Below are 56020 nucleotides of genomic sequence, written 5' to 3' on the forward strand. Positions count from 1 at the left end.
TGATCACCGCCCCCACCACCGGGCAACTCCTCGAAGCCAGCCCCGGCACCTACCGATCCCCGGCCTCACTGGCCCGCCTGATCAAAGCCCGCGACCGCGAATGCACCCACCCCGGCTGCCACCGCCCGGCGGAGTTCTCCGAAATCGACCACATCACCACCTGGGCCCGCAACGGCGGCACCGACCACCACAACTGCCACGCCGCCTGCAAAATCCACAACCTCCTCAAAGAAGAACCCGGCTGGAGCGCCGAACCCACCGGCAACGGCGGCATGACCATCACCACCCCCACCGGCCGCACCTACACCGCGACACCCGAACCACTCCACGACCCACGACCCGAACCAGAAGACGACACCCCACCCTTCTGATCGGAACGGTTGTGCTCACAGGCCCCGGGATGAGCGATGAGCTGGCCGGGGGCCGGTTCCCGCATGCCCTGGGACACACACGCCAGTGCGGTCGCGAAGAGCGACTCGGGTTCTCGTGAGGGGGCGTATGGGTCACCCGCGCTCACCCGGTCCGTGAAGGGCTCCTTCACTACCCGTCGGCGCACTCACCGGCCAAGCGCGTTCACCGGCCAAGCGCGTTCACCGGCCCGGCGCGTTCACCGGCCCGGCCCGGCGCGCTTACCGGCCCGGGGCGCGCTCACCGGCCCAGCGCGCTTACCGACTCGGCCACTCACGACCCCGCGGCAGCCTCCCGTGCCGCATCGAAGGGAGCCCGGTCGAAGATGATCCGCAGCTCCACGATCTTCCCCTCCCGCACGGTCAGCAACTCGGCGCCGGGCGCGCTCGCCACCGGCAGGGTCTCCGTGTCGTACATCAGCAACGCGGTCGTTTCGTCCCCGAACGCCGAAAGCAGGGTCGAGCCGGTCAGGATCTCGGTGAACGGGCCCATGAACCCGCGGAACGCAGCCGCGCCGGAAAGGCGACCGGCGGGTGTGTGGCAGACGATGTCGTCGGCGACATGTGTCATCGCCTTCTCGAAGTCCTTGCCCGTCCACGCGCGGTGGTAGGAGAGCGCGACATCCAAGGCGGGACTGGTCATGATGGTTCCTTTCGTCGATCTTCACCTCGTCAGACACCACCTCCGCCCGGAACGGAACGGTGCGCCGCGAAAAAGGTCGTGACAGGATTGCGGCCGTGCGGGCAACGGAGGACTTTCGCGAGCTCACCGACACCTATCGGCATGAGCTGCACCTGCACTGTTACCGGATCCTCGGCTCCCTCACCGACGCCGAGGACGCCGTCCAGGAGACGCTCCTTGCCGCTTGGAAGGGTCTCGACGGCTTCGAGGGCCGCTCGTCGCTTCGCACCTGGCTGTACCGCATCGCCACCAACCGCTGCCTCAACCTCCTGCGGACCGCGGGCCGCCGTCGGCCACCCGAACCGGTGCCGCCGTTCGACCCGCCGGAGCCGAGCCGACGCGGTGAGGTGACCTGGTTGCAGCCGTATCCGGACGAACTCGCCGCCGGCGAGCCCGGCCCCGAAGCGCGCTACAGCACCAGGGAAGCGGTCGAACTCGCCTTCATCACCGGACTCCAGCTCCTCCCTCCGCGCCAGGCCGCCACACTCGTCCTGCGGGACGTCCTGTGCTTCTCCACCGCTGAGGTCGCGAGCATGCTCGGCACCACCGAGACGGCGGTCAAGGGCATCCTCCAGCGCGCCCGCGCCTCACTCGACGAGCATCGCGACGGCGCGGGCCACCGCCCTTCACCTCGGGAACGCGAGCTGACCAAGCGGTTCGCCGACGCCTTCACCGCGGGCGACCTCGACGGCGTCCTCAGCCTGCTCACCGACGACGCGTGGCTCGCCATGCCGCCGGCGCCGCACGAGTACCACGGTCTCGAAGCGATCGCCGGTTTCCTCCGCGTCACCATGGCCATTCCGGTGCGGGGGTTCACCATGACGCCGACGCGGGCGAACAACCAGCCCGCCTTCCTCTGCCGCCACGGCGAGACACCGGCAGGGCTGATGGTCCTCACCCTCGACGGCGACCGCATCCGTGCCATCACCCGGTTCCTGGCTCAGAAATAGCCCGCCAACCGGCCACCGCAAAGGACCATCGAGCCAGCCGACCTCCGCCGGCGTTCCCTGATGCCGCGCGAAAACGTGCTGATGGAAATGCGCGACACTTCGTCCGGCGATGGCGGAGAACACGTGTTCCGGAGCCAGCTCCGCCCGCAGGCCGCGAGCCGCGCACCAGGCCGCCCGCGACACCGCCGAGACCTCGTCCGCGGTCAGCTCATCGAGTGCCGCCACATGCCGCCGGGTCTCGACGAACAGGTACCCGGGGAAGTCGCCGGGCCGGTGTGACACGACGACCAGATCGTCCGTCGAGACGGCCGGTCCCACCAGCGGGCCTCACCACCGGCTCACGATAACGGCGGCCGCACCCGTCCGAGGTGTTCGCCGGGAGCACCGAAAAGGTGCGCCGCGCCGTGTGCCCGCTTGAAATAACGGTGCGCCGGATGCTCCCAGGTGATCGCGATCCCGCCGTGCAGCTGGATCATCTCACCAGCCACGGTCGCCAGCGCTTCCGAGCAGTGCACCTTCGCCACCGCGGCCAGCCTGCTCGACTCCGGAGCCGCGTAGGCCGCCGAACGCGCCGTCTCGACCAGGACGTGGAGATCCGCCATCCGATGCTTCAGCGCCTGGAAGCCGCCGATCGGCCTGCCGAACTGGTGCCGCTGCTTGCTGTATTCCACCGTCAGCTCGAAAGCGCGTGCCGCGGCTCCGGCCTGTTCGGCGGCCAGGACGGCGCACGCGACGTCGCGCAGCGTGCCGAGGTCGACCGGGCCGATCAGCCGGGCGGGGGCGCGGTCGAAGGTCACCCTGGCCAGTCGCCGGGTTTCGTCCATCGCCGGAGTCCGGACACGACGGGCGTCGGAAACCTCGTACAGCGAGCCGTCGGCCACCACCAGGAGGATCTCGGCTTCGTCGCCGTGGAGGACGTAGTGCGCTTCCCCCTCCACCGCGGAGTCGACGACGCGGCAGGCCGGCTCGCTCCATGAGCCTTCGGCGCCGGTCCAGGCCACCGCGCCGACGACACCTTCGGCGAGGCGGGGGAGCAGCCGCTCGCAAGCTTCGTCGTCGCCGGTGGCCAGGACCGCGTGCACGGCGAGGACGGCCGAACCGAGGAACGGGACGTCGGCGAGGACCCTGCCCAGTTCTTCGGCGACCACCTGCAGTTCGGCCGTCCCGGCGCCGAGCCCGCCGAACCGTTCGGGGACGGCCAGCGCCGCCACGCCGATCTGTTGGCACAGTTCCGGCCAGGGATCCGCTTCCCTGTCCAGCAGGTTCCGCACGCTGTCCCGCAGCGCGTCCTGCTCGGCGGTGAAGGTCATGACAGCACCCGCTCCCGGTGGAACCGCGGCGTACCCCACGCGCCGACCAGCGCGCGGACCCTGGTCAGCCGCAGGCCGAGCGCGTGTTCCGCGGTGTAGCCGATCGCGCCGTGCACCTGCAGCCCGGTCCGGGCGGCGAGATGCGCGGCGTCGCCGCACGCCACCTTGGCCGCGGAGATGTCACGCCGGTCCAGGGTGACGGCCGCACCGAACAGCAGCGGTTCGGCCAGCGCGAGCCCGGTCGCGACGTCGGCGAGCAGATGTTTGACCGCCTGGTAGCCGCCGATCTCACGGCCGTACTGCTTGCGTTGCGCGGCGTACGCGACGGAGGTGTCGAGCAGCCACCGTCCCGCGCCGAGTAGCTGCGCGGAGGTGGCGAGGACGCCGAGTTCGAACGCGCGCTCCGCGTCGAGTGCGGTACCCAGATCGTCGCCCGTCACCGGGGGGAACAGTCGTCGTGAACTATCCACAGAGGACAGAAGTGCGCCGGGGGTGAACGCGCGCAGCCTGCCGTTCTCGACGGCGAGGCGCGCGTCCGCGACGTCGGAATCCAAGGCATACGGCACATGCGGAGCGAAAGCCACCGACGCCAGCGTCTCACCGGACGCGACGGACGTCAGCAGTTCGTCGTCCAGCAAGGACGGCAGGACGGCCACGGTGTCGGTCCACGGCCCGGGAACACAGTGGTAGCCGAGTCGTTCGAAGCCCACGGCCAGATCCACCGGGGTGGCACCGAGCCCGTCGTACTTTTCGGGGACGGCCAGCGCGGTCACGCCGAGTTCCGCCAGCCGCCGCCAGATCTTGAGTCCGGGGCCGTGATCGCCCGCCGCCCAGGACCGGTTGGCCGAGTCGGTGTCCACACCGGACAGAAGATCGTGCAGGCTGCGGGAGAACTGCTCCTGCTCACCGGCGAGCGTGAACCTCATCGAGCCCCCTTCGGCAGGCCGAGCAGCCGTTCGGCGACGATGGACCGCTGGATCTGGTCGGTCCCGCCGTAGATCGGGCCCGCCAGGGAGAACAGCCAGCCGTCGCTCCACGGGCCCCGCAGCTCGGCGTCCGGGCCGAGGATGTCGAGCGCGGTTTCGTGCAGGGCGACGTCGAGATGCGACCAGAACAGCTTGTTGACACTCGATTCCGGGCCGAGCTCGGCACCGTCGGAAAGGCGGGTGACCGTGCCGAGGGTGTACAGCTGGTAGGCCCGCGCGCCGATCCACGCGTCGGCGACGCGATCCGCGGTGTGCGCGGGACGTCCGGCGTCGTGCCAGAGCGAGACCAGCCTGTCGGCCGCGGCGAGGAACCGGCCGGGGCTGCGCAAGGACAGGCCGCGTTCGTTGTTCGCCGTCGTCATCGCGACCCGCCAGCCCTCGCCCGGCGTGCCGATCACGTCCTCGTCGGGGACGAAGACGTCGTCGAAGAAGATCTCGGCGAACCCCGGTTCACCGTCCAGCTGGGGGATCGGCCGGACGGTGACGCCCTCGGCCCGCAGATCCACCATGAGATAGGTGAGCCCCTTGTGCCGCACCGAATCCGGATCGCTGCGGAAGAGCCCGAACGCCCGGTCGGCGAACGTGGCCCGCGAGCTCCACGTCTTCTGCCCGCTGACCCGCCAGCCGCCGTCACAGCGGGTGGCGGTGCTCCGGAGGGCGGCGATGTCGCTGCCCGCCTCGGGTTCCGACCAGGCCTGCGCCCAGACCTCCTCCGAGCGTGCCATCTTCGGCAGGACGCGGCGTTGCTGTTCTTCCGTGCCATGGGAGAACAGCGTGGGCGCGAGCATGAAGATGCCGTTCTGGTTGACCCGCAGCGGCGCGCCGGCCGCGTAGTACTCCTCTTCGAACAGCACCCACTCGAGGAGGCTCGCGTCCCGACCGCCGAATTCGCGCGGCCACGAGACGACCGACCACCGGGCATCGGTCAGCTCGGCTTCCCACGCGCGGTGCTGTGCGAATCCCTCGGCGGTGTCGAACGATTTCAGTGGCTCGGCGGGAACGTTCGCGGCGAGCCAGGCGCGGGCCTCGTCACGGAAGGCGAGCGTGCGCTCGTCGAGATCGAGATCCATCACGAGGACCTGTTCGCGTCTCGCATCGAGCGCGCGTCCTGCCCGCCCAAGGAGTCGCCGCCGGACAGCTCGGCGTTGTGCGCGTGCGCGAAGTGGTGCAGCCCGAACACGGAGTCCATTCCGGACCGGAGTCCCATCAGGTCCTCGGCCTGGTTCACGGCCTTCTTGGCGAGCGCGAGACCCATCCTCGGCATTACCGCGATCTTCTCCGCCAGCGCCATCGTCTCGGTTTCGAGGTCGGCGCGCGGGACGACGCGGTTCAGCATGCCCCATTCCTTGGCCTGCTGCGCCGTGAAACGCTCACCGGTGAACAGCACCTCCTTGGCCGCGCGCGGACCGAGGACCCACGGGTGCGCGAAGTACTCGACACCGGGAATCCCCATGCGCACCACGGGATCGGCGAAGAACGCGTCGTCGGAGGCGACGATCATGTCGCATACCCAGGCCAGCATGAGCGCACCCGCGATGCACGCGCCCTGCACACTCGCGATCGTCGGCTTCGGGATCTCGCGCCACCGGCGGCACATGCCGAGATAGACCTCGGATTCGCGGGCGAACCGCTGGTCGCCGCCTTCCGCGCCGACGTGGTCCCACCACAGGACCGCCTTGCGCTCGAAGGACACGTCCACGTCGCGTTCCGGCGTCCCGATGTCGTGCCCGGCGGAGAAATGCTTGCCCGCCCCGGCCAGCACGATCACCTTGACCTCGGGATCGTCGACGGCGCGGGTGAACGCGGCATCGAGCGCGTAGGTCATCGCCGAGTTCTGCGCGTTCCGGTACTCCGGCCGGTTCATCGTGACGACGGCCACCGGCCCGCGTCGCTCGTACTCGACGGTCATCCGTTCTCCTCCCGCAACACGCGTTTCAGCACCTTCCCCGACAGGTTTCGCGGAAGTTCCGCCACGAAGTCGACAAATCGAGGGATCTTGTAGTTGGCCAATTCGCCCTCGCACTGCGTCAGGACATCCTCTGTGGACAGTCCTGCTCCCGGGCTCAACCGGACGAAGGCCTTGCCGACCTCGCCGAGCCGTTCGTCCGGCACGCCGACGACAGCGGCTTCCGCGACGCCGTCCAGGCGGCTCAGCACCTGCTCGATCTCGGCCGGGTAGACGTTGAATCCGCCGCAGACGTACATGTCCTTGATCCGGTCGACGATCCGCAGGTAGCCGCGTTCGTCGAGCACGCCGACATCGCCGGTGCGCAGCCAGCCGTCGGTGTCGACGGCCTTCGCGGTGGCGTCCGGATCGTCGAGATACCCGAGCATCACGTTCGGCCCGCGCAGCAGGACTTCGTCGTGCTCACCGAGTTTCACCTCGAAGCCCGCTGTCGCGCGGCCGGAGAAGTTCGCCACGAGATCGGCGTCGTCCTCGGGGCGGGACATCGTGGCGACCACGGCTTCCGTCAGGCCGTACGCCGTGAGCACGGTGTCGAAGTTCAGGTCCTTCCGCATCCGCTCGACGAGTGTGACCGGCACCGTGGCGGCGCCGGTGACGGCGAGCCGGAGGCTGGACAGATCGTGGTTCGCGCGTTCGGGCGCGTCCAGCAGGACCTGGTAGATCGTCGGCGCGCCGGGGAGCACCGTGACGTGCTCGGTTTCGACGAGGCGCAGGGTTTCCCGGACGTCGAAGGTGCGCTGCGGCAGGATCGTCGCGCCGCGCAGCACCGCGGCGAGGATCCCCGCCTTGTAACCGAAGCTGTGGAAGAACGGGTTGATCACGAGGTAGCGGTCTTCCTCCGTCAGACCGCCGCAATCGCCCCAGGCTTCGGCGACGCTCAGCGCCTGCCGGTGACTGCTCATCGCGCCCTTGCTGCGGCCGGTGGTCCCGGAGGTGAACAGGATGTCGCTGACGTCGCCCGGTTTCGCGGGACTGACGAGATCGCTGTCGAGACCGGCGAGGGCGTCCCATTCCGTGACGCCGTCGACGGGGTCTTCGACGCCCTCGACAGGGATGCGCAAGACGGTGCCGGGGCGGGAAGGGCCGAGATCCGCCAGCCGATCCGTGCCGAGGAAGGTGCCGGTGATCGCCAGCGCGGACACCCTCGCGCGATGGAGAACGTCGATGGTCTCTCGGGCGGTGAAGCGGGTGTTGACCGGAATGAGCGTCGCCCCGGCGTACAGCGCGCCGAGCCCGGCGACGACCCAGTGCCACGTGTTGGGGGAGCAGATCGCGACCCGTTCGTGGCCTTCGAAGAACCGCGCCGCCTGACGCACCCGGCGGGCGAGTTCGGCATAGGTGAGCCGGACTTCGCCGTCGACCAGCGCTTCGCGCCCGGCGAAGCGCTCCGCGGCCCTGTCGAGCGCCGCCGGAATGGTTCCTTCGACCATTGAAGTCTCCCTGTTGTCCGCCAGCCCGCGCGCGTCCGCGATCGTGTCGCCAGGGCTAGTCAGGCGTAAATCTCACTTCTGCGAATAGGGCGCCCTGCCGCCCCGATAGCGGGGCCTGGCGGCCGGGCGCACGCTCTGCTGTCACCTGGGTGCCGCGGAGTCCGAATCGTACCTCCCTAGCAAGTGCTTGGTAGGGTAGCCTACGCAGCAGGCTCTGGTTTGGCTAGAGGAGGCAGGCGTGGCTCAGGACGGTTTCCGTGACCGTGTGCGCACCTGGCTGGCGGACAACCTGCCGCCGGAACTGCGCGGTTTGGGCGGTCCGGGGCGGGAGCACGAGGCCTTCGACGAACGAGTGGAATGGGAGCGGCGGCTCGCGGCGGCGGGCTGGACCTGCGTCGGCTGGCCGGTCGAGCACGGCGGCCAGGGCGCGACACTGGAACAGCAGGTCGTCTTCCACGAGGAGTACGCGCGAGCGGGCGCGCCGGCCAGGGTGAGCCACCTGGCCCAGGAACTCCTCGGTCCCACCTTGATCGCTTTCGGCACACCCGAGCAGCAAAAGAGGTTTCTGCCGCCGATCGTGGCCGTCGAGGAACTGTGGTGCCAGGGCTATTCCGAACCCGGCGCCGGTTCCGATCTCGCGGCCGTGTCGACCACCGCGACCCTCGAGGGCGACGAGTGGGTGCTGAACGGCCAGAAGGTGTGGACGTCTCTCGCGCACGTGGCCGACTGGTGTTTCGTGCTCGCCCGCACCGAACCCGGTTCGAAACGCCACAAAGGACTGTCCTATTTGCTCGTTCCGATGCGGCAGCCCGGCGTCGAGGTCCGCCCGATCCAGCAGCTCACCGGGACGTCCGAGTTCAACGAAGTCTTCTTCGACGGTGCCCGCACGGCGAAAGACCTCGTCGTCGGCGAACCCGGCGACGGCTGGCGGGTGGCCATGGGCACCCTCGCGTTCGAGCGTGGTGTCGCGACGCTCGGGCAGCAGGTCGGCTTTCGCCGGGAACTCGAAGAACTCACCAGGATCGCACCGGACGACCCGGTGATCGCCGAACGGATCGACCGCGCCTGGGTCGGCCTGGAGGTCATGCGAGCGCAGGCGATCCGCACTCTCGGTGACTCGTCGCCGGGGGTGGCCGAAGTGTCCAAACTGGTCTGGGCGAACTGGCACCGCGACCTTGGGGAGCTGGCGATGCTCGTCCGCGGCGCGCGGGGCATGCTCGCGGAAGACGGGCTCGACGCCTGGCAACGGCTCTTCCTCTTCACCCGCGCCGACACGATCTACGGCGGCTCCAACGAAATCCAGCGCAACGTCATCGCCGAGCGAGTGCTCGGCCTGCCACGGGAGGTGCGACCGTGATTCCGGTACCCAAGTACCCCGAGGGGGCGAACCTCCTGCGGGACAAGGTGGTCGTGGTGACGGCGGCGGCCGGCACCGGGATCGGTTCCGCGGTGGCGAAACGCGCGCTGGAGGAAGGTGCCCGCGTCGTGATCAGCGACTGGCACGAGCGGCGCCTCGGCGAGAAGGCGGCCGAACTCGGCGACGTCCACGCGATTCCCTGCGACGTCACGCGAGAAGAGCAGGTGCTAGCGCTCATCGATGGAGCCGCCGCGCACTACGGCCGGGTCGACGTGCTCATCAACAACGCCGGGCTCGGCGGTACGAAGTCCATTGTGGACATGACCGACGAGGAATGGGCCCGCGTCATCGATGTGACCCTCAACGGCACCTTCCGCGCGACGAGGGCCGCGGTGAACCGGTTCATCGCGCAGGGGGACGGCGGCGTGATCGTCAACAACGCGTCCGTGATCGGGTGGCGGGCGCAGGCCGGGCAGGCCCATTACGCCGCCGCGAAGGCGGGCGTCATGGCGCTCACCCGATGTGCGGCCGTCGACGTCGCCGAACACGGCATCCGGGTCAACGCCGTCGCGCCGAGCCTGGCCATGCATCCGTTCCTGGCCAAGGTGACCAGCGAGGAACTGCTCAGCGAGCTCACCGCGCGCGAGGTATCGGGGAGGGCGGCGGAACCGTGGGAGGTGGCGAATGTGATGGTGTTCCTCGCCAGTGAGTACTCGTCGTACCTCACCGGCGAGGTCGTGTCCGTGAGTTCCCAGCATGCGTGAGGTAGTAATGAAAGCCAGTCCAGGGTCCCGCCGCGCCGAACTGCTCGCACTGGCGGCGAAGCTGTTCGCCGAGCGCGGCTACGTCTCCACCACCGTGCGGGACATCGCGGACGCGGCCGGGATCCTGTCGGGCAGCCTCTACCACCATTTCGACTCGAAGGAGTCGATGGCCGACGAGATCCTGACCGGATTCCTCGACGAACTCTTCGGTGCCTACGCCGAGATCGTCGCGGAAGGGAAAGGGCCGCGGGAAACACTCGAAGCCGTCGTCGTGGCGTCGTTCGAATCCATTCACCGGCGGCCCGCCGAGGTGGCGATCTACCAGTCCGAGGCGAAGCACCTGATGCAATTGCCTCGCTTCGACTACCTCACCGACCGCAACACCGAATTCCGCAAGCTGTGGAACGGGATCCTCACCGACGGCATCGCGGCAGGCGTGTTCCGCGAGGACCTCGACGTCGAACTCACCTATCGGTTCATCCGCGACACCGTCTGGGTGGCGGTGCGCTGGTACAACCCCGGCGGCACGCTGAGCGCGGACGACGTCGCGCAGCAGTACCTCGGGATCCTTCTGGACGGCATCGCGACGAAGACAAGGAGACGCCGTGGCTGAGGCATATGTGCTGGACGCGGTCCGGACACCGGTCGGCAAACGCGGGGGAGCCCTCAGCAGTGTCCATTCCGCAGACCTCGGCGCCCATGTCATCCAGGCCGTCGTCGAACGAGCGGGTGTCGAGGCCGATCTGGTCGACGACGTCATCCTCGGCTGTTGCGACACGCTCGGGCCGCAGTCCGGGAACATCGCGCGGACGGCGTGGCTCGCGGCGGGCTTCGGGCATCACGTGCCGGGCGTGACGATCGACCGGCAGTGCGGTTCGAGCCAGCAGGCCGTGCACTTCGCCGCGCAGGCGGTGCTGTCCGGGACGATGGATCTCGTGCTCGCCGGCGGCGTGCAGAACATGAGCGCCATCCCGATCGGCGCGGCGATGCTGGCGGGGCGCGAGTACGGCTTCGAAGACCCGTTCTCCGGCTCGAAGGGCTGGCAGGAGCGGTACGGCAGCGTCGAGGTTTCGCAGTTCCGCAGCGCCGACATGATCGCCGAACACTGGGACCTGACCCGTGAAGCGATGGAGGAGTACGCCTTCCGCAGTCATCGGCGGGCGATCGCGGCCATCGACGAAGGCCGGTTCGCCGCCGAGATCACGCCGTTCGCCGGTGCCGCCCTGGACGAGGGGCCCAGGCGCGACACCACGTTGGAACGGATGGCCGGGCTGAAACCGCTGAGCGAGGGATCCCGCATCACCGCGGCCGTGGCCAGCCAGATCTCGGACGGTGCCAGCGCGACGCTCATCGCTTCGGAGAAGTTCGTCGAGGAACACGGCCTCACCCCGCGCGCCAGGATCCACCATCTGTCCGTGCGGGCGGCCGATCCGGTGTGGATGCTGACCGGTCCCATCCCGGCGACCGCGCACGCGCTGCGGAAAACCGGGCTGAGCATCGACGACATCGACCTGTTCGAGGTCAACGAGGCGTTCGCGAGTGTCGTCCTGGCGTGGATCGAGGAGACGGGCGCCGATCCGGATCGCGTCAACGTCAACGGCGGCGGCATCGCGCTCGGTCATCCCATCGGGGCGACCGGCACGAAACTGTTCGCGACCCTGCTGCACGAACTCGAACGGCGAGGCGGGCGCTATGGGCTACAGACGATGTGTGAAGGCGGCGGGACGGCGAACGTGACGATCATCGAACGCCTTTGACGCTCCACACGCCGAGTGCCAAGGCGCTGAAACCCGCGCCCAGCAGGCAAACACCGGTCCAGCCCGCGACGGCGTAGACGGCCGTCGAACTGATGGCCCCGACGCCGCTGCCGACCGAGTAGAAGATCATGTACCCGCCGATCAGCCTGCTCCCGGCGTCCGGGCGCAACGGGTAGATCAGGGTCTGGCTCGAGACGTGCACCGCCTGGACGGCGAGGTCGAGCAGGATCGCGCCCGCAACCAAAGCCCACAGCGACGCGCGGGTGAAACCCAGCGGCACCCACGACAGCAGGAGCAGCCCGAGCGCGAACCCGGTCGTCCACTGCGCCCGGCCGCGGTCCGCGAGCCGACCCGCGGGTGCCGCCGCCAGCGCGCCCGCCGCCCCGGCGAGCCCGAAAGCGCCGATGGCGGTGTGCGACAGGCCGTCGTCGCTGAGCGGCAACGCGACCGAACTCCACAAGGTGCCGAACGCGGCGAAGATCAGCAGCGCGAGTGTGCCGCGCGTCCGGAAGACGGGTTCTTCGGCGAAAAGCGACAACGTGGACCGCAGTAGCCGCCCGTAGTTCATGGCGTTTCCCGGAGCCGTGGCGGGAAGTACCCGGTACAGAACGATCGCGATCACCACGGTCACGCCCGCGGACACGACGTACACCGCGCGCCAGCCGGCGAGGTCGGCCAGCGTGCCGGACACCGTGCGCGCGAGCAGGATCCCGAGGACGACGCCGGTCGTCACGAGTCCGACCACGCGTCCGCGTTCGGCTGGCCCGGCCAGCGACGCCGCGAACGCGACCAGGAGCTGCGTGACCACCGCGAGCACGCCGATCGCCGTCATCCCGGCGAGCAGCACCACACCGTTCGCGGCGGTCGCGGCGACCAGTTCGGCGATCGCCAGCAGCGTCAGCAGCCCGACGACGAGCCGCCGCCGGTCGAGCAGATCGCCGAGCGGGACCAGCAGGAACAGGCCCAGCCCGTAGCCGAGCTGGGTGAGCGTGACGATCCCGCCGACGGTCGACGCGGCGATACCGAGATCCGCGCCCATGGTGACGAGCAACGGCTGGGCGAAGTAGATCGTGGCGACGGCCGTCCCGGCGGCCACGGCGAACAACAGGACGACCCCGCGGTGCACGAACCCTCCAAGTGGTTTCAACTTGCTACCACTCGGACGCTAGAGCATCGCGGTTGTAAGATGCAACCATGGTGAAGCGGACGACGTTCGACGCAGCTTCGTGCCCGGTGGCGCGCTCGGTCGACACGATCGGCGACTGGTGGTCACTCCTGATCGTGCGCGACGCCTTCGACGGCGTCCGCCGCTTCGGTGAGTTCCAGCGCAGCCTGGGTGTCGCGAAGAACATCCTGTCCGCGCGGCTGCGGGCGCTCGTCGGGCACGGCGTACTCGATGTGGTCCCGGCCTCCGACGGGAGCACCTACCGCGAATACGTCCTGACGCCGAAGGGACGCGACCTGTTCCCGGTGATCGTCGCGCTGAGGCAATGGGGAGAGGCGCACTTCTTCGCCGAAGGGGAACCGCGGTCGAAACTGGTGGACCGCGACGGCGGACGCCCGCTGCGGGGACTCGAGGTCCGGGCGTCGAACGGACGTGTCGTCGGGCCGGAGGACACCGTGGTCGTGAAGGCGCCGGCCTCGTGAGTAGCCGGATCCCGCATGCTTGAAGACGAAACTCGCGTGATCAGACGCGTAACTCGCGTGATCAGAGACGTAACTCGCGTGTGCAGACGCGTAACTCCCGTGATCGGGCACCGCCCACGCGAGTTACGCCTCCAGACACGCGAGTTACGCCTCCAAGCACGCGAGTTGCGCCTCCGATCACGCGGGAAAGCGGTGTTGCGAAAGCCACTTTCGCAACCTTCAACGTTGCGAAAGTGGCTTTCGCAACGCGTTCCGCCGTGGGTGGCTCGACGCGAGGGAGCGTCCCTGGAGCGATGCGGGCGGGAGCCCGTGTCCACCGCATGGATCGGGGCCCTCCCAGGTGAGTCATGCCTGGAAGGGCCCCGACCGGATAAGGGGAGCCCGGAGGGCGGGGTTCCGACGGAGCCCGAATCACCGTCGGTCCCGGTTCCTCCCGGCGTCCCCAAAGGGGGTGGCGGTGGGCGCGGAGGCCCGGCGACCCACCGCCACCTGAGGGACCGCGGCCGCCGCGCGCGGCCCCGGTCCGATCGCGATCCCGGGTCACCCGGCGGGAACGCGAGCCCAGGGCATCCTTTCCGGCGTGGGAACGGCTTCGGTCGGGGTTTCGGACAGGAAGTCCCGCTCGAACGGGGCCAGGATGTCCTCCCCGATCGGCGTCGCCGCGAACGAAGGAACGGCGGGGGCGGGGGACACCGGCTCGGGCACCGGCAGCCGCCGGTCGAGTTCGGCGGTCCAGTGGATCATCGCCTTCGGCCGATCCCAGCCCACCGCGCCGATGAGCCTTCCGTCGCGGACGAAACCGGTGACCCCGTCGGAGAGTTCGATCGTGTCCTTGCCCAGCGACGGCATCCCGACGGTCTGCAACCGCGCGTCGTACAGGGAAGACCAGGCGCGGGGGAGCGGCGTGTACGGCCGGGCGTTGCCGCGGCCCAGCATCAGGCTTTCCGCCGCCGCGCGGCCGGATTCGACGCCGTTCATCCAGTGCTCGACCCGCCGGGGCGTCTCGTCGATGCGCAGGTTCGGCCATTTCGCGACGTCTCCGGCGACCACGACGTCCTCCGCCCCGACGGCGAACAGGGTCGATTCGCACAGGACGCCGTCGTCGATGGTCAGTTCCGAACCACGCAGCCAGTCCACGGCGGGCACGCTGCCGATCGAGAGCACCACGCAGCTGGCCACCAGGAACTGGTTGTTGGTCAGGTGCAGCCCGACCGTCTCCTTGGTGCTGATCCAGTTCCGCACCTCGGTGTTCATCGCCAGCTTGGCGCGATGGTGCTGATGTTCCTTGGTGAGCGCCGACGCGATCCGCTCCCCGAAGCGGTGCAAAGGCGCCTTCGCGTGACCGATGAGCGTGACGTCCCGGCCCATGTACCGCATCGACGCGGCGAACTCGTTCCCGATCAGGCCGCTGCCGATCACCACGACGGATTTGTTGCTGTTCCCCAACGCCCGTCGTACGGCGAGTGAGTCCTCCACCGTGCGCAGCACCCGCACCCGGGGGTCGTGGCGCGGCGAGCCGGGCAGATGCCGGGGGTAGACGCCGGTCGCGACGATCAGGCCGTCGTACCAGAGGGATTCCCCGCCCGGCAGGTGCACCGTGCGTTCCTTCGTGTCGAGCCAGGTCGCGCGGGTGCCGAGCCGCCAGTGGACATCCAGGTCGAGGTACGGCTCCAGGCTCGCGGCCACCGGTTTCACCCCGCCGGTGATGAGTTCCTTCGACACCATCGGCCGGTGGTACGGCTTGCGCGGCTCGTCGCCGACCAGCACGATCTCGCCGTCGAAACCGAGTTCCCGCAACCGTTCCGCGGAGCGGAGACCGGCGACGCCGGCACCGACGATGACGATCCGATCTCCGTCACTCATCGTCGTACGCCCCTTCTCCCTTGACTCTGATGGCTTGTTTCGGGCAGAGCCGGGCGGCGGAGATGGCCTGGTCCAACCCGTCCCGGTCGACCATCCGGCGGATGCGGAGCTTGCCGTCCGGTCCGATCTTGAAGGTGGCGGGTGCTTCCATCTCACAGAAGCCGAAGATCTCGCACCGCTCGTTGTCGACGCTGACGCGAGTGCCGCGCCGTACGCTTCCGAAGATCATTTTTCGTTTCTCCAAGTCGTCAGACCAGTTCTTCGACCAGGCCCAGCCGTTCCAGGTACCGGGTGGGCGTGAACCGCAGCGCGGTCAGCACCACCACGGGGACCAGCAGCGTGATCCCGCCGAACCACAGGAGGCCGAGGTGCCCGTTGGCCATGGCACCGAAGAAGGCGTGCAGCGCGGTGATCGCGACCGCCGGATAGGCGAGCCGGTGGATCCACAGGAAGCGCCGGTAGGAGCTGAACCGGCTGATCCCGCCGGTCAGCGCGACGGCGATCATGACCTCGAGCCCGAGGACGCCGAGTTCGTGCCGCGCCAGCGTGCCCGGCAGGAGCGGGATGGTGATCTGCGCGAGCGTGAAGCCGTCGGGCAGGAACAGGAACGACATCGCGTGCACGACGCCGAACGACAGCGTCAGGATGCCGAGCACCATATGGGAGTTGCGCAGGGCCTTCCGCCCGGTCAGCGACTTGATCCAGCCGGTCGCGGTGAACACGCCCCAGCACAGGGTGAGGCACATGAAGCCGTACGAGATCCGGGCGGAGGTCTGCGCCATGCCCTTGATGCCGGAGTCGGTGTCCGTTCTCTGGGTCAGGACGATCACCACCTCGGACCACTGGTCATACATTGATCTCTCCTGGGGCACTGGGAACCGGTTCCGGTTCGGCGGCGGCCGCGCGTTTGCGGGTCCGGGTGTTCTTGCTGCGCAGCGTCCGGAGGGCGTAGAACAGCCCGCCGCCGAGCACCACGGCGAGCAGCAGGCCGAGGGCGAAGTCGCCGAAGCCGACGTCCATCGCGCTGTTGGCCGAATTCGACTGCGGCACCGGGGCCTCCGGCAGCAGCGACTGGTCGACGACGCCGGTGCTCTCCAGCAGGGTCATATGCCGCAGCACCGCCTGGTTGGCCGTGGTGGCGTAGTCACGGACGACGTCGTTGCGGGTTCCGGCCCTGACCTGGGCGATGACGGGGAACAGCACCCCGTGCGCGTACCGGAGCCGGTTCGCGAAGATCCGGTCGAACTCGCTGTCGTCGCGGGCGGCCTTCATCTCGCCGAGCCACGCGGACTGCTGATCCGACGGTTCGCGCGGAAGGGCGATGCCGAAACGGTCGGCGATGACGTGCGTCGCGGTGTCGAGCCTGCCGTGGTCGATCATCAGCGTGCGGCCGACTTCGCGGGTCCGCTGACTCTTCCCGCGTTCCTGCGCCCACATCCCAGCGGGCATTTCCCACAGGCCGGCCAGTTTGACGTTGACGATCAGGTTCTTGTCCGCCGCGGAGAGTTCTTGGGCGTGCGCGTCGCCGACGGGGCCGAGCAACGTCACCGCGGCTGTCGTCACCAGGACGAGCATCACGCGGAAGAACCCGCGAGGGACGTCAGATGCCGAGGTCATCGGCCTGCCAGGTGTCCGCGGTGAGCAGCACTTTCGTCCCGTCCGGCTTGGCGGGGAACCACGCGTCGTCGACACCCTGCCCGCCGGTGTTGCCGGGCATCGCGTCGTCGGCGTTGCGATAGAGCGGCCAGCCCGCGAGCGTGACCTGCTTGCTGCCGTCGTCCCTGGTCACGGTGCCGACGAGGGCCCGATCGATCCCGGTCACCACGAGGTCGCCGTCCGCTTTGGCGGGAATCCAGGTCCGAGAACAGGTTTCGGTGCAATTCGATCGGGGCGGGTCGACCGAGTCCTTGTCGTAGCGGTAGAGCGTGAAGCCGTTGGTGTCGGTGACGATCGGTCCGAGGTCGAACAGGATCGCCGCGGCGACACCGGGCGCCGCTTCGGCAGCGGGGTCGGGCATTCCCGGGATTTCCGCCGCTCCGGCGGCCGGGGCCGTACCCGGAGAGCCGTTCGGTCCCGCGGTACCGGTGGTGCAGGCCGCGGTCAGCGTGATCGCGGCCAAGGTGAGGGTCAGAGGTATGACCGAGCGTGACACGGGGTTCACGGAAATCCTCCTGTCGGGGCAGAGGAGAACGCCATCACCGCGGGGAGATGGTGTGCAGGCAGGTTCAGGTCCACTATGGACGGTCATGATCCACAGTGGATTCGGCGGTGCGGGGGACAGCGCCGGGTCGGGGGTCTTCGGTAGGGGATACGGTCACGAGTCGGAAACGGTTCAAAAAACTTTCCCGTCCTCGGAGAACGGGGCCCGAACGGTTTTGGCACTGGACTTATCGCCCTCGCGCACACAAAGATGTGCCGCGTGGGACGCCACTCTCGGATACTGCAGCCAATAGTCGATCATGAACCCGCGTCGAACGGGCATGACGACCTCATCAGGGCGTTGTACCAGGAGTTCGGATCGAGCCTGATGGCGTTCGTGCTGAAGCTGACCGGCCACGATCGCCAGTGGGCCGAGGACGTGGTCCAGGAGACGCTCATCAAGGCGTGGCGCAACGCCGGCAAACTCGACCGGCAGCCGGAAATGCTGCGTGCCTGGCTCTTCACCGTGGCCAGGCGCATCGTCATCGACGGCTGGCGGAGCCGGAGCGCCCGCCCTCAAGAGGTGGAGGAACTGGAGTCGGATTCGATCGGAGTGCCGGACGAATCGGAGAAGACGCTCGCGGCCATGATCGTTTACGAGGCCCTGCGCAATCTTTCCCCGGAGCAACGTGAAGCCGTCCAGCAGACCTACTTGCGTGACCGCACCGTGAACGAGGTCGCGGCGACGCTGGGGGTTCCGCCGGGTACGGTGAAATCGCGGATCCATCACGCTGTGCGCGCGTTGCGCAGGGCGCTGCAGGAGCGGGGGTGAGCGAGGTGTCCGGAGCCGTCCACACGGACATCGCCGCCTACGTGCTCGGCGTCCTCGGCGAGGAGGATCACGCGAGGTTCGAGGCACATCTGCTGGAGTGTCCCGAGTGTCAGGTCGAATTGGTGGAGATGTACCACCTGCCCGACATCCTGGACATGGTCAAGAAGAGCTGGCCGGATCCGCCCGTGAAGGGTCCGGGGCCGCGCGTGCTGCGGATGCTGCTCGCGGACGCCGCCAAGGCCGGCCGGCGGCGCAAGGTCATCCGGCTCGCGACGGCCGCCGCCGTACTCGTGCTCGTCGTCGGCGGCCCGCTCACCGTTTTGTCGCTCACCGACCGTGAACCGGTCATCACGCAGGCCGCTCCCACCGTTGTCACATCGGTGGTGCCTGCTCCCTCCGCCTCCCGGGAACGGGACGCGGGCCCGGACGGCGGTGCCGCCCCGTTCGGCTGGTCCGAAGCGGGCAACGCGGTCGCCGCGGAGGTCACGGTGCAGGAGAAGGAGTGGGGCAGCGCCGTCGAACTCGAACTGCGCGGCCTCATCGGCCCGATGGTCTGCCAGCTTTTCGCCTACTCCCACGGCGGAGAGGCGTACGTCGTCAACAACTGGAGCGTGCCGTCCAAGGGATACGGCGTCCCCGGTTCCCCGGATCCCCTCGTCATCACCGGTTCGACGGCGTTGCAGAAGGCCGACATCGAACGCTTCGAGGTGCACAAGCAGGACGGCACCGTGCTGGCCATCGTGCGCCGCTAGCCTTATTGAGAGGTAAGGCAAAGGTGGTGGGAGCCGGGTTGCCTAGGAGCCTTGCGCGCTCTTGACCGTCCACAAGGGGCGCCAGTTGGGCAACGGTGTCCATTTTGGACCCTCCTGTGAAACCGTGCTTATGGTCATCAATCGGACATTTCGTCACGTGAAGTTGTCCCTTGTGGACACTCAAGGCGCGGTCGGCTCCTGTGGTCGGTCCAGGGCCACGTCACGAAGGCCTCCTGTCCATCTTGAATCAGCGAAGAAGCCCTTCGTCGGAGGCTTGATCACGCCGCCTTTGCCTGCCTCTTAATATAACGGAAAGATAACGGCGAGATCGCTTTTTGAACCGCCTCCCGGCTGGAGCCGTATCTCCCAGTAGCCGGATGTCCCTCGGCGGGCGAACGGAAGGTTCGCCGCGAATTCGCCGAATCCGCGTATTCGACAAACGCGTGGCTCATGCCTGGGCGCGATTAATTCGCGTGCCCGGAAACGTAATGAGGTGAGCAAGTCAATGGCACGAAATCAAGGGCGCCATCGCATCGCCCGCAGGACCAAGATCGCGACCGCGTTGATCGGCCTGTCGATCGCGGTCGGTGGGCTGGTGGTGTCCACCACGACCGGCGACTCCGACAGCGCCGCCGCGGACGAGGTGGACAAGTCGCAGTTCGTGGACATTACCCAGGTCCGGCCGAACGTCGACAAGCCGGAGCCGGGCCGGAACGCCTCCACGGGTTCGTTCACCGTCGACTGCGGCAAGAACGAGAACGGGCATTTCAATCCCGACAACTTCATCGCGCAGCCGGGTGTCCGCAACGGCGCCCAGCATCTGCACGATTACGTCGGAAACATTTCCACGAACGCGGATTCGGACAACGACAGCCTGCTGGGCGCCGGCACCACCTGCGAGAACGGTGACGAGTCGACGTATTTCTGGCCGGTGGTGCGGATCGACACCGCGGAGGAAGCCGAAGGGCAACAGAACCAGAACGGCCGGGACCAGAACCGCGACGGAGACCGGAACCGGCAGCGGAACCAGGACGACGACCAGCAGAACCAGAACCGGAACAACGACCAGAACCAGCAGAACCAGCAGGGCCAGCAGGACCAGCAGAACGAGGCTCAACTGGAAGAGCCGAACGCGGACAACGAACTCGCCGGCAACGACGGGGAGATCCAGCGTCCCGCGGTCGTCGACATCACCTTCAAGGGCAATGCCCAGGAGAAGGTACAGGAGATGCCGAAGTTCCTCCGCATCCTTTACGGTGACGCGAAAGTCACCACCAATGGTCCCGCCAACGCGCGGGAGAGCTGGACCTGCACCGGTTTCGAGAACAGGGTGATCAAGCAGTACCCGATCTGCCCCGAGGGCAGCGACGTCAAGCGGGTGCACACCTTCCCGAGCTGTCTCGACGGCAACAACATCGACAGTGAGAATCACCGAGACCACATCAAGTACCCGGACGAGAACGGCGAATGCGCGAACGGCCTCACCGCCGTCCCGGAGCTCACGATCTCACTGACCTACGAGATTCCCCGGCAGATCCAGGTCAACGGTCAGTACAAAGTGGACTCGTTCCCCGAAGAGGACCACAACCCGTTCTCCGATCACGACGATTTCGCGAACGTGATGTCGGACCAGATCATGGACCGGCTCGTCGACTGCGTCAACGAAGGCCGCAAGTGCCGCGAATGACGCACTGAAACGGAAGCAGGAACCTGCGAAGAGAAAGGAAGATACTCCGGCCCGGCGGGTCCCCCCTTACACCTCACCCACCCGCCGGGCCGGCCCTCCCTGGAAACGGATCGACACAACTGAAGAACGCTCCGCAAGCGTTCATCCGCCCTGTCGGCGGCTTCCCGAGGGAGGCTCGCCGGCGGGGCACTTTCGGTAGGTTGGCGGTATGGGTGAGCAAAAGGACCGCATGCTGCGCGGGGAGCTGTACCGGGACAACGACCCTGAACTGGTGTCGGACCGCAGGCGTGCGCAGTCGCTCGTCGACCGGTTCAACGGCACGGGCGCGGAAGAGGCCGGTGAGCGGGACACGATTCTGCGTGAGTTGCTTGGCAAACTCGGCGAAGGCTCCTGGATCATGCCGCGGTTCCAGTGCGACTACGGCTATCTCATCGAGATCGGCGCCAACAGTTTCCTCAACTACGACGCCATCCTGCTCGACTGCGCGCCGATCAAGATCGGCTCGGACTGCTCGATCGGCCCGCGCTGCCAGCTGCTGACCGCGTTGCATCCGATGGAGGATCACGAGCTGCGGCGAGCTCGCTGGGAATCGGCCGCGCCGATCACCATCGGGGACAACGTCTGGTTCGGCGGCGGCGTCATCGTCTGCGCCGGGGTCACCATCGGCGACGACACCGTGGTGGGCGCGGGAAGTGTGGTCACCCGCGACCTGCCGTCGAAGGTGTTCGCGGCGGGCAATCCGGCCCGGGTCATCCGCGAGCTCTGAATATCTGCTGGTGGACCCGCGTCCGCGATCGCGTCGCAGCTCCGCCGACAGGCTTCGAGGTCTACCGATCCACCGGCGTGATCCGGGTGCGCCGGCTGTGCTCGAACACCATGGAGGTGCGCACGTCGGCCACCTCGGGGCGTTCGGTCAGCTTGTCGATCACGAAGGCATAGAGGCTGTCGTTGTCCGGGACCGCGACGTGCAGGATGAAGTCCTCGGTCCCGGTGGTCACGTAGAGCCCGACGAGGTCGGGCAGGGCGTTGACCCAGTTCCGGAAGCCTTCGATGTTCCGTCGCGAGGGCGGGCGCACCCGCACCGCGATGAGCGCCTGCACTCCGCGGCCGATCGATGGCAGGTCCACGTCCAGCAGCGCGCCGCGGATCACGCCGCGTTCCCGTAGCCCGCGGGTGCGGTCCAGCGCGGTGGTCGGCGAAACGCCCACCGCGGCGGCCACTTCGCGGTTGGTCTTCCGTGCGTCCGACTGCAATTGCGCCAGGATCGCCTTATCAAGTTCGTCCAATCGCGCCATCTCGACCCTTCTGCCGTATTAAATACGAACACGATGGACTGTACTCGTATGTCCTCCTAGCTTGGCCTTGTTCATCCGTTGATGTGAGCAGGAGACCAGCTGAATGTCCGAGTACGGTACGGCCATCGGATTCACCCCCGACGAGATCGACTTCACCGCGTCCACCCGAGCGGCGAGGTTGAAGTGGGTCATCGTGGTCAACAGCGAGCTGCCGCCCGGCCGTGCGGTCAACGCGGCGGTCTGCACGGCCGTCGCCACGGCGAAGTCCGTGACCGGTCTCCTGGGAGACGAAGCGGTCGACGCGAACGGCGAGCACTACACCGGCTTGCCCTGGGGCGGCTGCTCGATTCTGTCGGCCGACGCGGAGAAGCTGCGCGCCATCCGCGCCAAGGCCGCGACCTCGCCGGGCTGCCACGTCGCCGACATGCCCGCCGTCGCCCAGCAGATCCGGGTCTACGACGACTTCCTCGCGACGATGAAGGAAATCCCGACCGAGGAGATGGACTTCTGCGCGATCGGCATCGTCGGCCCGCGCAACCGGATCGACAAACTGGTCGGGAAGTTGCCGCTGATGCCGTGAGCGGGTGGCCGAACGCCCGCTTCAGGCCTCGAGGAGGTCCCGCAGCGCTTCGGTGAACTGGGCGGGGTTTCGTTGTGGCGCCAGATGCGCCCCGGGCATCTCGGTGAACGGCAGGCCCAGTTCGAGCGCGAGGACCTTCGCGGGCTGGTAGTGGTAATGCCCCCGGCTGCCGACACCGGCGACAGGGACGATCTCGGTCCTCGTCTTCCGCAGCGCCCGCAGGTCGGGAAGGTAGTCGAGGATCTCGGCCAGTTCGCGGCCGAAGAGCCGTTTCCAGTCCTCCTCGTTCGGTAGCCGGATCGCGCGCAGTTCGGGCAGCGCGGCACCGGCGATCCCGTCGGTGAACCGTTTGAACGCCCCCATCAGGTCGCCCGCCTGGGCGAGCCGGACCTGCGCGTTGGCCTCGTCGAGCCAGCCCAGCGCGTCGGGCAGCAGCTGGATGGCCGGCGGTTCGTGCGCGACCAGCACGGTCGCCGCGTCCGGGTAGCGGGCCACGAGGTCGAGACCGATCATGGCGCCCGCGCTGGTGCCGAACACGCTCGCGGGGCCGCCGCCGACGTGCTGGAGCACCGCGTGGGCGTCGTCGGCCTGCTTCGGCACGCTGACCGGGCCGGTGCTGGTGTCCGTGCTGCGGAAGTGACCGCGCCGGTCGTAGGTGACGACGGTGTAGTCGTCCGCGAGCAGCTTCGTCATCGCCCGGAAGGTGTCCGCCGAGCCCAGCCCGCCCGCGATCAGGAGCAGAAGCGGCCCCTCGCCGGTGCTGCGGACGTACAGCTCACCGTCCTCGACCGGACAACGACTCTCCGAGATCATGGCCGAAGTCAAGCACAGCGTGCCCGGACCCTCACTCCGAGGCCAGCCGCCGCAGGATGCCGGTGGCGTCGGCCACGACGGTCTCGATGAGGTCGCCGACCGCGGGCAGGTCGTCGAGCAGGCCGACGACCTGCCCGGACGCCAGCACCCCGGCGCTCCGGTCGCCCTCGACGAGCCCGGCGCGCAACAGCATCGGCGTGTTGGCGGCCATCAGGACCTGCGACCAGGTCCGGTCGCCACCCCGTTTCATCCGCACTCCCTCGGTGGCCAGCGAGCGCCACGACAGCCCGGTCAGTTTCCGGAACTTCGAGGCGTTGCGGGCGGCCCTGGCGAACCCGCGCACCGGACCGGCGGACTCGAGCGCGTCGACCAGTTCCGTGCGGAGGACGCGATGCGGCATCCCGTCCACCTTGCGGGTGACGACGGTGCCGTTGAGATCACGGGCGAGATAGGCCTGCTTGATCTCGTCGGGAACGGTGCTCTCCCTCGTCAGGAGGAACCGGGTGCCCATGGCGACGCCGGCCGCCCCGTAGGCGAGCGCGGCGGCCAGCCCCCGGCCGTCGAAGAAGCCGCCCGCCGCGACCACCGGGATGTCGACCGCGTCCAGCACCGAAGGCAGCAGCAGGGTCGTCGCGACCCCGCCGGTGTGCCCGCCGCCCTCGCCGCCCTGCACGATGACGGCGTCGGCACCCCAGCCCGCGACCTTCTCCGCGTGCCTGGCCGCGCCGACCGAAGGGACGACGAGGACGCCGTTGTCCTTGAGCCGCGCGATCATGTCCTTCTTCGGCGCGAGCGCGAAGGACGCGACGCGGACCTCCTCGGTGATGAGCAGTTCGACCCGGCGCGCGGCATCTTCGGCGTCCGCGCGGAGATTGACGCCGAACGGCTGGGACGTGCGGCTCTTGACCTCCTTGACGGCTGCCGCCAGCTCGTCGTAGGTCATCGTCGCGGACGCGAGGATGCCGAGGCCGCCCGCTTCCGCCGTCGCGGACACCAGTCGCGGCCCGGCGACCCAGCCCATCCCGGTCTGCACGATCGGATGCCGGATCCCGGCCAGCTCGGTCAGCGCGGTCTTCACGACGGCACTTCCTTGTCCCGCAAGGACTTCGGATCCAGGCTGGTGCGGATCAGCAGCAGCTCGGACTCGGTCGGCAGCCGGGACTCGGTGACCCCGTCGGTGATCAGCGGGAACGACGTCGCCTCGACGACCTCGTCCACGGAAACGCCCGGATGCACGGAAAGCAGCCTCGGCGCGTGGTCTTCGCCGCCGAAGTCCAGGACGCCGAGGTTGGTGACTACGCGGTGGACGTCGTGATACCGCAACCCGGCCTCGCGTGCCCTGGCATGGCCGACGCCGGACACGACGTCGACCTGATCGACGAACACCCGCTTGCCGTGCCGCGGAACCCAATAGCTCGTGCGGTGGTTGGCCGTGTTGCCCGGCCCGCCGCGTACACCGAGAAGTTGTTTCTTGGGACGGGAATGGTCGCCGATCGCCGAGATGTTCTGGTTGCCCTCGCCGTCGATCTGGTTGGCGCCCATGACCACATGTCGTTTTCCGCGCGGTACCACGGTGTCGAGGACCTTGCGGAACGGCTGCCAGCCTTCGACGACGGCGTCAGGGGTCATCAAGTACGCCTCGCCGTCGGACAGCAGGATGTCCGGTTCGAAAGTCAGCCTCGCCAGCCTGGCGCCCAGCGACGGGATGAACCCCATGGGGCTCACCACGATTTCGCCGTCACCGCGGAACAATTCGGCGCAGGCCACGACAGCCACTTCGGCACGACTGATGTCACTCATGCGGACTCCCCGAATTCGGCGACGGCCTTCTGGTAGTGCGCTTCGTCGCCGGACAGGAACCTGTCGACGAAGTGCGGCCACGCGTCGAGATCCTTGGCCGCTTCGGCGTAGTGACGCTGGAAACGTTCGTCGCGTCCGTAGTCCGGGACGGCGGTGGTGAAATGCGCGCCGTTCGGTGTTTCGGCCACCCCGGTGACGAGCATCCGGCTCAGCAGCAGGCTCTGCACCGGCCCCGCTTCGGCGAGTTCGGCCGTCTCCACGATCTTTTCCGTGGACACGTAACACTTTTCGGCGGCCAGAGCGAACAGTTCGTCGAAGTACGGATCCGGCCCCAGATACTGCGCGTTGCCCCGGGCGTCGGCGCGGTTGAGGTGGACGAAGGCCGCGTCGAGCTCCAGCGCGGGCACGGCCAGCAGCTCTTCGGCGTCGTCGTACGGCGAGCGGATGGTGCGCAAAGACGGGTTCAGGTCCCTGACGCCGGAGCCGAGTCCCGCCCGCGTCGGCAGGAACGGAAGTCGTTGCGCGGCAGCGGAAAGGCCGGTCCCGAAAACACCTTCGTCGTACTCGGTGACGGAGATCGACCCGGACTCCCGCGCCCGGGAGAACCACGGGTCGTAGGGGATCGAGTCCAGGGTGACGAAGCCGAACACGAGATGCTTGATCTTGCCGGCCGAGGCCAGCAGCCCGACGTCCGGACCGCCGTAGGAGACCACGGTGAGATCCTTGACCGGCGAGCGCAGGATCGCGCGCACCAGCGCCATCGGCTTGCGCCGCGAGCCCCAGCCGCCGATGCCGATCGTCATGCCGTCCCGCAGTTCGGCGGCCATCTCGTCCGGCGTCATGCGCTTGTCGGCCATCACTTCCCCTTACCGTCCAAGAACTCCTGGCGCGCGCCGTCGGAGACGCCCGCCAGATTGAGTTCGAAGGTGAATCCCTGCTCGAAGCGGTAGCTGCGGTGCACGGGCTGGACGTCGATGCCGTTGATGGCCTGTTTCGCGGCGCGGATCACGCGGGTGTCCTTCGCCGCGATCTGCCGCGCGACACCGAGCGCGGTCTCGTCGAGCTCCTCGCGCGAGACGACGGCGTAGACGGAACCGTGGTGGTGCAACTGGGCCGCGGTGATCGTCGACGCCGTGTAGTACAAGGCGCGCATCAGATGCTGGGGGACCAGCCGCGAGAGATGGGTCGCCGCGCCGAGCGCGCCGCGATCGACCTCCGGGAGGCCGAAGGTCGCGTCCTCGCTGGCGATCACCACGTCCGCGTTGCCGACCAGGCCTACCCCGCCGCCGAGGCAGAAGCCCTGCACCGCGGCGATCACCGGGACCGCGCAGTCGTACACGGCGGAGAACGCCGCCGCGCACCCCTCGTTCGCGCCGATCAGCGCGCCGTACCCCGGATCGCGCTGGATCTCCTTGATGTCGACCCCGGCGTTGAACCCGCGGCCTTCCGCGCGCAGCACCACCACATGGGTCGCGGGATCGCGTCCGGCGTCGGTGACGGCGGACGCGAGGGCGAACCAGCCCTTCACGCTCAGCGCGTTCACCGGGGGCGCGTCGACCGTGACCACGGCGATGCCGGGCTCCGGTGAGTGGGTGGAAACGGTCATCGTGCACCCTTCTCAGCTACCAAACCTAGCACTTGCTTGGTACGTTAGCAGGACGTCCGGCCCGGGTACAGCGACGTGAAGGAGGCCTCGCATGGCACTCGAACTCCGGCTCGACGGCGCCGTGGTGCTGGTGACCGGTGGGGTGCGCGGCGTCGGCGCCGGTGTCACCAGGACTTTCCTGCGTGCCGGCGCCGAAGTCGTCACCTGTGCCCGCACCGAACCCGAGCGGCCGGTCTGCGCCGGGGACAAGGCGTCGACGTTCATCTCCTGCGACGTCCGTGACCCGAAAGAGGTCGACGCGCTCGTCGAAGAGGTCGTCCGGCGGCACGGCAGGCTCGACGTCGTGGTCAACAACGCGGGCGGCGCGCCGTACGCCGAGGTGGCGAACGCGTCGCCGCGGTTCCACGAAAAGATCGTCTCGCTGAACCTGCTGGCGCCGTTGACCGTCGCCCGCGCGGCGAACGCGATCATGCAGCAGCAGGAAAGCGGCGGCGTCATCGTGAACATCAGCAGTGTCAGCGCGACGAGACCGTCGCCGGGGACAGCGTCCTACGGTGCGGCGAAGGCGGGCCTGGACAACCTGACCGCGTCGCTCGCCGTCGAGTGGGCGCCGAAGGTGCGGGTCAACGCGCTCGACGTCGGCATGGTGCGGACGGAGCACTCGCATCTGCACTACGGCGACGAGGCGGGCGTCGCGGCCGTGGGCGCGACAGTCCCGTTAGGACGGTTGGCCGAACCGGACGAGATCGGTTCCTGCGCGGTGTTCCTGGCGTCCTCGCTGGCGTCCTATGTCAGCGGCGCCTGCCTGACCGTGCACGGCGGGGGAGAGGTGCCTGCCTTTCTCGCCGCTTCCAATTCCAAGGTCGAAGAACGAAAGGAGCCGGTGTGAGCGGGATCGCCGACGGCCGGATCGTGGTGGTGACCGGGGCCGGTCGTGGAATCGGCAGGGCGCACGCGCTCGCCTTCGCCGCCGAGGGCGCGCGGGTGGTGGTGAACGACCTCGGCGCCGGGATCGACGGCAGCGGCGGGTCGGCGGGGCCCGCGCAGGACGTCGTCGACGAGATCGAGGCGCTCGGCGGCAAGGCGGTCGCGAACACCGACGACATCGCGTCCTGGGACGGCGCCGCCGCACTGGTGCGGACGGCCGTCGAAACGTTCGGCGGCTTGGACGTCCTGGTCAACAACGCGGGATTCCTGCGCGACCGGATGCTCGTCAACCTCGGCGAGGACGAATGGGACGCGGTCATCCGTGTCCACCTGAAGGGCCATTTCGCGCCGACGCGACACGCCGCCGAGTACTGGCGCGCCGAGGCGAAAGCGGGCCGGACGCGGGCCGCGCGGGTGATCAACACCAGCTCCGGCGCCGGCCTGCTCGGCAGCGTCGGGCAGGGGAACTACGCGGCCGCGAAGTCCGGGATCCTGGGCCTCACGCTGGTCGCGGCCACCGAATTCGCGCGCTACGGCGTCACCGTGAACGCGATCGCCCCGGCCGCCCGCACCCGCATGACCGAAGTGGCCTTCGCCGACGACATGGCCGCGCCGGAGGACGGTTTCGACGCCATGGCACCGGAAAACGTGTCGCCGCTGGTGGTGTGGCTCGGCAGTGAGGAGTCGTCCGGGGTCACCGGCCGGGTGTTCGAGGTCGACGGCGGACGCGTCTCGATCGCGCAAGGCTGGCGGCACGGCACGGTGCGGGACAAGGGTTCCCGGTGGGCACCGGCCGAACTCGGGCCGGTGGTGGCGGAGCTGTTGGCGGACGCTCCGGTCCCTGAGGCCGTTTACGGGGCTTAGCTCTTATGCCGTGAAGGGTCTCTTTGAGGCGATCATCGTCTCAAAGGGACCCTTCACGACATCCCCGACGACCGCGGACCCGTCCTCACCGCTCAGGAGGCGTCCCGTGCGAGATCCCGGACCGCGGGAAGCTGCTGAAACCCACCGGACTCGTAGGTCGCGACCGCGGCGACATTCGAACTAGGCGTGTTCACGCCCGCGCTCGACGACCCCAGTTCCTGGAGCGCGGCCGCCGCCGCGAAGGTGATCGCCTTGCCATGACCGTGCCCGCGATGGTCCCGGTGCACGCCCATCGGCTCGAGGATCCCGGGCTTCCCCGGGCCTGCCGACCATACGGCCACCGCCGCGACGGCGTTGTCCTCGTCGTCGTACCCGACCAGGCACCGGCCATCGGCATACGGCGCCCCGGCGGCCATCGTGTGCCACTTCTCGGGGGTGAAGGTCGACCCGTCGAACGCCGCCCGTGTCAGGTCGGCCCACACGTGCGCTCGGTCCGGTCCGATCATCTCGATCCGCAGGTCCGGGGCCTTCACCGGTTCGGTGAGGTCGCGGCGCAACGGTGTCCACGGTTCGTCGGTGCGCCAGCCGTGCTCGGGCAGGACGTCCTGGATGAACGCGTCCTTCGGCGCCTCGATGGACACGTTCCCCGGTGGAAGCACACCGCGTTCGGGCGCGATCACGTCTTCGGCCACCCGCCGTGCCAGTTCCTCGTCCCGGCGAACGTCCGGCGCGGTCGTGAGCCGCAGGAGGTCGGCTCCGTCCAGGAGACCGACGGCGAGAATCCGGCCGTCGCGGCGCCAGAGCCGGACCGCCGCGGCCGTCGCCTCCGCCCCCGAGCGCCAGAACCAGCCGAGGTCACCGGGATGCAGCTGCCAAGCCACCCCTTCGGATTGCCAGTCCCGCAGCGCCTCCACGGCTTCGTTCAGTCCGTCGAGTCCCGGTCGCTCCAAGTCGATCGCCATGCCGGTGATCACACCCCACCGAACGGCGGGCTCGCATCCGGTTTTCGGTGCGGCCAAGATGAGAAGGTGAAGTCACTTCAGCGCCGTCTCTGGGAAGCGGTCGAGCCGCTGCACGCCGTCGTCTACTTCGCCCCGGAAACGGCGGCCGCGGCCAAGGCGGTGGGTCTGCCCGGCTGGTGGATGGGCTATTTCGCCGGCCGGGTCGCGCCGCTCGGGCCGCTGCCGGAACCACCCGCGACCGCGATGCTCTTCGGGTTCTCCCCGCGGAGGGTCGCGCGATCCCTGCCGGACGCGTGGAAATACGCCGAACCGGCCGCCGTGCTCCAGAGCCGGATGGACGCCGTCGAGGCCGCCCTGAACCGGATCCTGCCCGCCGACGCGCCCTTCGAAGAACTGGCCGACCTGCTCGAACAGGCCGTCGCCGGCTGCGATTTCGCGGGCAGGCCGCTTGCCGCCGCCTGGTCTTCGGTCGCCAGGCCCGCCACGGCGGCCGGGCGAGTCTGGCTCGCGGCGACGGTGCTGCGCGAGCATCGCGGGGACGGTCACGTGCTCTCCGCGGTCGCCGCAGGATTGCGCGGACTCGACACCACGCTGACCCATATCGGCAGCGGGGCGGTGACCCGCGAGGTCATCCAGGTCAATCGTGGGTGGTCCGATGACGAATGGGACGAGAGCGTCGCGCGGTTGGCCGGACGAGGCTTCCTCGACGGCGATTTGAAGCTCACCGAGCAGGGAATCGCGCTGCGCCAACGGATCGAAGACGAGACCGACCGCCTCGCCGCCGGCCCCTCGGAAGCGCTCGGGGAGGTCGGAGCCGCCGAAGTCCTGCGGATCGCCATCCCGTTGAGCCGCCGGATCTTCGACACCGGCGCGATCCCGCTGCCGAATCCGATGGGGGCGCCGCGGCCCTGACCGCTCGAAACTGTCGGACCCCGGTGGGACGCTGTTCCGCATGGCGACGTGGCAGCAGTTCAGTGAAGAGGCACCCGCGCTGGCGGAGAAGATCAAAGAGCGGTTCACCGCGGCGAAGTCGCATGTGCTGGCGACGGTCCGGCGGGACGGCTCGCCAAGGGTCAGTGGCAGTGAGGTCGATTTCCGTGAACAGGACCTGCTGATCGGTTCGATGATCGGCGCGATGAAGGCGAAAGACCTACAGCACGACGGCAGGTTCGCGATCCACGCCGCCTCGGCGATCGACGAGGGCGGCGCGGACGCGAAGGTGTCGGGAAAGGCGTTCGAGATCACCGATCCGGCGGAGGTCGCCCGCCTGCAGGGCGACGACGGGGAGGCGCACGTCTTCCGGCTCGACCTCACCGAGGCGGTGCTGACCTGGGTCGAGGGCAACACCATCTATTTCGACTTCTGGAAGGAGGGTCAGGGGAGCAAACGGCTCGCGAGGCCGGACAACGGTCCGGTGGTCGAGGTCGGCTTGGGCTAGGCGCTAGATCCGTTCGATGATCGTGCCGGTGGAAAGCGCGCCGCCCGCGCACATCGTCACCAGCGCGGTGCTCGCGTCACGGCGTTCCAGTTCGTGCAGTGCCGTGGTCAGCAGGCGGGCGCCGGTGCTGCCGACGGGATGCCCGAGCGCGATCGCGCCACCGTTCACGTTGACCTTGTCCTCGTCGGGCCCGTGCACCCGTTGCCACGACAACACGACTGAAGCGAACGCCTCGTTGACTTCGAAGAGGTCGAGGTCGCCGATCGTCATCCCCGCCTTGGCCAGGACACGTTCGGTCGCCTGCACGGGACCGTCGAGGTGGTAGTACGGCTCCGCGCCGACCAAGGCCTGCGAGACGATCCGTGCTCGCGGCCGGAGGCCCAGCGTCTTCGCCCGGTCCGAGTCCATCAGGAGGAGCGCGGCCGCGCCGTCGGAGATCTGCGACGACGTTCCGGCCGTGTGCATGCCGCCTTCGAGGACGGGCTTGAGCTTGGCGAGGCCTTCGACGGTCGTGTCACGCAGCCCTTGGTCACGGGACACCAGCCGTGTCTCGCCGGTCGGCGTGCCGTCCTCGCCGAGCACGGGTGCCTTCACCGCGACGACCTCGCGATCGAAGTGTCCCGCTGCCCAAGCGGCTGCCGCCTTGGTCTGCGACGCGGTCCCGAACAGGTCGACGTCGTGGCGGGTGATCCCGCGGCGTTCCGCGATCCGCTCGGCCGCGCCGTACTGGTTCGGCATATCGATCGACCACGTCCGGGGCCGTGGCGTGCCGATGCCCTCGCCGCGGTTCGCGCCGAGCGGGACCCGGCTCATCGCCTCGACACCGCAGGAGACGCCCGCGTCGATCGCCCCGGCCGCGATGAGCCCGGCGATCAGATGCGTCGCCTGCTGCGCCGAGCCGCATTGGGCGTCGATGGTGGTCGCGCCCGTGGTCTCGGGGAGCCCGGCGTGCAGCCACGCCGTGCGCGTGACATTGCCCGCCTGCTCGCCTGCCTGGGTCACCGCACCGCCGATCGCCTGCTCGACCAGCGCTGGATCCAGCCCCGCGCGTTCGAGCAGGGCGCGCTGCGCCGCGCCGAGGATCTCGGCGGCATGCAGCCCCGCCAGGTGACCCCGCCGCTTGCCGACAGGGGTGCGGACCGCCTCGACGATCACCGGACTACCCACGTTCGCCTCCTGGGAAACACCGTTTACTACCGAGAAAAGTAGAACACGTTCTTGATTTGAGCAAGTCGCCCCTGGGTCGGCCGGTTTTTGATCACCGGTCGCCGGTCCCGCTTCATGCTGCGCTCGAACGGTTCCCGCTGGCCGAGTAAACGGGTTTCACTGAAACTCTTCACTTGGTAAACGCCGTATGCTTCAATCGGGTCTAGAACGTGTTTCATTGGCGAACCGCGTAGGAGGTAGCCCGTGGCCGCTCCCCTGATCCCCGCCGGTTTCGATTTCACCGATCCGGATCTTTACGCCACCAGACTGCCTCTGGAGGAGTTCGCCGAACTCCGCCGTACGGCACCGGTCTGGTGGAACCCGCAGCCGCACAACACCGCGGGCTTCCGCGATGACGGCTACTGGGTGGTCAGCCGGCTCGAAGACGTCAAGGCGGTGTCGAGGGACAGCGAGCTGTTCTCCTCCCGGGAGAAGACCGCGATCATCCGGTTCGACGAGAACATGACCGACGACAGTCTCGAAGCCAATCGTCTGGTCCTGCTCAACATGGACGCCCCGCAGCACACGAAGCTGCGGCGGATCGTGTCGAAGGGCTTCACGCCGAGGTCGATCGCGAAGCTCGAAGACACCCTGCGCGATCGTGCGGAGAAGATCGTCGGCGAGGCCAAGAAAAAGGGCTCCGGCGACTTCGTAGTGGACGTCGCGTGCGAACTTCCGTTGCAGGCCATCGCCGAACTGATCGGCATCCCGCAGGAAGACCGGATGAAGGTCTTCGACTGGTCGAACCAGATGGTCTCCTACGACGACCCCGAGTACGAGGTCGAGCCGCTCGCCGCGTCGGCGGAGATCGTCGGCTACGCCTGGAACATGGCCGAAGAGCGGCGCAAGTGCCCGATGGACGACATCGTCACGAAGCTGATCCAAGCCGACGTCGACGGTGAGTCGCTGGCCTCCGACGAATTCGGGTTCTTCGTCATCCTGCTCGCCGTCGCGGGCAACGAGACCACGCGCAACGCGATCACCCACGGGATGAAGGCGTTCCTCGATCACCCCGATCAGTGGGAGCTGTACAAGAAGGAGCGGCCGAAGACCGCCCCGGACGAGATCGTCCGCTGGGCAACGCCGGTGGTCGCCTTCCAGCGCACCGCGACCAGGGACACCGAACTCGGCGGGCAGCACATCCGCAAGGGCGACCGGGTCGGGATGTTCTACAGCTCCGCGAACTTCGACCCGGACCATTTCGACGAGCCGGAGAAGTTCGACATCCTCCGCGAGGACAACCCCCACGTCGGCTTCGGCGGCACGGGATCGCACTACTGCATCGGCGCCAACCTCGCGCGGCTGGAAATCGATCTGATCTTCAACGCCATCGCCGATGTCATGCCGGACATCACCGAAGTCTCGCCGCCGGACCGGCTCCGGTCGAGCTGGCTCAACGGGATCAAGCACTACCAGGTCCGGTACGCCTGAGCCGATGCCGTGAGGCACCATGGGGCCATGGGTCCCCACGTTCAGGTCGACGTCGAAATGTCCTTCCGGGTCACGAAACCCGGCCCCGCCGCGTTCGTGGTCGCGCTCGCCGGCGGGGCCGCCCAGGAGGAGTTCGCCTATCCCGCGCCGCCGCGCCAGGTGGCGTTCGAGCACGGGACCCGGGGCCAGGTCGTCGATCTGCCGTCCGGGGAACACGTCGTGCGATACCGGGCCCAACGCGAACTCGGCGCCGCCGACGCCGAGCCGCTCGGTCAAGACGATCTGATCCGCTACACCCGGCCCAGCCGGTACTGCCCCTCGGACCGGATGGGCGGGCTCGCGTTGTCCCGCTTCGGTGGCTTGCCCGACACGCGCACCCAGGTGGAGGCGATCGTCCGGCACGTCGGCGAACACCTGTCCTATGTGGTCGGTTCCGGTTCGCCGACCGACGACGCCGTCGACACCTACCTCGCCGGGGCGGGGGTTTGCCGCGACTACGCGCACGTCTGCATCTCGCTGTGCCGCGTGATCGACATCCCCGCCCGGTTCGCCGCGGTCTACGCGCCCGGACTGTCCCCAATGGACTTCCACGCCGTGTTCGAGGCCGCGATCGACGGCCGCTGGTACGTCTTCGACGCGACCGGCCTCGCGCCGAGGCAGAGCCTGTGCCGGATCGCGACCGGACGCGATGCCGCCGACACCGCGTTCCTCTCCACCCTCGGCTGTGAGCTGGACTTTCTCGGTAACACCGTCCTGGCGACCGCGGGCCCGTCACTGCCGGAGGACGACGGCTCGGGACTGATCGCGCTCGCTTGATCGCGTGTTGACCACGAGCCGTGACCTCGCTGAGGTAGACATTGGCGTGTGAGGGAGAAGCAAGCACCGACGAAATGGAAGCGGCTGCGTGCCCGCTACCGCTGGCTGGACCACGTGGCGCGGGCGGTGAACCGCTACATCGAGTACGGCGGGTACCACTACGTCGCGTCGATCACCTATTTCAGCCTGTTCTCGCTGGTGCCCATCCTCATGGTCGCGGTGTCGGTGGCAGGCTTCGTGCTGGCGAGCCAGCCGCAGCTGATCGAGTCGATGCTGAGCGCGATCACCGGGACCCTGCCCGGCGGCCTCGGCGACAAGGCGGGCGAGCTGCTCACCGGGTTCGTGGAGCAGCGGACCAGCGTCGGGATCATCGGTCTGATCATCGGGCTGTACTCCGGCTGGAACTGGATGAACTCGCTCCGCGACGCGCTCACCGCGCTGTGGGGCCAGAACCGGTCGGATCTGCCGTTGCTGCGCACGATCGCCGCGGATCTGCTCGCGCTGCTCGGCCTCGCGAGCGCGCTGCTGGTCTCCTTCGCCATCACGATTTCCGGCTCCGCGCTCGGCCGGTATCTGCTGGGGCTGGCCGGGGTGGACGACACCGCCTGGGGGCACAACGTGCTGTCGGCGATCTCGATTCCCTTGGCGCTGCTGGCGAACTGGCTCGTGTTCCTCTGGGTGCTCACCCGGCTGCCGCGAAAGCCGGTCGGTGTCCGTAGCGCGATGCGCGGCGCGGTCGCGCTGGCACTGGGCTTCGAACTGCTGAAGCAGGCCGGTGGGATCTACCTGCGATTGATCGGGAACTCGCCGACCGGGGTCGCGTTCGGCTCCATCATCGGTCTGATCTTCTTCATCTCGCTGGTGGCCCGGATGCTGGTGTTCGTCACGGCTTGGACGGCGACCGCGCGCGACGCCCCACCGGATCCGGTCCGGCCGCCGCCGCCCGTGGTGGTCCGGCCCGTGATGGCGGCGCCCGATCGGCACGGCCTCAAACCGGTGCTGGTGGGTGCGGTGACCGGAGTGGTCGCGACACTGGCCGCGCAACGCCTCCGGCCACGCCGCCGTCCCTGACCCGTGCGATGAAGGACGCTTTCATAGCAAAATTTGCTATGAAAGCGTCCTTCATTGCACGCTCGGGGGACCGTCAGCTCGGTTTGGCCGAGCCCACCACCCACATCGAGAAGAACTGCGAACCGCCGCCGTACGCGTGCCCGAGCGCGATCCGCGCGCCGTCGATCTGGTAGTCCCCGGCCCGGCCCATCACCTGCTTGGCCGCTTCGGAGAACCGGAGCATGCCGGACGCGCCGATCGGGTTCGACGACAGGACACCGCCCGACGGATTGATCGGCAAGCGGCCACCGAGCGCGGTTTCGCCTGCCTCGGTGAGTTTCCAGCCTTGGCCCTCGCCGGTGAATCCCAGGTTCTCCAGCCACATCGGCTCGAACCACGAGAACGGCACGTAGATCTCGGCCGCGTCCACTTCGGACAGTGGGTCGGTGATGCCCGCGTCCCGCCACAGCGCGGCGGCGGCGTCCCGGCCGGCCTGGGGGTTCACCTGGTCACGTCCGGCGAACGTGGTCGGTTCGGTGCGCATCGCGGTCGCGTGGATCCACGCGGCGCCACCGGGGACGGCGTCGCCCGATGCCTCGTCGCCGATCACCATCGCGCAAGCACCGTCCGAGGACGGGCACGTTTCGTCGTAGCGGATCGGGTCCCACAGCATCTGCGACGCCTGCACCGACTCGACCGTGATGTCGGACTGCCGCAGATGAGCGTAGGGATTCAGGGCGCCATTGCGGCGATCCTTGGCCGCGACGATCGCGCCGATGTGGTCGGGCGCGCCGGACCGGCGGATGTACGAGCGCACGTGCGGTGCGAAATAGCCGCCCGCCCCGGCGCCCACCGGCATCTGGAACGGCGGCAGAATCGACAGGCCCCACATCGCGTTCGACTCGGATTGCTTCTCGAAGGCCACGGTCAGCACCCGGTTGTGCACCCCGGCCTGCACCAGCGACGCCGCGACGAGCGCGGTCGAACCACCCACCGAACCCGCGGTGTGCACCCGCAGCAACGGCTTCCCGGTCGCGCCGAGCGCGTCGGCGAGGAACAGTTCGGGCATCATCACGCCCTCGAACAGATCCGGCGCCTTGCCGAGGACGACGGCGTCGATGTCGTCCCAGCCGGTCTGGGCGTCGAGCATCGCCCGGTCGATGGCCTCCCGGAGCAGTCCGGGCATGGACACGTCGGTGCGTTTGGCCTTGTGGTGGGTCTGGCCGGTTCCCAGTACGGCCGCGAGGTGCTTCACGAGAGGACCTCCAAGGTCGCGACCAGGTTCTGCTGGAGGACGGGGCCGCTGGTCGCGTGGGCGAGGGTTTTGCGCGCGCTGCCGTCGAGGATGCGGTTCGCCGCCTCGCCGATCCGCGCCAGCCCCGCCGAGAACATCGGGTTTCCGGTCAGGACCCCGCCGGAGGGGTTGATCCGCACCTGGTCGCCGAGGCCCAGCGCCTCGCGCAGGATCAGTTCCTGGTGGGTGAACGGCGCGTGCAGTTCCGCGACCTCGACGCCGTCGAGATCGAGCGCGCGCCCGGCGGCCACTGTGGACGGTGACCTGGTGAGATCCCGGACACCGAGCGCGGGGGAGTCGACGCGATGCTCGATGCCGGTGATCACCGCGGGACTGTCGACGAGGTCCGCCGCCCGCTCGACCGAGGCGAGCACGAGGACGGCGGCGCCGTCGGTGACGGGGGCGATGTCGTGGGCCCGTAGGGGATCCGCGACGAACGGGGCGTCAAGGAGATCGGCGACTTCGACGGATCCGGAGAGCTGCGCGGCGGGATTCCCGGCGGCGTCGGCGCGGCTGCGCGCGGCGACTTCGGCGAGATCCTTTTCGGACCACAGCCCGGCTTCGAGCCCCAGCCTCGCCTGGATCCCGGCGACGCTCACCGAGTCCGGCCACAGCGGCGCGACGACGTACGGGTCCATTTGCAGGGCCAGCACCCGGCGCAGCTGCCCGGCGGAGGACTTGCCGAACCCGTAGACGAGTGCCGTGTCGACCTCGCCCATCCGGATCTTCAGCCACGCCTCGTACAACGCCCACGCGGCGTCCATCTCGACGTGCGACTCGTGGATCGGCGGGAAGGCGCCGATGGCGTCGACCGCGGCGATGAACGAGAACGCGCGGCCGGCGAGGTAGTCCGAGGAGCCGGAGCACCAGAACCCGATGTCCTCTTTGGACAGACCGGTGCGCTCGAAGACCTCGGCGAAGATCGGCACCAGCATTTCCACGCCGTTGGTGGTGCCCGGGGTGCTGCGGACGTTGGGGGCCTGCGCGAAGCCCACGACTGCTACATCTGGCACGGTGGTCCTCACAGATGGTGGGCGAAGGATTCGTACGGTGCGTCAGGCTCGCCGGTCGGTTCGAAATGACCGATGTTCTCCAGCGACGTCCACCAGTCGTCCCGCGGTTTCCACGCGGCCCGGACCCGCATGCCCATCCGGACGTCGGTGGCGTCGCAGCCGAGGACGAGATGCAGGAACGCGATGTCCGCGCCGTCGAGCAGGATGTACGCGGCCACGTACGGCGGTTTGATCTTCTGTCCGAGGAACGGCACGTTCACGATGCAGAACGTGGTGACGATGCCGGTGTCGGGCAGCTCGACCTCGTCGGTGGTCGGGACGCCGTCGGTCGGGCAGGCACCGCGCGGCGGGATGTAGACCTTCTCGCAGGACGGGCAGCGCTGGCCGATCAGCTTCCCCTCGGCGAGCCCGCGCAGGTACCGGCTTTCCTCCGGTGACGCGGAATGCTCGTAACGCAGGTGGATCGGCGTGATCACCACGCTGACCGGCGCACCCTCTTCGCGTTTCGCGACAGGGGGAGGCGCCTCGGTGGATTCGGTGTCGGGTCCGTCGGCGGGGACGAAGTAGGCGATGTCCCGGATGTGGCCGACGGTCTCGTCCGCCCAGCGGATCCGCACTCGCTGTCCAGTGTGGACTTCTCTGGGGCTGCCCGCGTCGACCGCGTGCAGGATCGACGTGTCGGCGCCGTCGAGCCGGATCAGCGCCCAGGCGAACGGCCGCGACAACGGCTGGCCGTCGAGGGGTTCGGCGATCCAGGACCAGGAGACGATCTCGCCCTCGGAGGCCACCGGCACGAAGTCGGACAGCGCCTCGGCGGTCACGGGATCGTATTCCAGCGGCGGTACGTGCACGCGGCCGTCACTGCCGCGAACGCCTTCGACGCGGCGCTCGCGCAGGGCGTTGACGAACCGGCCGAGCACGGGGCCGACCGAGCGGGTGTAGTCGAAGCCCACGTTGAGCGGGGCCGACAGCGGGAGTTCGGGTGCGCTCACATTCTGAGTGAAACACGTTCTCGATTTTCCGGCAAGATCGGTCGTGTCGGGCTCGCTGACGGTTGCTCTTGAGTGGAACGCGTTCTAGATTTGCGGTATGTCGACTGCCACCGGGACACTTGGGGTCTGGAACATCGCCGCGCAGGAGCCGGAGCGGGTCGCACTCGTCGATCCGGACGGCCGCTCGATCGGCTACGGAGAGCTCGCCGCGAAAGCGAACGCGTACGCGCGGGGGCTTCAGGCGCTCGGGCTCGAGGCAGGCGACGTGGTCGTCGTTCTGCAGCCCAACGGCGACGAACTCGTCGCGGCCTATTTCGCCGCCATCCAGTCCGGTCTGTACATCGTGGTGGTCAACTGGCATCTGGTCGGGCCGGAGGTCGCCTACATCCTTTCCGACAGTGGCGCCAAGGCCTTCCTGGCGCACGAACGCTTCGCCGACGTCGCGATCGCCGCCGCCGACGAGGCCGGGATCCCGGAACGCGGGCGGTTCGCCGTCGGCGACGTCGAAGGCTTCCGCCGGATCGAGGAACTCGGCTCCGGCGAGGGCGACGGGCGTCCGGAGCGGCGCACCGCGGGCTCGCCGATGCTGTACACGTCCGGGACAACGGGACGGCCCAAGGGTGTCCGGCGGCCGCTGACCGGCGCCGACCCCGACACCGTTCCGGGCGCGTCGACGTGGTTCTTCGGGATCTTCGGCCTGGCGCCGCACGACGAGCACGTGCACCTGTGCGGGTCGCCGCTCTATCACACGGCGGTGCTCAACTTCGTCGCCATCTCGCTGCAGCTGGGGCATACCGCGGTGCTGATGGACCGTTGGGACGCCGAGGACATGCTGCGGCTGATCGAGCGGCACCGCGTCACGCACAGTCATATGGTCCCGACGCAGTTCCGCCGCCTGCTCGCGCTGCCGGACGACGTCCGCGCGGTCTACGACCTGAGTTCGCTGCGCGTGATGATCCACGGCGCCGCGCCTTGTCCGCTGGAGGTCAAACGCCGGATGCTCGGCTGGTGGGGGCCGGTCGTCACCGAGTACTACGCGGCCACGGAGGGCGGCGGGACGGCGATCTCGGGGGAGGAGTGGCTCGGGAAGCCGGGTTCGGTGGGGCTGCCGTGGCCGGGTTCGACGATCAAGATCCTCGACGACGAGGGCACGGAACTGCCCGCGGGCGAAACCGGCACCGTGTACATGAAGATGGGCGACTCGAAGTTCGAGTACCACAAGGACCGGGCCAAGACGGACAAAGCGCGCGTCGGGGACCTGTTCACGCTCGGCGACGTCGGGCATCTCGACGAGGACGGTTACCTCTTCCTCCACGACCGCAAGGCCGACCTGATCATCTCGGGCGGGGTCAACGTCTACCCGGCGGAGATCGAAGGCGAACTGGTGATGCACCCGAAGATCGCCGACGTCGCGGTGTTCGGTGTCCCGCACGAGGACTGGGGCGAGGCGATCAAGGCCGTCGTCGAGCCCGCGGACGGCGTCGAGCCCTCCGAAGAGTTGACCGCGGAGATCCTCGAGTACGCGGCGTCGCGGCTGGCGAAGTTCAAACTCCCGCGTTCCGTCGACTACTTGCCCGAACTCCCGCGCGACCCGAACGGGAAGCTCTACAAGCGCAAGCTCCGCGACCCCTACTGGGCCGGACACCGCGTGCCGTAACGCAATCAGTCACCTACTTGCGATGGCATCCTCTCGCAAGTAGGTGACTAATTGCGGGGTCAGCGGCCTCGGAAGACGGGTTTGCGCTTCTCGGCGAAGGCACGGGGACCTTCCTTCGCGTCTTCGCTCGCGAAGACCTCGATGCCGTACTGGGCGTCGAGCTTGAAGGCCTCTTCCTCGTGCATGCCCTCGGTGTCGCGCAGGGTCTTGAGGATCGCGCGGACCGCGAGCGGGCCGTTCGCCGCGATCAGGCCGGCCAGCTCCATGGCCTTGTCGAGGGCCTTCCCGTCCGGGACGACGTGGCCGATCAGGCCGATCTCCAGCGCCTCGGCCGCCTTGATGTGCCGTCCGGTCAGCAGCAGGTCCGCGGCGACGGTGTACGGGATCTGGCGGGGGAGCCGCACGGCCGAACCGCCCATCGGGAACAGGCTCCACCGCGCCTCGGAGACGCCGAACTTCGCGCTCTCGCCCGCGACGCGGATGTCCGTACCCTGCAGGATCTCCGTGCCGCCGGCGATCGCGGCGCCTTCGACGGCGGCGATCAACGGCTTCGTCAGCCGACGGCCCTTGAGCAGGCCCTCGATCCGGCTGGGGTCGAACGTGCCCTTCTCGAACGAGTCGGACGGCGAGTTCTTCGACATCGACTTCAGATCCGCGCCCGCGCAGAACGCGCCACCCGCGCCGGTGAGTACGCAGCAGCGGATGTCGTCGTCCTCGTCGACCCGGTTCCACGCCTCGACCATGATCCCGAGCATCTCGCCGCTGAGCGCGTTGCGAGCCTCGGGACGGTTCATCGTGACCACGAGGGTGTGTTCGATCTTTTCCACCAGCGCGTGCGGTTCGCCCACCAGAACCTCCCAAAGAGCGGCCATTGCCCGGAACGATAACATGTTCTACTTTGAGGGAGTGGCACTCAACATCGCGGATCTACTCGAGCACGCCGTCGACGCCGTGCCGGAGCGCATCGCGGTCGTCTGCGGCGATCGGCGGGTCACCTTCGCCGAACTGGAAGAGCGCGCCAACCGGCTGGCGCACCATCTCGCTGCACACGGCGTGGGACCTGGATCCCACATCGGTGTCTATTCCCGGAACTCGATCGAGGCACTGGAATCGATGATCGCCGCGTACAAGCTGCGCGCGATCGCGGTCAACGTCAACTACCGTTATGTCCACGGCGAATTGCGGTACCTGTTCGACAACGCCGACCTCGTGGCGCTGGTCCACGAGCGCCAGTATTCGGACAAGGTGGCCGCCGTCCTGCCGGAGACGCCGAAACTGAAACACGTTGTCGTCGTCGACGACGGAAGCGACGGCGATTATTCGTCCTACGGCGGCGTGGACTACGAAGCCGCGCTCGCCGAAGGCTCACCAGAGCGGGACTTCGCCGAACGCAGCGCCGACGACATCTACATCCTCTACACCGGCGGCACCACCGGCTATCCCAAGGGCGTCCTGTGGCGTCACGAGGACATCTGGCGCGCGCTCGGCGGCGGCATCAACTTCGTCACCGGCGAGTACGTCCCGGACGAATGGACACTCGCCGAACAGGGCAAGTCGGGCAGCCTGGTCCGGCTCCCGGCCGCGCCGCTGATCCACGGTGCCGCGCAGTGGGCCGCGTTCGGCGCGCTGTTCACCGGCAGCCCGGTGGTGTTCGTCCCGCGGTTCGACGCGCACGACGTCTGGAAAGCGGTGCAGGACAACAAGGTCCAGGTGCTCACCATCGTCGGCGACGCGATGGCGCGGCCGCTGATCGACGCCTACCGCGAAGGCGACTACGACGCGTCGTCGATCGTCGCGGTGTCGAGTCACGCAGCCCTGTTCTCCCAGTCGGTGAAGCAGGAATTCCTGTCGCTGCTCCCGCATGTGGTGATCACCGACGCGATCGGATCGTCCGAAAGCGGGTTCACCGGCATCGGCATGGTCAGCAAGGACAGCGATCATTCCGCCGGCCCGCGGGTCAACTTCGGCAAGGACGCGATCCTGGTGGACGACGACGGCGCGCTCGTCGAGCCGAAACCGGGCGCGATCGGGCTGATCGCCCGGCGCGGGCACGTTCCACTCGGGTACTACAAGGATCCCGCGAAGACCGAGAAGATCTTCGTCGAGATCGACGGCAAGCGGTACGTCGTCCCGGGTGATTACGCGCGCTACGAGGACGACCTCACGGTGACCCTGCTCGGCCGGGGGTCGCAGTGCGTGAACACCGGCGGCGAGAAGGTGTACCCGGAGGAAGTCGAGGGCGCGCTGAAGTCGCATCCGGACGTCTTCGACGCGCTCGTCATCGGCATCCCCGACGATCGGCTCGGCCAGCGGGTGGCCGCGGTGATCCAGCCGAGGGCGGGCAAGGAGCTCGACTTCGCCGCGATCGAGGCGCATGTGCGGACCGAGATCGCCGGGTACAAGGTGCCTCGCAGTCTGTGGCTCGCCGAGGAGATCGGGCGCTCGCCCAGCGGCAAACCGGACTATCCGTGGGCGCAGCGCTACGCCGCCGAGCACGAGCCCGTCACCATTCAACCGGCGTAAGAAGGAGCTACATGCGGACGTCTCTGTGCGACCGGCTCGGGATCGAGCTGCCGATCGTCGGGTTCACCCCGTCCGAACACGTCGCCGCGGCGATCAGCCGGGCGGGTGGTCTCGGCGTGCTGGGCTGCGTGCGGTTCAACGACGCCGCCGAACTCGACTCCGTCCTGTCCTGGATGGACGAGAACACCGGCGGCAAACCGTACGGCGTCGACATCGTCATGCCCGCGAAGATCCCGGCCGAAGGGACGTCGATCGATCTCGCGAAACACATCCCTCAGGGGCATCGCGACTTCGTGGAGCGCACTCTGCGTGACCTCGCGGTGCCGCCGCTGCCGGACGACACCGACGAACGCGCGGGAGTGCTCGGCTGGCTGCATTCGGTCGCGCGGGCCCATGTCGAGGTCGCGCTGAAGCACCCCATCCGGCTGATCGCCAACGCGCTGGGGTCACCGCCGGTGGACGTAATCGAGCAGTGTCACGCGAAGGGCGTGCCGGTCGCGGCTCTGGCGGGCAAGGCCGAGCACGCCGTCCGGCACGTCGAGAACGGCGTGGACATCGTTGTGGCGCAAGGATACGAGGCGGGCGGGCACACCGGCGAGATCGCTTCGATGGTCCTGCTGCCCGAGGTGGCGGACGCCGTCGGCGACCGTGTCCCGGTGCTCGCCGCCGGCGGGATCGGTTCGGGCAGGCAGGTCGCGGCTGCGCTCGCGCTGGGCGCGTCCGGGGTGTGGATGGGTTCCTTCTGGCTCGCCACCGAGGAATACCTCCAGACCATGGGGGATTCGGAGGCGATGCAACGCGCGCTGGTCGCGGCGGGTTCGTCCGACACCGTCCGGACGCGGATCTACACCGGCAAACCGGCGCGGCTGCTCAAGACGCGGTGGACCGAGGCGTGGGCCGCGCCCGACGCGCCCGAACCGCTGCCGATGCCGTTGCAGAACCTGCTGGTGTCCCACGCGCACAACCGGATCCACCACGCCGCCGATCCGAGTGTGGTCTCGATGCCGGTCGGGCAGATCGTCGGCCGGATGGACCGGGTGCGCCCGGTCGCCGAGGTGATCGCGGAGCTCGTGTCGGGCTACGAAGAGGCACTGTCGCGTTTGGACAAGACCCGCTGAAGTGTTCCCGAATGCTATTGAGGGGTAAGGCAAGCGTGTCGTGTGTCGGGGTGAGACGGTGGGCTGGGTGACGCGAGACCGTACTCGCGTGTTCAGACCCGGATCACGCGAGTCACGTCTCCACGCACGCGAGTCACGCTTTGCCGAAGTACATGAAGGCCCCCTTCCTTGCGCTAGACGCAAGGAAGGGGGCCTTCATGTACTTCACGACCGGCCGCCGAGGTCGCAGCCGTCTCGCTGTCACCAGGGATCACATCTGACGGTAGCGAAAGCCTCCTTCACTACCATCAGAGTAGGTAAGGAGGCCTTCCCGAACGTCATGAACGGTCCGTTACTCGCAAAATTTGCAAGTAACGGACCGTTCATGGCATGCCGTGCGAGAGATCAGAGACCGGCGGCCGCGTTCTTGATCGCGGTCGCGAAGGTGCTCACCTCGGTGTAGACGCCGGGAGCGTGCGCCCGCGCGCACCCCTCGCCCCAGCTGGTGATGCCGACCTGGATCCAGGCGCCGGCGCTGTCGCGACGGAACATCGGGCCGCCCGAGTCACCCTGGCAGGTGTCGACGCCGCCGGAGTTGACGTTGCCCGCGCAGATCTCGGCGCTGGCGATCAGGTCGGCGTAGCTGCCGCCCTGCGCCTTGCAGGTCGAGTCGGAGACGAACGGCACGTTGGCCTTGAGCAGGTAACGCTGCTGCGCCCCGCCCTCGGTCGCGGCACCCCAGCCCGCGACGGTGAACGTGCCGCTGTTGTTGGCCGCCGAGGTGTTGATCGGCAGCGTCGGGATGCCGCTGACCGGGCTCGCGAGCTTGATCAGGGCCCAGTCACCACCGGTGGAGGTGGGGTAGGTCGGCGACCGGTGCACGTAGGTCGACTTGACCTTCTTGGCCGCGGTGCTCTGCAGGTCCACGACACCGAGGGTGGCGGTGATGCCAGTGTTGGCCCCGGTCCGTGACACGCAGTGCGCGGCCGTCAGCACGATCTGCGGAGTGTAGAGCGCACCGCCGCAGCCCATGGAAAGCCTTACCATCCAAGGGAATTCGCCCTGAGCGGCGCGGGTCCCACCGACCACGTCGGTGGACGGCGGCTCCGCGGCGACGGCTTGCGGAGCCGTGGCGAGACCCGCCAGGGTTCCGGCCGCCGCGACGGCGATCAGGGATTTTTTGAGCAGGCTGAACCGACGCTTGATGTTCAAGGGTTCATTCCTTCCGGCTGTCCACAGTGGAGGCAGGGAGACTGACTGCGGCCAACTGACTACAGCAGGTGGACATACACCGGGACAACCAACTTTCTTCGGATCTTTCAGCCTTTGGTGGTGATTAACGGACGTTCGAGCCGAGTCGCCGACGAATGGCGTAGCCCAGAGCGCCCAACGCCAGTACTCCTGAACCGGTGAGCACCGAAACCGCCGGAAGACTGAACGCGAGCACGGCGCAACCGAGCAGACCCGCGATGGGGATGATCCGACGTGCTGGCCGCAGGGTCAGCGCGCTGGCGTTCGTCACGGCGTAGTAGGCGAGCACCGCGAACGAGGAGAAACCGATCGCGTCGCGGAGGTCGAGGGTGCTCGCGAGCAGGGCGACGACGACACCGACGGTCACCTCGGCCCGGTGCGGGACGCCGAAGCGAGGATGCACGGCGGTCAGGTAGCGGGGGAGATGCCCGTCGCGCGCCATGGCCAGCGTGGTCCGCGAGACACCCAGGACGAGCGCGAGGAGGGAGCCCAGCGCGGCGACCACGGCGCCCACCCGGACCGCGGGCGTGAGCCACGACCAGGACGACCTTTCGACGCCTTCCGCGATCGGGTCCGGGCTGCGGCCGAGCAGATCCGGGCCGAGGTGGTACAGCAGGACGAAGGCGAGAACGGCGTAGATGACCAAAGCCAGCCCGAGCGCGATCGGCACGGCGCGGGGGATGGTGCGCGCCGGATCGCGGACCTCCTCGCCCAGCGTGGCGATCCGCGCGTAGCCGGCGAACGCGAAGAACAGCAGGCCGGCGGCCTCGAACACGCCACCGATCCCGGGAGCGGGCAGCGGGCCCGGCGTCGTCGCCGTCACCGTGCCGCCGAAGAGCATCGCGGCCACCGCGAGCGCCAGGATCGTGCAAGTGACGGACACCATCAGCCTGGTCGCGAACGCCGAGCGCTGGACGCCGCGGTAGTTCAGCCCGGTCAGCGCGGCCACGACGGCCACCGCGAACACGCTCCGCCACGGCTGCCCGAGCCCTGGCGCGGCGTAGGTGACCACGGTCAGTGTCATCGCCGCGCAGCTGGCCGTCTTGCCGACCACGAATCCCCAGCCGGCGAGATACCCCCAGAACTCACCAAGACGTTCGCGTCCGTAGACGTAGGTCCCGCCCGAACCCGGGTACAGCGCGGCCAGCCGGGCCGACGACGTCGCGTTGCAATAGGCGATCACGGCGGCGATGGCGAGCCCGGCGGGAAGCCACGCTCCTGCGGCCTTGGCGGCCGGGGCGAAGGCGACGAACACCCCCGCTCCGACCATCGAGCCGAGTCCGATGAAGACGGCGTCGCGGAGGCCGATCCGCCGGATGAGGGTGCCCTTTTCGTCCACGAGTGTGAGCGTGGCATGAACACTTCGTTCGGGTCAGTACAGGGCAGGTGAATTCGGCCTAAGATCTGGACAGTGAGAACACGTTCACCGAGAGTCCATCCTTCTGCCGACGGCCCTGTTCGAGACGGAATTCCCGAACACGGCCGCGTTCCACGCTATTACGCGGTCAAAGTCGAACTGCTCGACGTGATCTCCGAATTGGGGCAAGGAGCGGCACTTCCCACGGAACGGGAACTGTCCGAACGCTTCGAGGTTTCCCGCGCCACGGTCCGCCAGGCCGTCGGTGAACTCGTCCTCGAAGGACGGCTGAGCAGGCGACAAGGCAGCGGCACGTACGTGGCGGGCCCGAAGCTCGTCCAGCCGCTCGCTTTGGTGAGTTACACCGAAGGACTCAGGAGGCAGGGCATTCAGCCCGGCCGGAATCTGATCTCTTTGGAACGTCGTGAGGCGGGTCCTTCGCTGGCTTCGGAACTGGAAATCGATCCCGACGACGACGTGATCCACATCGAGCGGGTGCTGCTCGCCGACGACGAGCGGGTCGGGCTGGAATCGACCTATCTCACCGCCGAGCGATTCCCGACGCTGATGGATGTGTTCGATCCCACACAGTCCCTCTACGCCTGTTTGCGGGAACGGCTCGGGGTGGTCTTCGACGGCGCCGAGGAGCGTGTCGAGACCGTGCTCGCCACTCCTCGCGAGGCGTTGTTGATCGGGACGAACCCGGCGCTGCCGATGCTGCTGATGCACCGGACGTCGTGGGGGACCGACGGCGTCCCGTTCGAGCGCGTCCGGTCGCTGTTCCGCGGTGACCGGTTGTCCTTCGAAACCCGCCTCGGCCGCGTGGAGTGAACCCCGCCTCCGCAAGTGGTCACCTGCTTGCGGTGGTTGCAACTTCAACGAACGGCAGGCAGCTGACTACTCGCGGTGTAATGTAACGCAAAGATAACAGGTCTGGTCCACATTTCGGGGGCACTTCACCTGGGGTTAGGGCTGGGGTCACGGAGCGTTGGTGCGCGCGGGCGAACGTCTGCGGTGTGCGAATCCTCATCATCGGCGGCGGAGTGCTCGGCACCCAGCACGCCTGGCAGGCCGTCGAACGCGGCCACGACGTCGTCCAGATCGAACGCGAACCCGAGGCCAGGGGCGCGTCCGTACGCAACTTCGGGCTGGTCTGGGTCGGTGGCCGTGCCAGTGGTCCCGAACTGGAGACGGCGGCGCGGGCGCGGGTGCTGTGGGAGCGCATCGGGGAACGCGTCGAAGGGATCGGCTTCCGGCCGAACGGCTCCCTCACCGTCGTCCGCACGGAGGCCGAACTCGCCGTCGCGCGGGCGGCGGCCGCGACCACCGAGGACCGCGGCTTCAAACTGCTCGACGCCGCCGAGACCCGCGGGCTCAACCCGGCCCTGCGCGGCGACTTCCTCGGCGCGCTCTGGTGCGATCGCGACGCCGCCGTCGAACCGCGCGTCGCCCAGCCCGCGCTGCGCGCCGAACTGGCGAAATCCGGCCGCTACACCTGGCTGCCCGGCCGCGAGATCCGCGACCTGACCGACCGCGGCGTCGTCGACGACACGGGCGAAACCCACGAAGGCGACGTCGTGGTGCTGTGCACCGGCGCCTGGACCGGCGGCCTGGTCAAGGAACTCGCCGGGCAGACCCCGGTTCGCCGGGTGCGGTTGCAGATGGCGCAGACCGAGCCGCTCGGGGAGACCCTCACCACCACGGTCGCCGACGCGGACAGCTTCCGCTACTACCCGGCGTACCGCGGTGTCGAACTCGACGGCCTCGACGCGGGCCAGCCGCAGGGCGAGATCGCCGCCGCCAACGCCATGCAGCTGCTCATGGTCCAGCGTCTCGACGGCTCGCTGACCATCGGCGACACCCACGAATACGACGAGCCGTTCTCCTTCGACACCACCGAAGACCCGTACGACCACCTGGCCGAGGTCGCCGGCGCGCTGCTCGGGCGGCCGCTCCCGCGGATCGCCCGCCGCTGGGCTGGTGTCTACGCCCAGACCACCGACACCTCCCGGATCGTGCACCGCGCCCGCGTCGCGGACAACGCGTGGCTCGTCACCGGTCCGGGTGGCCGGGGGATGACCTGTTCCCCCGCCATCGCCGAAGACACCGCAGAGGAGCTTTCATGGTGAACACCGAACTGGTCGTCCTGGACATGGCGGGCACCACCGTCGCCGACGACGGCCTGGTGATCCGCGCCTTCACCGCCGCGATCGCCGCCGCCGGGGTGTCCGAAGAGGACAGTCGATTCCCCGGAATGCTCGACTACGTCGTCGAAACGATGGGGCAGTCCAAGATCGTCGTCTTTCGCGCCCTGCTCGACGGAGACGAGGAACGCGCCCAGCGCGCGAACACCGCCTTCCAGGACGCCTACGAGAAACTCGTCGCCGACGGTCACTGCGAGCCGATCCCCGGCGCCGAGCAGACGATCCAGGAACTGCGCGCCCAAGGCGTGAAGGTCGCGCTCACCACCGGCTTCGCGCCTGCCACGCAGAACGCGATCCTGGACGCGCTGGGCTGGCACGGTCTCGCCGACGCCGTGCTGGCGCCGGGGGAGGGAGTGCGCGGCCGCCCGTTCCCCGACCTCGTCCTGGCCGCCGCATTGCGGCTCGAAATCACCGACGTCCGCGGGATCGCCGTCGCCGGCGACACCGCTTCGGACGTCCAGACCGGGCTACGGTCCGGCGCCTCGATCGTCGCCGGCGTGCTCACCGGATCCGCGAAGAAGCCGGAATTCGAAGCCGCCGGCGCCACCCACGTCCTCGAATCCGTCCGCGATCTCCCCGCCCTGCTGTCCCCCAAGGAGCTTTGACGCCATGAAGAAACTCGCGGCCACCGCCCTCACCGGGCTGCTCGCCCTCACCCTGGCCGCCTGTGGCGGAACCGCCGGTGGCGCTTCCGGCGACCAGACCGTCACGCTGTACACAGTGGATGGTCTCGAAGACTGGTACGCCCAGCGTTTCGAGGAGTTCAAGGCCAAGACCGGGATCACCGTCCAGGCGGTGACCGCCGGATCGGGCGAGGTCGCCTCCCGGGTGGAGAAGGAGAAGGCCAACACCCAGGCCGACATCCTGGTCACACTCCCGCCGTTCATCCAGCGGGCCGCGTCGCAGGGCCTGCTCGCCGGCACGGCGCCGTCCGGGATCGACCAGGTCCCCGCCGGGCAGAAGGACGGCCAGGGCCGCTACTTCGCCGTCATGAACAACTACCTCAGCTTCATCCGCAACCCGCAGGCCTCGCCCAAGACCTGGGACGACCTCCTGTCGCCCGCGCTCAAGGGCAAGCTCCAGTACTCGACCCCCGGCGAGGCGGGCGACGGCACCGCGGTCCTGCTGCAGCTCCAGCACGTCCTCGGCGACCAGGGCGCGCTCGACTACCTCGCGAAGCTCGAAGCCAACAACGTCGGCCCGTCGTCCTCCACCGGCAAGTTGCAGCCGAAGGTGGCCAAGGCCGAGATCCTGGTAGCCAACGGCGACGTCCAGATGAACCTCGCCGCGATCGAGAAGAGCGGCGGTTTCGAGGTCTTCTTCCCGGCCGACGCGCAGGGCAAGCGCTCCACCTTCGCGCTCCCGTACTACGCGGGTCTCGTGAACAACGCGCCGCACGCCGAGAACGCCAAGAAGTTCCTGGACTTCCTGCTCTCGCCCGAGGTGCAGAGCAAGGCGGTCGACGCCTTCGGCGCCCCGTCGCGGACCGACGTCATGCCGTCCGGCCCGCGGGCGGACAAGGTGAAGGCCACGCTCGACGGCGTCGAGATCTGGCAGCCCGACTGGAACGCCGTCCTCGCGAAGCTCGACGCCGACCTCGCCGCGTACAAGAAGGCCGTGGGCCGATGACCCCGGCGGTCGAATTCCGCGGGGTGTCCGTCCGGTTCGGACAGACGACCGCCCTCTCGCCACTGGACCTCACGGTGGCGAGAGGGGAGACGCTGGCGATGCTCGGCCCGTCGGGCTCCGGCAAGTCGACGGCGTTGAAGGCGCTCGCGGGTTTCGTCGTACCGAGCACCGGCCGGGTCCTGCTCGACGGTGAGGACGTCACCGCCCTGCCGCCGCACCGGCGCGGCCTCGGCGTGGTCGTCCAGAGCTACGCGCTGTTCCCGCACATGCGCGTCGAGGCCAACGTCGCCTTCGGTCTCAAAGCACGGAAAACACCCCGCGCCGAGACGGCGAGCCGGGTGGCCGAGGCACTCGACCTGGTCGGGATGGGCAAGTACGCCCGTCGCTACCCGCGCGAGCTTTCCGGCGGACAGCAACAGCGCGTCGCGCTCGCGCGGGCACTGGCCATCCGGCCGCGGGTGCTGCTGCTGGACGAGCCACTGTCCGCTTTGGACGCCGCCCTGCGCGAGGACATGGTCGCGGAACTGCTGCGGCTGCGGGCCGAACTGCCCGACACCACGCTGATCTACGTCACCCACGATCAGGGCGAGGCGCTGGCGCTGGCCGACCGGATCGCCGTCATGCGCGACTCGAAGCTGGTCGAACTCGGGCCGAGCCGAGAGCTCTACCAGCGTCCCTCGACGGAGTTCACGGCGAGTTTCCTCGGCGCGTCCAACCTCATCCCGGTGGAGCTGATCCAGGCCGACGGCACCAGGGTCCGGCTCGGCGGCCGTGAACTCGCCGCCGACCCGTCCGGGACGATCCGGGCGGGGCAGCCCGTCGCGCTCGGCGTCCGGCCCCACCGGGTCGGGATCACCGCGGTCGACGCGCCCGGCGCGCTGCCCGCCGTGCTGCGCGGTGTCCAGTGGCGTGGCACGGGCTTCCGGCTCGACCTCGAACTCGCCCACAACGGGGACGAGGTCCGGGCCGAAGTGCCGGACATCGAGGGGCTGCCGGGCGTGGGGGAGAAGGTCGGAGTGTCCATTCCGGACGGTTGCCCGCTGGTGGGTGTCGGATGACCGGCCTCGCGCTGGCCGCGACGGCGGCACCGGCGCGGCGACAGGAGAAACAGCCCGGACGTGGCTGGCTCCTGCTGCCACCGGTGCTCGTCCTGCTCGGCTTCTTCGGCTACCCGCTGGTGCTGGTCGTCCTCCAGTCACTGGAGTCGAAGACCGGCGAGTTCGGCCTGTCGGTGTGGCTGGACGTCCTGGGTTCGGCGGAATTCCGGGACGCCGCCTGGAAGACCATCGCGCTCGCACTCGGCGCCACGGCGGGCTGCGTGGTGCTGGGAACGTTCCTGGCACTGGTGATCGCGTTCGTGCCGTTCCCCGGCGCGCGGACGCTTTCGCGGCTGGTGGACACCGTGCTCGCGTTCCCGTCGTTCCTCATCGCGCTCGCGTTCACCTTCATCTACGGCAGCGCCGGAATCCTGGGCGCGGGCGGATTCCTGTACTCGCCGTTCGGGATCCTGCTGGCGGAGATCACCTTCTACACGCCGTTCGTGATGCGGCCGGCACTCGCCGCGTTCGGTCAAGTGTCGTCGGCGCAGATGGAGGTCGCGGCCAGCCTCGGCGCGAAACCCGGCAGGGTGCTGCGCCAGGTCATCCTGCCGGAAGCCTTGCCGTCACTGGCTTCCGGCGCCTGCCTGACCATGCTGCTGGCGATGAACGAGTTCGGCATCGTGCTGTTCCTCGGCGCCAAGGACGTCACGACGCTGCCGATGCTGGTCTACGGCAAGGGGATCGTCACGTTCGACTTCCCGCAGGCGTGCGTCATCGCGGTGGTCAACGTCGTGTTCTCCCTCGCCCTGTACGGAACTTACCGGCGACTGACGAAGGGAGGCCGTCGTGCTGCTGTGGACAAGGCGTAGCCGGATACTGCTGTGGGCGGTGTTCGCGGTGCTGTTCACCGCGATCGTGCTGGCTCCGCTGCTGATGATCGTGCTGGCGTCGGTCGCCGGGAACTGGACGGGACTGCTGCCGGGAACGCTCACCGGTTCGCATTTCGCGCAGGCGCTGTCCGGAGAGACGTTCGCGAGCCTTTCGGTGAGCATCCAGACCGGTGTCATCGCGTCGGTGGTCTCGGTGCTGCTGGGGACGTGGGCCGCGCTCGCGTCGCGGTCGGCGCCGCCCAACCTGCGGAAAGCCGTCGACACCCTGTTCCACCTGCCGATCGCGGTACCGTCGGTGGTGCTGGGGCTGGCGCTACTGGTCGCGTTCAGCCGTCCGCCGTTGGCCTTCAACGGCACGCGCTGGATCGTGCTGCTGGGGCACGTGATGATCCTGCTGCCGTTCTCCTACAGCACGGTCTCCGCCGCGATCGCGCGGATGGACCCGCTGCTGGCGCAGGCCGCGGCGAGCCTCGGCGCGGGGCCGGTCCGCGTGCTGCTGCGGGTGCGGCTGCCGGTCCTGCTGCCGTCGATCTCGGCTTCGGCGAGTCTCGCGCTGGCGATGTCGATGGGCGAACTGGGCGCGACGATGATGCTGTACCCACCGGACTGGCGGACGCTGCCCGCGAGCATTTTCGCGCTCACGGACCGGGGCCAGGTGTTCCTGGCGTCGGCGAGCACGGTGCTGCTGCTGGCCGTCACGCTCGCCGGGGTGGTGCTGCTCGGACTGGCCCGTGGCCGCGCGGCCCAGCGTTGATGCAACCCTTCGTGGTCCGGTTTCCGTCCTGAAACCATGAAGAACGCAGCGAAGACGCTGGGCGCGGGGCTCGTGCTCGCCGCGACGGCGGCCTGCGGCGCGGGCGGCCCCGGAGCACCGGCGAACACGAGCACCCCACCGGTCGTCACCACACCCTCGGATCTGCCCACCTCCCTCCCGGCGAGCCCGCCGGTCGCGAAACCACCGATGTCACGCCCGACCGCCGGCCCGCCGCCCTCGGACAAGATGCTGCCGCCGACCCAGGTCGAGGCCAAGGTTCCCGCGCAGGTCAGCGCGGAGAACGGCGGCTTGAACGTGCACATCGAACTGAGCGGCTGCGACGAGGCGAAGGCGGACCTCGCCGATCAGAACAAGCAACGGGTCGTGGTCAAGGTGAAGATCGACCACGGCGCCCCGGGGCAGATGTGCCCGCAGGTCATCCGCTACGCCGTCCTGCCGGTGAAACTCGCCGAACCGATCGGGCCGCGGACCGTCGTCCTGGAAGCGGGTTGAGATCATGTGCAACCCCAAGACCGCCTCGTTCCGTCCTAGCCACATGAGGTACTTAACGAATGTCATCGGCCTTGGCCTGATCGTCGTTGCGGTATCCGCTTGCGGGGCGCAGAACCAGGCAGCGGAACCCGCGGCCGGACCCGGCAGCGGCACCCTGAGTACCGTGCCGCCGTCACCGACCGCGCCTTCTTCGTCCCCGGCGCCCGCGCCGGGGAGTAAACCGGGAAGCCAGCCGGGTGTGCCCGGCGCGCCGCGCCAGGAGGTCCCGGAAGGCAGCACCAAGCTGCCGGACAAGCAGCTCGACGCGTCTGCGCTGCCCGCGGACTACCCGCGTGAGGTGTACACCAGCAACGGCGGGACCATCCTGAACGTCCGCGGCCAGGAAGGCGGCTGCGGGCACGCGACGGCGGAGGCCGCGCAGCAGGACGGGACCAGGGTCACTGTCAACCTGACCGAACTGAAGGGCCAGACCGGCCAGATGTGCACCATGGACATCCGGCATCCGGTGATCTCGGTGGCGCTTTCGGCGCCGCTGGGGGAGCGGACCGTGGTGCTGAAGCAGATGCGGTAACGCTCACGGGCGTGCCATGAAAGGTCCTTTCCTTGCAAATTTCGCAAGGAAAGGACCTTTCATCTCACCGGAAGCTGATCTGCAGCACCGGTTCCGACGTGGCCTCGAAGAAGTCGTTGCCCTTGTCGTCGATGACGATGAACGCGGGGAAGTCCTCGACCTCGATCTTCCAGACCGCTTCCATCCCCAGCTCGGCGTATTCGAGGACGTCGACCTTCTTGATGCAGTCCTGCGCGAGCCGCGCGGCCGGGCCGCCGATCGAGCCGAGGTAGAAACCGCCGTGCTCGTTGCACGCGGCGGTCACCTTCTTGGACCGGTTGCCCTTCGCGAGCATCACCAGCGAGCCGCCCGCGGCCTGGAACTGCTCGACGTAGGAGTCCATGCGGCCCGCGGTGGTCGGCCCGAAGGAACCCGACGCGTAGCCCTCGGGCGTCTTCGCCGGGCCCGCGTAGTACACCGGGTGGTCGCGAAGGTACTGAGGCATCTCTTCGCCCGCGTCGAGCCGCTCGGCGATCTTCGCGTGTGCGATGTCGCGGGCGACGACGAGCGGGCCGGTCAGCGACAGGCGCGTCTTCACCGGCAGCTGCGAGAGCTGGGCGCGGATCTCGGCCATCGGACGGTTGAGGTCGACGTTCACGACCTCGTCGGACAGGTCGTCCTCGGTGACGTCCGGCAGGAAGCGGGCCGGGTCGCGCTCCAGCTGCTCCAGGAACACGCCGTCCGCGGTGATCTTCGCCTTCGCCTGGCGGTCCGCCGAGCACGAGACGGCGACGCCGACCGGGCAGGACGCGCCGTGGCGCGGCAGGCGGATCACGCGGACGTCGTGGCAGAAGTACTTGCCACCGAACTGCGCGCCGATGCCGAACTGACGTGTCATCTCCAGCACCTGCTGTTCGAGGTCGACGTCGCGGAAACCGTGGCCCAGCTCGGAACCCTCGGTGGGCAGGTCGTCGAGATAGCGCGCGGAGGCCAGCTTCGCGACCTTCAGGTTGAACTCCGCCGACGTGCCGCCGACGACGATCGCGAGGTGGTACGGCGGGCAGGCCGCGGTGCCGAGACTGCGCAGCTTCTCGTCGAGGAACTTCGCGAGCCGCTTCGGGTTCAGGACCGCTTTCGTTTCCTGATAGAGGAACGTCTTGTTCGCGCTGCCGCCGCCCTTGGCCATGAACAGGAATTCGTAGCTCGGGTCGCCTTGTCCATCTTTGTGATACAGCTCGATCTGCGCGGGCAAGTTGGTGCCCGTATTGCGCTCATCCCAGAAATTCACCGGCGCCATCTGCGAATAGCGCAGATTCAACTCCTGATAGGCCTCGAAAATGCCTCGCGACAGCGCGCGCTCGTCGTCGGCGCCGGTGAGCACGCCTTCGCCGCGTTTGCCGATCACGATCGCCGTGCCGGTGTCCTGGCACATCGGGAGGACGCCGCCGGCGGAGATCGCCGCGTTGCGCAGCAGGTCCATCGCGACGAACCGGTCGTTGCCGCTGGCCTCGGGGTCGTCGACGATCGCGCGCAGCTGCGCCAGATGCGACGAGCGCAACAGGTGCTGGATGTCGGTGATCGCGGTCTTGGCGAGTTCGGTCAGCGCTTCGGGCTCGACCTGGAGAAACTTCCGGCCCGCGGCCTCGACGACCTCGACACCTTCGGTGCCGAGCAGCCGGTACTCGGTGTGGGTGTCCTTCGCGAGCGGAAGGACTTCAGTGTGCTGGAACGTGGTGGGCGCCACTACGCGGGCTCCTTTGCCGGCATCGGGAACCCGCCCACGGTACCCAAGCCCGGCCAAGGCGTCCGCGAGGCCATGGCGGACGTAACCGAGGCCACTGCCGGTGTGCGCCGACGCCGGTGGGTCGTGAGTGGCGATTCGGGTTAGAACACGAAACGCCACTCACGACCCACGGGACCGTCTGCAATTCGCATCCCG

Annotated in this window: 58 protein-coding genes and 1 pseudogene; 31 read left to right on the top strand and 28 right to left on the bottom strand. The window is 68.6% G+C overall.

Annotated elements, in window-relative coordinates:
* Nucleotides 1-371: HNH endonuclease signature motif containing protein (locus DL991_RS01290; RefSeq protein ID WP_148106355.1), on the top strand; the 371-nt coding region annotated here is incomplete at its 5' end.
* 310 nt (nt 372-681) lie between these two features.
* Here DL991_RS01290 and DL991_RS01295 read toward each other — a convergent pair.
* Nucleotides 682-1050 (bottom strand): nuclear transport factor 2 family protein, encoded by a 369-nt coding sequence (locus tag DL991_RS01295; protein ID WP_125780096.1) that lies wholly within the window; start codon nt 1048-1050, stop codon nt 682-684.
* A gap of 95 nt (nt 1051-1145) precedes the next feature.
* Between DL991_RS01295 and DL991_RS01300 the strand changes: the two genes are divergently transcribed.
* The gene (locus tag DL991_RS01300) at nt 1146-2039 is read left to right on the top strand and encodes an RNA polymerase subunit sigma-70 (protein ID WP_125780098.1); all 894 of its coding nucleotides are present in this window, start codon (nt 1146-1148) and stop codon (nt 2037-2039) included.
* A gap of 117 nt (nt 2040-2156) precedes the next feature.
* Here DL991_RS01300 and DL991_RS43180 read toward each other — a convergent pair.
* The 6 genes and pseudogenes from DL991_RS43180 to DL991_RS01330 form a co-directional block, all read right to left on the bottom strand.
* Nucleotides 2157-2357: pseudogene (locus tag DL991_RS43180) on the bottom strand (histidine triad (HIT) protein); the annotation flags it as partial.
* Nucleotides 2358-2377: 20 nt separating this feature from the next.
* Nucleotides 2378-3349 carry an acyl-CoA dehydrogenase family protein gene (locus DL991_RS01310; RefSeq protein WP_125780100.1) on the bottom strand — a complete coding sequence of 324 codons (972 nt, stop codon included), beginning with the start codon at nt 3347-3349 and terminating at the stop codon, nt 2378-2380.
* The gene (locus tag DL991_RS01315) at nt 3346-4275 is read right to left on the bottom strand and encodes an acyl-CoA dehydrogenase family protein (RefSeq protein WP_125780101.1); all 930 of its coding nucleotides are present in this window, start codon (nt 4273-4275) and stop codon (nt 3346-3348) included. The genes DL991_RS01310 and DL991_RS01315 overlap by 4 nt, the downstream gene beginning before the upstream one ends.
* Entirely contained in the window at nt 4272-5405 is a 1134-nt protein-coding gene (locus DL991_RS01320; protein ID WP_125780103.1) for an acyl-CoA dehydrogenase family protein, read from the bottom strand. The genes DL991_RS01315 and DL991_RS01320 overlap by 4 nt, the downstream gene beginning before the upstream one ends.
* Entirely contained in the window at nt 5405-6244 is an 840-nt protein-coding gene (locus tag DL991_RS01325; RefSeq protein ID WP_125780105.1) for an enoyl-CoA hydratase, read from the bottom strand. Before DL991_RS01325 ends, DL991_RS01320 begins: the two co-directional genes overlap by 1 nt.
* Entirely contained in the window at nt 6241-7731 is a 1491-nt protein-coding gene (locus tag DL991_RS01330) for a FadD3 family acyl-CoA ligase (protein ID WP_125780107.1), read from the bottom strand. The genes DL991_RS01325 and DL991_RS01330 overlap by 4 nt, the downstream gene beginning before the upstream one ends.
* Nucleotides 7732-7969: 238 nt before the next feature.
* Between DL991_RS01330 and DL991_RS01335 the strand changes: the two genes are divergently transcribed.
* From DL991_RS01335 to DL991_RS01350, 4 genes are read left to right on the top strand one after another with little or no spacing between them, the layout of a single operon-like run.
* On the top strand, nt 7970-9088 hold the full coding sequence (locus DL991_RS01335; protein WP_125780109.1) for an acyl-CoA dehydrogenase family protein: 1119 nt from the start codon (nt 7970-7972) through the stop codon (nt 9086-9088).
* A complete protein-coding gene (locus tag DL991_RS01340) occupies nt 9085-9852 on the top strand; it encodes an SDR family oxidoreductase (RefSeq protein WP_125780111.1) in 768 nt (255 codons plus the stop codon). Before DL991_RS01335 ends, DL991_RS01340 begins: the two co-directional genes overlap by 4 nt.
* 7 nt (nt 9853-9859) lie before the next feature.
* On the top strand, nt 9860-10465 hold the full coding sequence (locus DL991_RS01345; RefSeq protein ID WP_125780113.1) for a TetR/AcrR family transcriptional regulator: 606 nt from the start codon (nt 9860-9862) through the stop codon (nt 10463-10465).
* Nucleotides 10458-11609, top strand: a complete 1152-nt coding sequence (locus tag DL991_RS01350; protein WP_125780115.1) for an acetyl-CoA C-acetyltransferase — start codon at nt 10458-10460, stop codon at nt 11607-11609. The genes DL991_RS01345 and DL991_RS01350 overlap by 8 nt, the downstream gene beginning before the upstream one ends.
* Here DL991_RS01350 and DL991_RS01355 read toward each other — a convergent pair.
* Nucleotides 11593-12735 carry an MFS transporter gene (locus DL991_RS01355; RefSeq protein ID WP_125780116.1) on the bottom strand — a complete coding sequence of 381 codons (1143 nt, stop codon included), beginning with the start codon at nt 12733-12735 and terminating at the stop codon, nt 11593-11595. The genes DL991_RS01350 and DL991_RS01355 overlap by 17 nt on opposite strands.
* Nucleotides 12736-12803: 68 nt before the next feature.
* Between DL991_RS01355 and DL991_RS01360 the strand changes: the two genes are divergently transcribed.
* Nucleotides 12804-13256 (top strand): helix-turn-helix domain-containing protein, encoded by a 453-nt coding sequence (locus DL991_RS01360; protein WP_125780118.1) that lies wholly within the window; start codon nt 12804-12806, stop codon nt 13254-13256.
* Nucleotides 13257-13796: 540 nt separating this feature from the next.
* On the opposite strand, the gene DL991_RS01365 is transcribed toward DL991_RS01360, so the two are convergent.
* From DL991_RS01365 to DL991_RS01385, 5 genes are read right to left on the bottom strand one after another with little or no spacing between them, the layout of a single operon-like run.
* Nucleotides 13797-15119 (bottom strand): NAD(P)/FAD-dependent oxidoreductase, encoded by a 1323-nt coding sequence (locus DL991_RS01365; protein ID WP_125780120.1) that lies wholly within the window; start codon nt 15117-15119, stop codon nt 13797-13799.
* Nucleotides 15112-15348: a ferredoxin gene (locus tag DL991_RS01370; RefSeq protein ID WP_005164337.1), complete on the bottom strand. Its 237-nt coding sequence runs from the start codon at nt 15346-15348 to the stop codon at nt 15112-15114. The genes DL991_RS01365 and DL991_RS01370 overlap by 8 nt, the downstream gene beginning before the upstream one ends.
* Nucleotides 15349-15367: 19 nt before the next feature.
* The gene (locus DL991_RS01375) at nt 15368-15973 is read right to left on the bottom strand and encodes a ferric reductase-like transmembrane domain-containing protein (protein ID WP_125780122.1); all 606 of its coding nucleotides are present in this window, start codon (nt 15971-15973) and stop codon (nt 15368-15370) included.
* Nucleotides 15966-16736: a DUF4142 domain-containing protein gene (locus DL991_RS01380; RefSeq protein ID WP_125780124.1), complete on the bottom strand. Its 771-nt coding sequence runs from the start codon at nt 16734-16736 to the stop codon at nt 15966-15968. The genes DL991_RS01375 and DL991_RS01380 overlap by 8 nt, the downstream gene beginning before the upstream one ends.
* Nucleotides 16720-17280, bottom strand: coding sequence for a hypothetical protein (locus DL991_RS01385; RefSeq protein WP_125780126.1), 561 nt, complete (start codon nt 17278-17280; stop codon nt 16720-16722). The genes DL991_RS01380 and DL991_RS01385 overlap by 17 nt, the downstream gene beginning before the upstream one ends.
* Nucleotides 17281-17538: 258 nt before the next feature.
* Between DL991_RS01385 and DL991_RS01390 the strand changes: the two genes are divergently transcribed.
* From DL991_RS01390 to DL991_RS01405, 4 genes are all read left to right on the top strand, one after another.
* Nucleotides 17539-18090, top strand: coding sequence for a sigma-70 family RNA polymerase sigma factor (locus tag DL991_RS01390; RefSeq protein ID WP_034317190.1), 552 nt, complete (start codon nt 17539-17541; stop codon nt 18088-18090).
* Nucleotides 18087-18842: an anti-sigma factor gene (locus DL991_RS01395; protein ID WP_125780128.1), complete on the top strand. Its 756-nt coding sequence runs from the start codon at nt 18087-18089 to the stop codon at nt 18840-18842. The genes DL991_RS01390 and DL991_RS01395 overlap by 4 nt, the downstream gene beginning before the upstream one ends.
* A 505-nt stretch (nt 18843-19347) precedes the next feature.
* On the top strand, nt 19348-20529 hold the full coding sequence (locus DL991_RS01400; RefSeq protein WP_125780130.1) for a DUF1996 domain-containing protein: 1182 nt from the start codon (nt 19348-19350) through the stop codon (nt 20527-20529).
* Between the two features lie 208 nt (nt 20530-20737).
* Entirely contained in the window at nt 20738-21295 is a 558-nt protein-coding gene (locus DL991_RS01405) for a sugar O-acetyltransferase (protein WP_125780132.1), read from the top strand.
* A 61-nt stretch (nt 21296-21356) separates the two neighbouring features.
* Here DL991_RS01405 and DL991_RS01410 read toward each other — a convergent pair whose 3' ends face one another.
* Nucleotides 21357-21824 carry an Lrp/AsnC family transcriptional regulator gene (locus tag DL991_RS01410; protein ID WP_199745424.1) on the bottom strand — a complete coding sequence of 156 codons (468 nt, stop codon included), beginning with the start codon at nt 21822-21824 and terminating at the stop codon, nt 21357-21359.
* Nucleotides 21825-21927: 103 nt separating this feature from the next.
* Between DL991_RS01410 and DL991_RS01415 the strand changes: the two genes are divergently transcribed.
* Nucleotides 21928-22404, top strand: coding sequence for a DUF2000 domain-containing protein (locus tag DL991_RS01415; protein WP_125780134.1), 477 nt, complete (start codon nt 21928-21930; stop codon nt 22402-22404).
* 21 nt (nt 22405-22425) lie between these two features.
* Here the strand turns inward: DL991_RS01415 and DL991_RS01420 are convergent, their stop codons facing one another.
* The 5 genes from DL991_RS01420 to DL991_RS01440 are packed head-to-tail and all read right to left on the bottom strand — an operon-like array spanning nt 22426 to nt 26623.
* Nucleotides 22426-23217, bottom strand: coding sequence for an alpha/beta fold hydrolase (locus tag DL991_RS01420; protein WP_125780136.1), 792 nt, complete (start codon nt 23215-23217; stop codon nt 22426-22428).
* Between the two features lie 31 nt (nt 23218-23248).
* Nucleotides 23249-24295, bottom strand: a complete 1047-nt coding sequence (locus tag DL991_RS01425) for a nitronate monooxygenase family protein (protein WP_125780138.1) — start codon at nt 24293-24295, stop codon at nt 23249-23251.
* Entirely contained in the window at nt 24292-25017 is a 726-nt protein-coding gene (locus tag DL991_RS01430; RefSeq protein ID WP_125780140.1) for a CoA-transferase subunit beta, read from the bottom strand. Before DL991_RS01430 ends, DL991_RS01425 begins: the two co-directional genes overlap by 4 nt.
* Entirely contained in the window at nt 25014-25874 is an 861-nt protein-coding gene (locus DL991_RS01435) for a CoA transferase subunit A (RefSeq protein ID WP_125780142.1), read from the bottom strand. Before DL991_RS01435 ends, DL991_RS01430 begins: the two co-directional genes overlap by 4 nt.
* Nucleotides 25874-26623, bottom strand: a complete 750-nt coding sequence (locus tag DL991_RS01440; protein ID WP_125780144.1) for an enoyl-CoA hydratase family protein — start codon at nt 26621-26623, stop codon at nt 25874-25876. Before DL991_RS01440 ends, DL991_RS01435 begins: the two co-directional genes overlap by 1 nt.
* 91 nt (nt 26624-26714) lie before the next feature.
* Between DL991_RS01440 and DL991_RS01445 the strand changes: the two genes are divergently transcribed.
* The gene (locus DL991_RS01445) at nt 26715-27512 is read left to right on the top strand and encodes an SDR family oxidoreductase (protein ID WP_125780146.1); all 798 of its coding nucleotides are present in this window, start codon (nt 26715-26717) and stop codon (nt 27510-27512) included.
* The gene (locus DL991_RS01450; protein ID WP_125780148.1) at nt 27509-28414 is read left to right on the top strand and encodes an SDR family oxidoreductase; all 906 of its coding nucleotides are present in this window, start codon (nt 27509-27511) and stop codon (nt 28412-28414) included. Before DL991_RS01445 ends, DL991_RS01450 begins: the two co-directional genes overlap by 4 nt.
* Before the next feature lie 92 nt (nt 28415-28506).
* Here the strand turns inward: DL991_RS01450 and DL991_RS01455 are convergent, their stop codons facing one another.
* A complete protein-coding gene (locus tag DL991_RS01455; protein ID WP_125780150.1) occupies nt 28507-29376 on the bottom strand; it encodes an N-acetyltransferase in 870 nt (289 codons plus the stop codon).
* A gap of 66 nt (nt 29377-29442) precedes the next feature.
* On the opposite strand from DL991_RS01455, the gene DL991_RS01460 reads away from it, so the two are divergent.
* Together DL991_RS01460 and DL991_RS01465 are read left to right on the top strand one after the other, a co-directional pair.
* Nucleotides 29443-30288 carry a hypothetical protein gene (locus DL991_RS01460; protein WP_125780152.1) on the top strand — a complete coding sequence of 282 codons (846 nt, stop codon included), beginning with the start codon at nt 29443-29445 and terminating at the stop codon, nt 30286-30288.
* A 40-nt stretch (nt 30289-30328) separates the two neighbouring features.
* A complete protein-coding gene (locus tag DL991_RS01465) occupies nt 30329-30814 on the top strand; it encodes a pyridoxamine 5'-phosphate oxidase family protein (protein WP_125780154.1) in 486 nt (161 codons plus the stop codon).
* Nucleotides 30815-30817: 3 nt separating this feature from the next.
* Here the strand turns inward: DL991_RS01465 and DL991_RS01470 are convergent, their stop codons facing one another.
* Nucleotides 30818-31981: a steroid 3-ketoacyl-CoA thiolase gene (locus DL991_RS01470; protein WP_125780156.1), complete on the bottom strand. Its 1164-nt coding sequence runs from the start codon at nt 31979-31981 to the stop codon at nt 30818-30820.
* A 243-nt stretch (nt 31982-32224) separates the two neighbouring features.
* Here DL991_RS01470 and DL991_RS01475 point away from each other — a divergent pair, with 243 nt between their 5' ends.
* The 3 genes from DL991_RS01475 to DL991_RS01485 are packed head-to-tail and all read left to right on the top strand — an operon-like array spanning nt 32225 to nt 35338.
* Nucleotides 32225-33451: a cytochrome P450 gene (locus DL991_RS01475; protein WP_125780158.1), complete on the top strand. Its 1227-nt coding sequence runs from the start codon at nt 32225-32227 to the stop codon at nt 33449-33451.
* A gap of 27 nt (nt 33452-33478) precedes the next feature.
* Nucleotides 33479-34267 carry a transglutaminase family protein gene (locus tag DL991_RS01480; protein WP_125780160.1) on the top strand — a complete coding sequence of 263 codons (789 nt, stop codon included), beginning with the start codon at nt 33479-33481 and terminating at the stop codon, nt 34265-34267.
* A 48-nt stretch (nt 34268-34315) separates the two neighbouring features.
* Nucleotides 34316-35338 carry a YhjD/YihY/BrkB family envelope integrity protein gene (locus DL991_RS01485; RefSeq protein ID WP_125780162.1) on the top strand — a complete coding sequence of 341 codons (1023 nt, stop codon included), beginning with the start codon at nt 34316-34318 and terminating at the stop codon, nt 35336-35338.
* A 73-nt stretch (nt 35339-35411) separates the two neighbouring features.
* On the opposite strand, the gene DL991_RS01490 is transcribed toward DL991_RS01485, so the two are convergent.
* Genes DL991_RS01490 through DL991_RS01500 form a run of 3 tightly spaced genes read right to left on the bottom strand, consistent with a single transcriptional unit; the run spans nt 35412 to nt 38616 of the window.
* Entirely contained in the window at nt 35412-36572 is a 1161-nt protein-coding gene (locus DL991_RS01490) for a thiolase domain-containing protein (protein ID WP_125780164.1), read from the bottom strand.
* Entirely contained in the window at nt 36569-37624 is a 1056-nt protein-coding gene (locus tag DL991_RS01495) for a thiolase domain-containing protein (protein WP_125780166.1), read from the bottom strand. The genes DL991_RS01490 and DL991_RS01495 overlap by 4 nt, the downstream gene beginning before the upstream one ends.
* 8 nt (nt 37625-37632) lie before the next feature.
* Nucleotides 37633-38616, bottom strand: coding sequence for a Zn-ribbon domain-containing OB-fold protein (locus DL991_RS01500; RefSeq protein ID WP_125780168.1), 984 nt, complete (start codon nt 38614-38616; stop codon nt 37633-37635).
* A gap of 97 nt (nt 38617-38713) precedes the next feature.
* Here DL991_RS01500 and DL991_RS01505 point away from each other — a divergent pair, with 97 nt between their 5' ends.
* The gene (locus DL991_RS01505) at nt 38714-40273 is read left to right on the top strand and encodes an acyl-CoA synthetase (RefSeq protein WP_125780169.1); all 1560 of its coding nucleotides are present in this window, start codon (nt 38714-38716) and stop codon (nt 40271-40273) included.
* A 59-nt stretch (nt 40274-40332) separates the two neighbouring features.
* On the opposite strand, the gene DL991_RS01510 is transcribed toward DL991_RS01505, so the two are convergent.
* Nucleotides 40333-41121 (bottom strand): crotonase/enoyl-CoA hydratase family protein, encoded by a 789-nt coding sequence (locus DL991_RS01510; RefSeq protein ID WP_125780413.1) that lies wholly within the window; start codon nt 41119-41121, stop codon nt 40333-40335.
* Between the two features lie 58 nt (nt 41122-41179).
* Between DL991_RS01510 and DL991_RS01515 the strand changes: the two genes are divergently transcribed.
* Both DL991_RS01515 and DL991_RS01520 read left to right on the top strand, forming a co-directional pair.
* On the top strand, nt 41180-42796 hold the full coding sequence (locus DL991_RS01515; RefSeq protein WP_199746295.1) for an acyl-CoA synthetase: 1617 nt from the start codon (nt 41180-41182) through the stop codon (nt 42794-42796).
* An 11-nt stretch (nt 42797-42807) separates the two neighbouring features.
* On the top strand, nt 42808-43914 hold the full coding sequence (locus DL991_RS01520; protein ID WP_125780173.1) for a nitronate monooxygenase family protein: 1107 nt from the start codon (nt 42808-42810) through the stop codon (nt 43912-43914).
* A gap of 384 nt (nt 43915-44298) precedes the next feature.
* Here the strand turns inward: DL991_RS01520 and DL991_RS01525 are convergent, their stop codons facing one another.
* Complete coding sequence (locus tag DL991_RS01525) at nt 44299-45105, bottom strand: trypsin-like serine protease (RefSeq protein ID WP_125780175.1); 807 nt, start codon at nt 45103-45105, stop codon at nt 44299-44301.
* A gap of 124 nt (nt 45106-45229) precedes the next feature.
* Nucleotides 45230-46483 (bottom strand): APC family permease, encoded by a 1254-nt coding sequence (locus DL991_RS01530; protein ID WP_125780176.1) that lies wholly within the window; start codon nt 46481-46483, stop codon nt 45230-45232.
* Between the two features lie 72 nt (nt 46484-46555).
* Between DL991_RS01530 and DL991_RS01535 the strand changes: the two genes are divergently transcribed.
* The 9 genes from DL991_RS01535 to DL991_RS01575 all read left to right on the top strand — a co-directional run bounded on the left by DL991_RS01535 (nt 46556) and on the right by DL991_RS01575 (nt 54102).
* Nucleotides 46556-47332 carry a GntR family transcriptional regulator gene (locus DL991_RS01535; RefSeq protein WP_125780178.1) on the top strand — a complete coding sequence of 259 codons (777 nt, stop codon included), beginning with the start codon at nt 46556-46558 and terminating at the stop codon, nt 47330-47332.
* Nucleotides 47333-47517: 185 nt separating this feature from the next.
* The gene (locus tag DL991_RS01540; RefSeq protein WP_125780180.1) at nt 47518-48630 is read left to right on the top strand and encodes a TIGR03364 family FAD-dependent oxidoreductase; all 1113 of its coding nucleotides are present in this window, start codon (nt 47518-47520) and stop codon (nt 48628-48630) included.
* A complete protein-coding gene (locus DL991_RS01545; RefSeq protein WP_125780182.1) occupies nt 48624-49310 on the top strand; it encodes a phosphonatase-like hydrolase in 687 nt (228 codons plus the stop codon). Before DL991_RS01540 ends, DL991_RS01545 begins: the two co-directional genes overlap by 7 nt.
* A 4-nt stretch (nt 49311-49314) precedes the next feature.
* Nucleotides 49315-50334, top strand: coding sequence for a 2-aminoethylphosphonate ABC transporter substrate-binding protein (locus DL991_RS01550; protein ID WP_125780184.1), 1020 nt, complete (start codon nt 49315-49317; stop codon nt 50332-50334).
* The gene (locus DL991_RS01555; RefSeq protein ID WP_125780186.1) at nt 50331-51392 is read left to right on the top strand and encodes an ABC transporter ATP-binding protein; all 1062 of its coding nucleotides are present in this window, start codon (nt 50331-50333) and stop codon (nt 51390-51392) included. The genes DL991_RS01550 and DL991_RS01555 overlap by 4 nt, the downstream gene beginning before the upstream one ends.
* Nucleotides 51389-52243: a 2-aminoethylphosphonate ABC transporter permease subunit gene (locus tag DL991_RS01560; protein ID WP_125780188.1), complete on the top strand. Its 855-nt coding sequence runs from the start codon at nt 51389-51391 to the stop codon at nt 52241-52243. Before DL991_RS01555 ends, DL991_RS01560 begins: the two co-directional genes overlap by 4 nt.
* Nucleotides 52221-53018, top strand: coding sequence for an ABC transporter permease (locus DL991_RS01565; RefSeq protein WP_125780190.1), 798 nt, complete (start codon nt 52221-52223; stop codon nt 53016-53018). The genes DL991_RS01560 and DL991_RS01565 overlap by 23 nt, the downstream gene beginning before the upstream one ends.
* A gap of 36 nt (nt 53019-53054) precedes the next feature.
* The gene (locus DL991_RS01570) at nt 53055-53531 is read left to right on the top strand and encodes a hypothetical protein (RefSeq protein ID WP_125780192.1); all 477 of its coding nucleotides are present in this window, start codon (nt 53055-53057) and stop codon (nt 53529-53531) included.
* A 163-nt stretch (nt 53532-53694) separates the two neighbouring features.
* Complete coding sequence (locus DL991_RS01575) at nt 53695-54102, top strand: hypothetical protein (RefSeq protein WP_125780194.1); 408 nt, start codon at nt 53695-53697, stop codon at nt 54100-54102.
* Between the two features lie 64 nt (nt 54103-54166).
* Here the strand turns inward: DL991_RS01575 and DL991_RS01580 are convergent, their stop codons facing one another.
* Nucleotides 54167-55825 carry a fumarate hydratase gene (locus tag DL991_RS01580; protein ID WP_125780196.1) on the bottom strand — a complete coding sequence of 553 codons (1659 nt, stop codon included), beginning with the start codon at nt 55823-55825 and terminating at the stop codon, nt 54167-54169.
* Between the last annotated feature and the right edge of the window lie 195 nt (nt 55826-56020).

The organism is Amycolatopsis sp. WAC 01375 (genome assembly GCF_003947325.1).
GTDB lineage: Bacteria > Actinomycetota > Actinomycetes > Mycobacteriales > Pseudonocardiaceae > Amycolatopsis.

Bases quoted from the DNA above. Each gene is read 5' to 3' on its own strand.
- DL991_RS01550 (WP_125780184.1), top strand. From the start codon at position 49,315: ATGAAGAAACTCGCGGCCACCGCCCTCACCGGGCTGCTCGCCCTCACC.
- DL991_RS01435 (WP_125780142.1), bottom strand. From the start codon at position 25,874: ATGGCCGACAAGCGCATGACGCCGGACGAGATGGCCGCCGAACTGCGG.
- DL991_RS01505 (WP_125780169.1), top strand. From the start codon at position 38,714: ATGTCGACTGCCACCGGGACACTTGGGGTCTGGAACATCGCCGCGCAG.
- DL991_RS01365 (WP_125780120.1), bottom strand. From the start codon at position 15,119: ATGAGTGACGGAGATCGGATCGTCATCGTCGGTGCCGGCGTCGCCGGT.
- DL991_RS01295 (WP_125780096.1), bottom strand. From the start codon at position 1,050: ATGACCAGTCCCGCCTTGGATGTCGCGCTCTCCTACCACCGCGCGTGG.
- DL991_RS01570 (WP_125780192.1), top strand. From the start codon at position 53,055: ATGAAGAACGCAGCGAAGACGCTGGGCGCGGGGCTCGTGCTCGCCGCG.
- DL991_RS01455 (WP_125780150.1), bottom strand. From the start codon at position 29,376: ATGGCGATCGACTTGGAGCGACCGGGACTCGACGGACTGAACGAAGCC.
- DL991_RS01320 (WP_125780103.1), bottom strand. From the start codon at position 5,405: ATGGATCTCGATCTCGACGAGCGCACGCTCGCCTTCCGTGACGAGGCC.
- DL991_RS01375 (WP_125780122.1), bottom strand. From the start codon at position 15,973: ATGTATGACCAGTGGTCCGAGGTGGTGATCGTCCTGACCCAGAGAACG.
- DL991_RS01465 (WP_125780154.1), top strand. From the start codon at position 30,329: ATGGCGACGTGGCAGCAGTTCAGTGAAGAGGCACCCGCGCTGGCGGAG.
- DL991_RS01330 (WP_125780107.1), bottom strand. From the start codon at position 7,731: ATGGTCGAAGGAACCATTCCGGCGGCGCTCGACAGGGCCGCGGAGCGC.
- DL991_RS01420 (WP_125780136.1), bottom strand. From the start codon at position 23,217: ATGATCTCGGAGAGTCGTTGTCCGGTCGAGGACGGTGAGCTGTACGTC.
- DL991_RS01440 (WP_125780144.1), bottom strand. From the start codon at position 26,623: ATGACCGTTTCCACCCACTCACCGGAGCCCGGCATCGCCGTGGTCACG.
- DL991_RS01315 (WP_125780101.1), bottom strand. From the start codon at position 4,275: ATGAGGTTCACGCTCGCCGGTGAGCAGGAGCAGTTCTCCCGCAGCCTG.
- DL991_RS01445 (WP_125780146.1), top strand. From the start codon at position 26,715: ATGGCACTCGAACTCCGGCTCGACGGCGCCGTGGTGCTGGTGACCGGT.
- DL991_RS01520 (WP_125780173.1), top strand. From the start codon at position 42,808: ATGCGGACGTCTCTGTGCGACCGGCTCGGGATCGAGCTGCCGATCGTC.
- DL991_RS01560 (WP_125780188.1), top strand. From the start codon at position 51,389: ATGACCGGCCTCGCGCTGGCCGCGACGGCGGCACCGGCGCGGCGACAG.
- DL991_RS01405 (WP_125780132.1), top strand. From the start codon at position 20,738: ATGGGTGAGCAAAAGGACCGCATGCTGCGCGGGGAGCTGTACCGGGAC.
- DL991_RS01360 (WP_125780118.1), top strand. From the start codon at position 12,804: ATGGTGAAGCGGACGACGTTCGACGCAGCTTCGTGCCCGGTGGCGCGC.
- DL991_RS01555 (WP_125780186.1), top strand. From the start codon at position 50,331: ATGACCCCGGCGGTCGAATTCCGCGGGGTGTCCGTCCGGTTCGGACAG.
- DL991_RS01545 (WP_125780182.1), top strand. From the start codon at position 48,624: ATGGTGAACACCGAACTGGTCGTCCTGGACATGGCGGGCACCACCGTC.
- DL991_RS01430 (WP_125780140.1), bottom strand. From the start codon at position 25,017: ATGAGTGACATCAGTCGTGCCGAAGTGGCTGTCGTGGCCTGCGCCGAA.
- DL991_RS01410 (WP_199745424.1), bottom strand. From the start codon at position 21,824: ATGGCGCGATTGGACGAACTTGATAAGGCGATCCTGGCGCAATTGCAG.
- DL991_RS01480 (WP_125780160.1), top strand. From the start codon at position 33,479: ATGGGTCCCCACGTTCAGGTCGACGTCGAAATGTCCTTCCGGGTCACG.
- DL991_RS01325 (WP_125780105.1), bottom strand. From the start codon at position 6,244: ATGACCGTCGAGTACGAGCGACGCGGGCCGGTGGCCGTCGTCACGATG.
- DL991_RS01415 (WP_125780134.1), top strand. From the start codon at position 21,928: ATGTCCGAGTACGGTACGGCCATCGGATTCACCCCCGACGAGATCGAC.
- DL991_RS01380 (WP_125780124.1), bottom strand. From the start codon at position 16,736: ATGACCTCGGCATCTGACGTCCCTCGCGGGTTCTTCCGCGTGATGCTC.
- DL991_RS01310 (WP_125780100.1), bottom strand. From the start codon at position 3,349: ATGACCTTCACCGCCGAGCAGGACGCGCTGCGGGACAGCGTGCGGAAC.
- DL991_RS01345 (WP_125780113.1), top strand. From the start codon at position 9,860: ATGAAAGCCAGTCCAGGGTCCCGCCGCGCCGAACTGCTCGCACTGGCG.
- DL991_RS01370 (WP_005164337.1), bottom strand. From the start codon at position 15,348: ATGATCTTCGGAAGCGTACGGCGCGGCACTCGCGTCAGCGTCGACAAC.
- DL991_RS01400 (WP_125780130.1), top strand. From the start codon at position 19,348: ATGGCACGAAATCAAGGGCGCCATCGCATCGCCCGCAGGACCAAGATC.